Annotated in this window: 61 protein-coding genes, 1 pseudogene and 1 riboswitch (2 of these 63 only partly in view); of the genes and pseudogenes, 14 read left to right on the top strand and 48 right to left on the bottom strand. The window is 47.5% G+C overall.

What is annotated here, in order from left to right:
• Window positions 1-52: the beginning of a sirohydrochlorin chelatase gene (locus ACM1ND_RS04490; protein ID WP_076159981.1), read on the bottom strand. The gene continues 737 nt to the left of window position 1, outside the view; the window shows 52 of its 789 coding nt (coding positions 1-52); it begins with the start codon at window positions 50-52; its stop codon lies off the left edge, out of view.
• Window positions 52-342 carry a YerC/YecD family TrpR-related protein gene (locus ACM1ND_RS04485; RefSeq protein ID WP_007428885.1) on the bottom strand — a complete coding sequence of 97 codons (291 nt, stop codon included), beginning with the start codon at window positions 340-342 and terminating at the stop codon, window positions 52-54. Before ACM1ND_RS04485 ends, ACM1ND_RS04490 begins: the two co-directional genes overlap by 1 nt.
• Window positions 343-568: 226 nt before the next feature.
• Between ACM1ND_RS04485 and ACM1ND_RS04480 the strand changes: the two genes are divergently transcribed.
• Window positions 569-1084, top strand: coding sequence for a tyrosine protein kinase (locus ACM1ND_RS04480; RefSeq protein WP_075153753.1), 516 nt, complete (start codon window positions 569-571; stop codon window positions 1082-1084).
• Window positions 1085-1090: 6 nt separating this feature from the next.
• On the opposite strand, the gene corA is transcribed toward ACM1ND_RS04480, so the two are convergent.
• From corA to ACM1ND_RS04445, 7 genes are all read right to left on the bottom strand, one after another.
• Window positions 1091-2050 (bottom strand): magnesium/cobalt transporter CorA, encoded by a 960-nt coding sequence (gene corA / locus ACM1ND_RS04475; protein WP_160788977.1) that lies wholly within the window; start codon window positions 2048-2050, stop codon window positions 1091-1093.
• Window positions 2051-2253: 203 nt separating this feature from the next.
• Entirely contained in the window at window positions 2254-2400 is a 147-nt protein-coding gene (locus ACM1ND_RS04470; RefSeq protein WP_081047445.1) for a GNAT family N-acetyltransferase, read from the bottom strand.
• Window positions 2401-2629: 229 nt separating this feature from the next.
• A complete protein-coding gene (locus ACM1ND_RS04465) occupies window positions 2630-3358 on the bottom strand; it encodes an amino acid ABC transporter ATP-binding protein (protein WP_418027099.1) in 729 nt (242 codons plus the stop codon).
• A complete protein-coding gene (locus tag ACM1ND_RS04460) occupies window positions 3351-4799 on the bottom strand; it encodes an amino acid ABC transporter substrate-binding protein/permease (RefSeq protein WP_023987086.1) in 1449 nt (482 codons plus the stop codon). Before ACM1ND_RS04460 ends, ACM1ND_RS04465 begins: the two co-directional genes overlap by 8 nt.
• A gap of 240 nt (window positions 4800-5039) precedes the next feature.
• Entirely contained in the window at window positions 5040-6029 is a 990-nt protein-coding gene (locus tag ACM1ND_RS04455; RefSeq protein ID WP_023987085.1) for an inorganic phosphate transporter, read from the bottom strand.
• 14 nt (window positions 6030-6043) lie between these two features.
• The gene (locus ACM1ND_RS04450) at window positions 6044-6658 is read right to left on the bottom strand and encodes a DUF47 domain-containing protein (RefSeq protein WP_007428879.1); all 615 of its coding nucleotides are present in this window, start codon (window positions 6656-6658) and stop codon (window positions 6044-6046) included.
• A gap of 188 nt (window positions 6659-6846) precedes the next feature.
• A complete protein-coding gene (locus ACM1ND_RS04445; RefSeq protein ID WP_069080215.1) occupies window positions 6847-7941 on the bottom strand; it encodes a DUF3048 domain-containing protein in 1095 nt (364 codons plus the stop codon).
• Window positions 7942-8189: 248 nt separating this feature from the next.
• Between ACM1ND_RS04445 and ACM1ND_RS04440 the strand changes: the two genes are divergently transcribed.
• Together ACM1ND_RS04440 and ACM1ND_RS04435 are read left to right on the top strand one after the other, a co-directional pair.
• Window positions 8190-8708, top strand: coding sequence for a DoxX family membrane protein (locus ACM1ND_RS04440; RefSeq protein ID WP_053324664.1), 519 nt, complete (start codon window positions 8190-8192; stop codon window positions 8706-8708).
• Window positions 8709-8923: 215 nt separating this feature from the next.
• The gene (locus tag ACM1ND_RS04435; RefSeq protein ID WP_071559278.1) at window positions 8924-9847 is read left to right on the top strand and encodes a hypothetical protein; all 924 of its coding nucleotides are present in this window, start codon (window positions 8924-8926) and stop codon (window positions 9845-9847) included.
• Between the two features lie 73 nt (window positions 9848-9920).
• On the opposite strand, the gene ACM1ND_RS04430 is transcribed toward ACM1ND_RS04435, so the two are convergent.
• From ACM1ND_RS04430 to ACM1ND_RS04420, 3 genes are all read right to left on the bottom strand, one after another.
• Window positions 9921-10712, bottom strand: a complete 792-nt coding sequence (locus ACM1ND_RS04430; RefSeq protein WP_023987081.1) for a dioxygenase — start codon at window positions 10710-10712, stop codon at window positions 9921-9923.
• A gap of 92 nt (window positions 10713-10804) precedes the next feature.
• Entirely contained in the window at window positions 10805-11629 is an 825-nt protein-coding gene (locus tag ACM1ND_RS04425) for an alpha/beta hydrolase (RefSeq protein WP_023987080.1), read from the bottom strand.
• Window positions 11630-11900: 271 nt separating this feature from the next.
• Window positions 11901-12200 (bottom strand): hypothetical protein, encoded by a 300-nt coding sequence (locus ACM1ND_RS04420; protein WP_069080217.1) that lies wholly within the window; start codon window positions 12198-12200, stop codon window positions 11901-11903.
• 197 nt (window positions 12201-12397) lie between these two features.
• Between ACM1ND_RS04420 and ACM1ND_RS04415 the strand changes: the two genes are divergently transcribed.
• Window positions 12398-12829, top strand: coding sequence for a hypothetical protein (locus ACM1ND_RS04415; protein ID WP_013308831.1), 432 nt, complete (start codon window positions 12398-12400; stop codon window positions 12827-12829).
• A gap of 161 nt (window positions 12830-12990) precedes the next feature.
• Here ACM1ND_RS04415 and ACM1ND_RS04410 read toward each other — a convergent pair whose 3' ends face one another.
• The 10 genes from ACM1ND_RS04410 to ACM1ND_RS04365 form a co-directional block, all read right to left on the bottom strand.
• Window positions 12991-13938, bottom strand: a complete 948-nt coding sequence (locus ACM1ND_RS04410) for an ABC transporter substrate-binding protein (RefSeq protein ID WP_418027098.1) — start codon at window positions 13936-13938, stop codon at window positions 12991-12993.
• Between the two features lie 129 nt (window positions 13939-14067).
• Window positions 14068-15093, bottom strand: coding sequence for an iron ABC transporter permease (locus tag ACM1ND_RS04405; RefSeq protein WP_338533245.1), 1026 nt, complete (start codon window positions 15091-15093; stop codon window positions 14068-14070).
• Complete coding sequence (locus ACM1ND_RS04400) at window positions 15093-16112, bottom strand: FecCD family ABC transporter permease (RefSeq protein WP_418027996.1); 1020 nt, start codon at window positions 16110-16112, stop codon at window positions 15093-15095. Before ACM1ND_RS04400 ends, ACM1ND_RS04405 begins: the two co-directional genes overlap by 1 nt.
• A gap of 260 nt (window positions 16113-16372) precedes the next feature.
• Complete coding sequence (locus ACM1ND_RS04395) at window positions 16373-17347, bottom strand: glycoside hydrolase family 43 protein (RefSeq protein ID WP_013308827.1); 975 nt, start codon at window positions 17345-17347, stop codon at window positions 16373-16375.
• 220 nt (window positions 17348-17567) lie between these two features.
• Complete coding sequence (ilvA, locus tag ACM1ND_RS04390; protein WP_053326531.1) at window positions 17568-18854, bottom strand: threonine ammonia-lyase IlvA; 1287 nt, start codon at window positions 18852-18854, stop codon at window positions 17568-17570.
• A 334-nt stretch (window positions 18855-19188) separates the two neighbouring features.
• A complete protein-coding gene (locus ACM1ND_RS04385; RefSeq protein WP_029517136.1) occupies window positions 19189-20028 on the bottom strand; it encodes a carbohydrate ABC transporter permease in 840 nt (279 codons plus the stop codon).
• 3 nt (window positions 20029-20031) lie between these two features.
• Entirely contained in the window at window positions 20032-20994 is a 963-nt protein-coding gene (locus tag ACM1ND_RS04380) for a carbohydrate ABC transporter permease (protein WP_023987071.1), read from the bottom strand.
• A 27-nt stretch (window positions 20995-21021) separates the two neighbouring features.
• Complete coding sequence (locus tag ACM1ND_RS04375; RefSeq protein ID WP_418027097.1) at window positions 21022-22314, bottom strand: ABC transporter substrate-binding protein; 1293 nt, start codon at window positions 22312-22314, stop codon at window positions 21022-21024.
• A gap of 240 nt (window positions 22315-22554) precedes the next feature.
• Window positions 22555-22779, bottom strand: a complete 225-nt coding sequence (gene tlp / locus ACM1ND_RS04370) for a small acid-soluble spore protein Tlp (protein ID WP_013308822.1) — start codon at window positions 22777-22779, stop codon at window positions 22555-22557.
• A 73-nt stretch (window positions 22780-22852) separates the two neighbouring features.
• Window positions 22853-23464, bottom strand: coding sequence for an alpha/beta hydrolase (locus ACM1ND_RS04365; RefSeq protein ID WP_418027096.1), 612 nt, complete (start codon window positions 23462-23464; stop codon window positions 22853-22855).
• A 217-nt stretch (window positions 23465-23681) separates the two neighbouring features.
• Between ACM1ND_RS04365 and ACM1ND_RS04360 the strand changes: the two genes are divergently transcribed.
• Together ACM1ND_RS04360 and ACM1ND_RS04355 are read left to right on the top strand one after the other, a co-directional pair.
• Window positions 23682-23993: an autorepressor SdpR family transcription factor gene (locus ACM1ND_RS04360; RefSeq protein ID WP_013308820.1), complete on the top strand. Its 312-nt coding sequence runs from the start codon at window positions 23682-23684 to the stop codon at window positions 23991-23993.
• Window positions 23990-24642: pseudogene (locus tag ACM1ND_RS04355) on the top strand (SdpI family protein). Before ACM1ND_RS04360 ends, ACM1ND_RS04355 begins: the two are co-directional and overlap by 4 nt.
• 91 nt (window positions 24643-24733) lie before the next feature.
• Here ACM1ND_RS04355 and ACM1ND_RS04350 read toward each other — a convergent pair.
• Both ACM1ND_RS04350 and ACM1ND_RS04345 read right to left on the bottom strand, forming a co-directional pair.
• Complete coding sequence (locus tag ACM1ND_RS04350) at window positions 24734-25558, bottom strand: aldo/keto reductase (RefSeq protein ID WP_023987067.1); 825 nt, start codon at window positions 25556-25558, stop codon at window positions 24734-24736.
• 44 nt (window positions 25559-25602) lie between these two features.
• Window positions 25603-25896, bottom strand: a complete 294-nt coding sequence (locus tag ACM1ND_RS04345; RefSeq protein ID WP_013308817.1) for a putative quinol monooxygenase — start codon at window positions 25894-25896, stop codon at window positions 25603-25605.
• Window positions 25897-26057: 161 nt separating this feature from the next.
• On the opposite strand from ACM1ND_RS04345, the gene ACM1ND_RS04340 reads away from it, so the two are divergent.
• The 5 genes from ACM1ND_RS04340 (at window position 26058) to ACM1ND_RS04320 (ending at window position 31609) form a co-directional block, all read left to right on the top strand.
• Window positions 26058-27731 (top strand): ATP-binding protein, encoded by a 1674-nt coding sequence (locus tag ACM1ND_RS04340; protein WP_023987066.1) that lies wholly within the window; start codon window positions 26058-26060, stop codon window positions 27729-27731.
• Entirely contained in the window at window positions 27724-28452 is a 729-nt protein-coding gene (locus ACM1ND_RS04335) for a response regulator (RefSeq protein ID WP_023987065.1), read from the top strand. The genes ACM1ND_RS04340 and ACM1ND_RS04335 overlap by 8 nt, the downstream gene beginning before the upstream one ends.
• Before the next feature lie 201 nt (window positions 28453-28653).
• A complete protein-coding gene (locus ACM1ND_RS04330; protein WP_160789297.1) occupies window positions 28654-29634 on the top strand; it encodes an ABC transporter substrate-binding protein in 981 nt (326 codons plus the stop codon).
• Window positions 29631-30635, top strand: coding sequence for a FecCD family ABC transporter permease (locus tag ACM1ND_RS04325; RefSeq protein ID WP_254349053.1), 1005 nt, complete (start codon window positions 29631-29633; stop codon window positions 30633-30635). The genes ACM1ND_RS04330 and ACM1ND_RS04325 overlap by 4 nt, the downstream gene beginning before the upstream one ends.
• Complete coding sequence (locus ACM1ND_RS04320) at window positions 30632-31609, top strand: FecCD family ABC transporter permease (protein WP_254349052.1); 978 nt, start codon at window positions 30632-30634, stop codon at window positions 31607-31609. Before ACM1ND_RS04325 ends, ACM1ND_RS04320 begins: the two co-directional genes overlap by 4 nt.
• Before the next feature lie 40 nt (window positions 31610-31649).
• Here the strand turns inward: ACM1ND_RS04320 and ACM1ND_RS04315 are convergent, their stop codons facing one another.
• The 10 genes from ACM1ND_RS04315 to purM form a co-directional block, all read right to left on the bottom strand.
• A complete protein-coding gene (locus ACM1ND_RS04315; RefSeq protein ID WP_023987061.1) occupies window positions 31650-32903 on the bottom strand; it encodes a serine hydrolase in 1254 nt (417 codons plus the stop codon).
• Between the two features lie 183 nt (window positions 32904-33086).
• On the bottom strand, window positions 33087-33512 hold the full coding sequence (locus ACM1ND_RS04310; RefSeq protein ID WP_023987060.1) for an OsmC family protein: 426 nt from the start codon (window positions 33510-33512) through the stop codon (window positions 33087-33089).
• Between the two features lie 54 nt (window positions 33513-33566).
• A complete protein-coding gene (locus ACM1ND_RS04305) occupies window positions 33567-34316 on the bottom strand; it encodes an amino acid ABC transporter ATP-binding protein (RefSeq protein WP_418027095.1) in 750 nt (249 codons plus the stop codon).
• A gap of 14 nt (window positions 34317-34330) precedes the next feature.
• Window positions 34331-34978, bottom strand: a complete 648-nt coding sequence (locus ACM1ND_RS04300; protein WP_013308808.1) for an amino acid ABC transporter permease — start codon at window positions 34976-34978, stop codon at window positions 34331-34333.
• An 85-nt stretch (window positions 34979-35063) separates the two neighbouring features.
• Entirely contained in the window at window positions 35064-35921 is an 858-nt protein-coding gene (locus tag ACM1ND_RS04295) for a substrate-binding periplasmic protein (RefSeq protein WP_418027094.1), read from the bottom strand.
• 99 nt (window positions 35922-36020) lie between these two features.
• Entirely contained in the window at window positions 36021-36698 is a 678-nt protein-coding gene (locus ACM1ND_RS04290) for a TetR/AcrR family transcriptional regulator (protein ID WP_053324653.1), read from the bottom strand.
• Window positions 36699-36823: 125 nt separating this feature from the next.
• Window positions 36824-38089 (bottom strand): phosphoribosylamine--glycine ligase, encoded by a 1266-nt coding sequence (gene purD / locus ACM1ND_RS04285; RefSeq protein WP_023987055.1) that lies wholly within the window; start codon window positions 38087-38089, stop codon window positions 36824-36826.
• Between the two features lie 70 nt (window positions 38090-38159).
• On the bottom strand, window positions 38160-39707 hold the full coding sequence (purH, locus tag ACM1ND_RS04280) for a bifunctional phosphoribosylaminoimidazolecarboxamide formyltransferase/IMP cyclohydrolase (protein WP_076265187.1): 1548 nt from the start codon (window positions 39705-39707) through the stop codon (window positions 38160-38162).
• Between the two features lie 131 nt (window positions 39708-39838).
• Complete coding sequence (gene purN, locus ACM1ND_RS04275) at window positions 39839-40453, bottom strand: phosphoribosylglycinamide formyltransferase (RefSeq protein ID WP_076265186.1); 615 nt, start codon at window positions 40451-40453, stop codon at window positions 39839-39841.
• On the bottom strand, window positions 40453-41493 hold the full coding sequence (purM, locus tag ACM1ND_RS04270) for a phosphoribosylformylglycinamidine cyclo-ligase (RefSeq protein WP_053324651.1): 1041 nt from the start codon (window positions 41491-41493) through the stop codon (window positions 40453-40455). The genes purN and purM overlap by 1 nt, the downstream gene beginning before the upstream one ends.
• Before the next feature lie 138 nt (window positions 41494-41631).
• Here purM and ACM1ND_RS04265 point away from each other — a divergent pair, with 138 nt between their 5' ends.
• A complete protein-coding gene (locus tag ACM1ND_RS04265) occupies window positions 41632-41817 on the top strand; it encodes a hypothetical protein (protein WP_143757184.1) in 186 nt (61 codons plus the stop codon).
• Between the two features lie 143 nt (window positions 41818-41960).
• Here ACM1ND_RS04265 and ACM1ND_RS04260 read toward each other — a convergent pair whose 3' ends face one another.
• The 11 genes from ACM1ND_RS04260 to ACM1ND_RS04210 form a co-directional block, all read right to left on the bottom strand.
• The gene (locus ACM1ND_RS04260) at window positions 41961-42194 is read right to left on the bottom strand and encodes a hypothetical protein (protein WP_418027093.1); all 234 of its coding nucleotides are present in this window, start codon (window positions 42192-42194) and stop codon (window positions 41961-41963) included.
• Window positions 42195-42220: 26 nt separating this feature from the next.
• Window positions 42221-43702 carry an amidophosphoribosyltransferase gene (gene purF / locus ACM1ND_RS04255; protein ID WP_023987052.1) on the bottom strand — a complete coding sequence of 494 codons (1482 nt, stop codon included), beginning with the start codon at window positions 43700-43702 and terminating at the stop codon, window positions 42221-42223.
• Entirely contained in the window at window positions 43687-45930 is a 2244-nt protein-coding gene (gene purL / locus ACM1ND_RS04250) for a phosphoribosylformylglycinamidine synthase subunit PurL (RefSeq protein ID WP_023987051.1), read from the bottom strand. The genes purF and purL overlap by 16 nt, the downstream gene beginning before the upstream one ends.
• Window positions 45908-46597 (bottom strand): phosphoribosylformylglycinamidine synthase subunit PurQ, encoded by a 690-nt coding sequence (gene purQ / locus ACM1ND_RS04245; protein WP_341057950.1) that lies wholly within the window; start codon window positions 46595-46597, stop codon window positions 45908-45910. The genes purL and purQ overlap by 23 nt, the downstream gene beginning before the upstream one ends.
• Before the next feature lie 4 nt (window positions 46598-46601).
• A complete protein-coding gene (purS, locus tag ACM1ND_RS04240; RefSeq protein WP_013308797.1) occupies window positions 46602-46847 on the bottom strand; it encodes a phosphoribosylformylglycinamidine synthase subunit PurS in 246 nt (81 codons plus the stop codon).
• A gap of 58 nt (window positions 46848-46905) precedes the next feature.
• The gene (locus ACM1ND_RS04235) at window positions 46906-47787 is read right to left on the bottom strand and encodes a phosphoribosylaminoimidazolesuccinocarboxamide synthase (protein ID WP_025719826.1); all 882 of its coding nucleotides are present in this window, start codon (window positions 47785-47787) and stop codon (window positions 46906-46908) included.
• A gap of 798 nt (window positions 47788-48585) precedes the next feature.
• Window positions 48586-49884 carry an adenylosuccinate lyase gene (gene purB, locus ACM1ND_RS04230; RefSeq protein ID WP_013308794.1) on the bottom strand — a complete coding sequence of 433 codons (1299 nt, stop codon included), beginning with the start codon at window positions 49882-49884 and terminating at the stop codon, window positions 48586-48588.
• Between the two features lie 2 nt (window positions 49885-49886).
• Window positions 49887-51062 carry a 5-(carboxyamino)imidazole ribonucleotide synthase gene (gene purK, locus ACM1ND_RS04225; RefSeq protein ID WP_418027092.1) on the bottom strand — a complete coding sequence of 392 codons (1176 nt, stop codon included), beginning with the start codon at window positions 51060-51062 and terminating at the stop codon, window positions 49887-49889.
• On the bottom strand, window positions 51059-51544 hold the full coding sequence (gene purE, locus ACM1ND_RS04220; protein ID WP_023987047.1) for a 5-(carboxyamino)imidazole ribonucleotide mutase: 486 nt from the start codon (window positions 51542-51544) through the stop codon (window positions 51059-51061). The genes purK and purE overlap by 4 nt, the downstream gene beginning before the upstream one ends.
• 148 nt (window positions 51545-51692) lie before the next feature.
• Window positions 51693-51794: riboswitch (purine riboswitch) on the bottom strand.
• A gap of 350 nt (window positions 51795-52144) precedes the next feature.
• Window positions 52145-52579 (bottom strand): universal stress protein, encoded by a 435-nt coding sequence (locus tag ACM1ND_RS04215; protein WP_023987046.1) that lies wholly within the window; start codon window positions 52577-52579, stop codon window positions 52145-52147.
• 147 nt (window positions 52580-52726) lie between these two features.
• Complete coding sequence (locus tag ACM1ND_RS04210) at window positions 52727-52990, bottom strand: DUF1294 domain-containing protein (protein WP_023987045.1); 264 nt, start codon at window positions 52988-52990, stop codon at window positions 52727-52729.
• 191 nt (window positions 52991-53181) lie between these two features.
• On the opposite strand from ACM1ND_RS04210, the gene ACM1ND_RS04205 reads away from it, so the two are divergent.
• A complete protein-coding gene (locus ACM1ND_RS04205; RefSeq protein ID WP_023987044.1) occupies window positions 53182-53310 on the top strand; it encodes a DUF4023 family protein in 129 nt (42 codons plus the stop codon).
• A 347-nt stretch (window positions 53311-53657) separates the two neighbouring features.
• Entirely contained in the window at window positions 53658-54818 is a 1161-nt protein-coding gene (locus ACM1ND_RS04200) for a type II asparaginase (RefSeq protein WP_034094978.1), read from the top strand.
• A 184-nt stretch (window positions 54819-55002) separates the two neighbouring features.
• Here ACM1ND_RS04200 and ACM1ND_RS04195 read toward each other — a convergent pair whose 3' ends face one another.
• The 3 genes from ACM1ND_RS04195 to ACM1ND_RS04185 all read right to left on the bottom strand — a co-directional run.
• Complete coding sequence (locus tag ACM1ND_RS04195; RefSeq protein ID WP_023987042.1) at window positions 55003-55140, bottom strand: hypothetical protein; 138 nt, start codon at window positions 55138-55140, stop codon at window positions 55003-55005.
• A gap of 98 nt (window positions 55141-55238) precedes the next feature.
• Window positions 55239-57374 (bottom strand): DNA topoisomerase III, encoded by a 2136-nt coding sequence (locus ACM1ND_RS04190; protein ID WP_068938534.1) that lies wholly within the window; start codon window positions 57372-57374, stop codon window positions 55239-55241.
• 129 nt (window positions 57375-57503) lie between these two features.
• Window positions 57504-57671, bottom strand: partial view of a ketoacyl-ACP synthase III gene (locus ACM1ND_RS04185; RefSeq protein WP_418027091.1) — the end only. It continues 825 nt past the right edge of the window; 168 of the gene's 993 nt are visible here — the last part of the coding sequence; its start codon lies off the right edge, out of view — the gene reads right to left on this strand; it ends in the stop codon at window positions 57504-57506.

Genomic DNA, 57671 nt, shown 5'->3' with positions numbered 1-57671 from the left:
AATAAGGCTCCCTAGAGCCGTGGCTGATTACCAGTATCCCAGGGCTCCGCATTAGCGTCCCAGACGTTCCAAAGTCATTTTATACCCATCATTACCATAGTTCAGGCAACGTTTAACACGTGAAATGGTGGCTGTACTGGCCCCTGTCTCTGCTTCAATCTGATTATATGTGCTGCCTTTGCCTAGCATGCGGGCAACCTCCAGACGTTGGGAGAGGGATTGAATTTCATTAATCGTGCACAGATCATCAAAAAATACATAGCACTCTTCCAAATTTTTAAGAGTTAAAATAGCTTCGAACAATTGATCAATACTTTTATCATTAAGCTTCTTAAGCTGCATGGATTATCATCTCCCAAGGTTACGATCTCTCCTCATTGTACCCGAGGAATAGTCGCTTTTTCAAGCATTAACGGTTTCACGCATTACAGAACAACATTATGACCATAGAAACGTACCGTACGAATGCCCAAATCCGCTTTTATACCTGATTTCGGGACACGCGCCTAAACCCACTGTGCGTTTGTAACATACAGTAGAGTATCAACCTGCAAAGGAATGTGATCTCATGCCTGGACACTACTATCATCGGAGGCCGCTACAGCGCTCCCTTTCCGATCCGTATAGTTCATCTCCTTATCCCGGACTCGATCCATACAACGAGGTTCCGCAAGCCGGTTCTTCCGGGCTGGTTCCTTACGAGGCGCCAGCGAGTATTACGGATTCTGCCGTGGTCACACCAGACCCGGTTCCAGCCAAAGGAGGACTGCTTGGAGGTCTTGGCAACCTCAGTAATCTCAACGAAATCAAAGGCTTCATTGACCGTATGGGTGGTATTGATGGAATTGTTGCTACGGTCGGCAAGGTGCAAAAGGTCATGTCCAGTGTGCAGCAATTTGCTCCAATGGCGAAGCTGATTATGGGCTCTCTCCCAGCATTCGGCAAATCCGCGAGCAAAAATTCTGCAACAGATATCGCCGAGGAATTGGATGAATACACACCACCACGCCCACGTCGGAAAAAGACACAGCGCAAAAGCACCACCACCACGCGCAGACGTCCGCGCAAACGCAAAAGAAAGTAGACTATACTATTTGAACCAGCCTCGGCGCATAAACCAGATCACCATTGCAACACTCAACAAAAACATGAAGAACAGTACACCAAAATATCCATATTTCCAGCCCAACTCGGGCATATTCGAAAAATTCATACCATAGATTCCTGCAATCAGCGTCAAGGGCATAAAAACGGTCGTAATTACGGTCAGCGTCTTCATAATTGAATTCATGCGATTGGAATTGAGCGATATATAACTGTCCCTCAGGTCGGCTGTCATCTCGCGGTCGGCCTCCAGCATGTCTGTCAGCTTCAATAAATGATCATATATATCGGTAAAATAAGCCATATGATCTCCTTGGCCCTGCACATGCTGCGAATTCAAAACTCGGTACATTAGATCACGCATGGGTACGATGGTACGGCGCAGCTTGAGCAGCCTGCCACGCAGGTCAAATACCTGCTTCATTAATTCCTCTACGGATTCGCGACCGCCCAAGCCCTCCAGCTCGGCCAATTCATCCTCAATCATAAAAAGGCTCGGAAAATAGTTATCTACCAACTTGTCCATCACCGTGTAGGCTGCAGCCAGCGGTCCTCGCGACCATATTTTGCGTTCATTCGCATGCTGGACAATCCGCTCCCAGGCTTGATCCAGCTCCTCTAACTCATGATGGTGATATGTAACCAAAAAACGACTGCTAATAAACATATCCACTTCTTCCGCAGCTAACGTATCTACATCAAGCGCATGCACGACCAGAAACTGCACATCCTCGTAATAATCCAATTTGGGACGTTGCAGAACATGCATACAATCCTCCACAGCCAATGGGTGAAAATGAAAATAACTCGTCAGCAGCTCCGTCTCGCGATCTGTAGGCTCGCTAAAATCTACCCACATCCATATATAATCCTCCATGACGATCTGATCCAATGGTTTTCCCACTGTTACCTGATGATCATGACCTATAGCCAATGTACGTATCACCGTACGTCCCCCTCGCTTACACTTCCGTCTGATATGTTATTTATATTTTATATAAGCCAATTAACATTATACAAATCTCAAGTTCTAAATTCCTTTTAATAAAGAAAAGGATATCTCCGGGCCAACATGCCTCCCAAGATATCCTTATAAAATAATCAATTCATTATAATTAAATCTTTTTCACAAACCCCGTGCTTGTCGCTTCATATCCAAACCGTTCCTTTAGCCCAAGCTTCCGCTTCCTGATTTAACGCCTTGCCGATGCCTTTATTACGATGTTTTGAATCCATCACAAAAACGACGATACGCGCGTAATCTTCATCTCGCTCTCTTCCCCTATACCCACTCATTCAAGAGTGAGGCAGGCTCTTTGCACGAAAAGGAGCAATCAGCGAGTCGTAGCGTAGCGGTCCATTTGAATCTGTAGAAGCGACAGCGCTCGCCTTTGCCCCTGAATTTTCACCTTATAAGATCTTATATAATCCAAAAAAATCCAGGGGCAACAGCGATCGAAAGATCAAATGGAACGCGGAGCGGCACTCTCAGCTCTATCTACGCTCAACGTAAACCCTGTCCCACTTACAATACCTTCTCCAAGAAACTAATGGTCCGCTCATTTTTCGGATTACCAAATACCTCTTGTGGCGTTCCTTCTTCTACGATGTAACCACCGTCCATAAACACGACACGGTCGCTTACTTCGCGTGCAAAACCCATCTCATGCGTTACGATCATCATCGTCATGCCTTCACGCGCCAGATCTTTCATTACGCCGAGCACTTCGCCCACCATTTCAGGATCGAGCGCCGAGGTAGGCTCGTCAAACAGCATAATGTCTGGGTTCATTGCCAGCGCACGTGCAATCGCCACACGCTGCTTCTGACCGCCGGAAAGCTGTCCTGGCAATGCATCTGCCTTATCGACCAAACCTACACGATCCAGCAGCTTCATAGCAATTTCCCGGGCCTCTGTCTTGGACTGTTTGCCCAGTTCAGTCGGCGCGAACATAATGTTCTTGAGCACAGTCATATGCGGAAACAGATTGAAATGTTGAAATACCATACCTATATTTTCACGGACTTTGTTAATGTCCACGTTTTTGTCACTCAAGTTGTAGTCATCGACAATGACCTCACCTGCGGTAATTTCTTCAAGCATGTTCATACAACGCAAAAACGTACTTTTCCCCGAACCAGACGGGCCAATGACACACACAACTTCGCCTTCACGTACTTGCATGTCGATGCCCTTTAGCACTTGATTACTACCATAGCTTTTTTTCAGGTTTTTAACGATTATTTTACCCACGGCGAACTCTCCCTTCAAGACGGTTGGAAATTTTGGTCAGGACTGTAATGACGATAAGATACATCACCGCTACTACCAGCCAAATATCAAAGGATTGGAATGTCCGCGCAATAATGATCTTACCCGATTGGGTCAATTCGACCAAACCGATAACAGACAAAATGGACGTATCCTTCAACGTAATAACCAACTGATTGATAAACGACGGGATCATGATTTTCACAGCTTGTGGCAAAATGATTTTAAGCATAGCCGTCCGATAGGGTAGACCAAGCGAACGAGCTGCTTCCATTTGTCCCGGATCAATGGACTGAATACCACCACGGATAATCTCAGTTACATACGCACCCGCATTCAGGGATAACGTCAATACAGCCGCAACAAAAAGCGGCATTTTGAAATCCAGTGCCTGTGGAATACCAAAGTAAATAAAGAAAGCAAGCACGATCAGCGGAATACCGCGGAATATATCGACGAATACAGTTGCAATACCACGGAACACCTTGTTATGGCTTACTTTCATAAAGCCAAACACCAACCCTAGGATAAAGGCTACGAGTAAAGATACAAGTGTGTACAGCAACGTATTTCCCATGCCCTTAATCAGCGAAGGCAGCGAAGCGGAAATCAGGCCCCAGCGGCTGGTTTCTACAGGCGCCACACCTTTGCCCGATTCGCCAAGGTATTTAGCCAAAATTTTATCGTATTCCCCGCTATTGCGCAGATTAACAAGCCCTGCATTAAATTTCTCCAGCAACTCTTGGTTCTTGCCTTGGTTAACAGCAAACCCGTAAGAAGCACCTTTTTCCTTATCTGTTACCAGCTTAAGGCCGTTATTCTGGTTTACACCGTATGCCAGTACCGGATAGTCATCAAAGCAGGCAACCGAATTACCTGTTTTAACTTCATCATACATTTGAGAAGAATCGTCGAACGGTACTGTAGTAAAGCCGTATTTGGCCTTAATGGATTCTGCGAATGTGTAACCTTCCGTTCCTGTTTTGACAGCGACACGCTGTCCTTTCAAGTCCTCATAGCGTTTAACCGTATCATTATCCTTGCGGACCGCCATGACGACGCCTGAATCAAAATAAGGCTCGGAAAAATCAAATTTCCGCTTACGTTCATCGGTAATACTCATCCCGGCAATGACACCATCCACTTGATTCGTTTCAAGAGCCTGCACTGCCGCGTTAAAGCCAAGGGGCTTAATGGTATATTCAAAATTCTGATCCTTGGCAATAGCTGCCAGCAAATCCATGTCGATACCGACAAATTTACCATCTACATCTTCAAACTCAAAAGGCGCGAACGTTGTATCCGTGCCGATATCATACTTTGTTTTATTTTCTGCATGTGCCACTACACCGAAATTACCGGCCAGGGCAACCACAAAAAACAAACAAATCATGAGTGCTATTAGTTTTCTAGATTTTTGCATAATTTCCTCCAGTCAGTTGAACGGTTCAAAGTTTTCTGTTTATTCTACAGGAGTTATTAAAAATTGACTACTTTGATGTCAGGTATTTTTTGAAAAACGTTTCATGGAACTATCTGGATGTGTGAACTTTGAAGAAGCAGTTTTATCCCAGAATGCCAATAAGCCCCTGCCGCAAAAAGCGGACGGAAGCTTATTGTGTATTCTATAGTGTGTACCTTTTTTTCAAGAAATAATAATGAACTAAAAAAGAATTTTGAAAATCAATCCAGATAACAGTGCAGCAATCGGTATGGTTATCACCCAAGTAATAATAATTCGACCGGCCAGCGACCAGCGCACAGCGGAAAAGCGCTTCGCAGAACCCACACCCAAAATAGCCGAAGTAATGGCATGAGTAGTACTTACGGGCAAATGAAGCAATGTAGCTGTGAAAATAACAGAGGCTCCCGAAATGTCAGCTGCGAATCCGTTAATTGGCTCGATTTTAAAAATCTTGGTTCCCATCGTCTTGATGATTTTCCAGCCCCCGATAGACGTACCCAGCGCCATCGCTGTTGCGGCTGAAATTTTTACCCACATGGGTACTTCCAAATGGTCCTGATACCCCGCCGAAACGAGTGCGAATGTAATAATCCCCATCGCCTTTTGAGCATCATTCGTACCATGCGTGAACGACTGAAGCGCTGCTGTAATGACCTGCATTGTACGAAACCCTTTGTTCACCGTATGCGGACTACGATGAGCGAAGATATATTTTAAAATCATCATCACGATGTAACCGACAACAAAAGCAATCAACGGGGAGAAAATAAGTCCTTCGACAATCCCGATGAAGCCGCTCCAGTTTAATTTATCCGATCCTGCACCTACATACACCGCTCCAGCCAATGCACCAATCAATGCATGAGAAGAGGATGAAGGAATACCGAACCACCAGGTTAAGAGGTTCCAGATAATCGCAGCGATCAGCGTCGCAATGACGATATCAATTCCATTCGTAAGCTTGGTTGGATCAGCGACACTTCCACCAATGGTCTTCGCAACCCCTGTAAACAATATTGCCCCGAGAAAGTTCATGACCGCAGCCATAATAATCGCACGTCGCGGGGTCAATGCACGGGTCGATACCGAAGTTGCAATCGCGTTCGCCGTATCATGAAAACCATTAATAAAATCAAATGCCAGAGCAAGAAAAATAACAATACCTAATACCAATAAACTTGTATCCATGTAAAAGGACTCCCTTACGAGTTACGCATAATGATGGATTCCAGCATATTTGCAACATCCTCGCATGAATCCGTTGTCGTTTCAAGGCGTTCGTACAATTCTTTGCGTTTAATCAGTTCAATAGGGTCAGTTACAGTTGCAAACAGGTTTTTAATGCAAATACGCAACAATTCATCCCCCTGATTTTCCAAATCATTCAGGCGAATAGTGTATTCACGAATGGCCAGCAATTTTTTCTGTGAAAGCAAATGCACAGCTTTCTGAATTTCGTAAGCTGATTGACGCAAAATATCAGCGAACTGCACAATATACTCGTCCGGCTCCGTAATATTGTACATATAAAAACGAGAAGCCGTCGCTTCAAGACCGTCCAACACATCATCCATGGTTGTTGTCAGTTCCATGATGTCGTCGCGTTCCAACGGCGTAATGAAGGTCTTGTTCAGCTCAGTAATAATCGTGTGTGTGTAATCATCACACTTATTTTCATACTTCTTCATTTCATTTGTAAACAAAGTTACATCCTGAAGATTTGAAGTATGTTGGGCAAAATAATCAGCTGCTTGCACGATCGTATCTGCCATATTTTCCAACGTCTCGAAGAATATATCCTTTTTCTTCAATCTCATAACGATTACCCCTTTACGAAAATATCCGCAACCTGTTTCGACTGCAATAGACAACCTTTGCTATCTTATCACACTCATCAATGTTTTTGTAATGTTTGTAAAAGCAAATTTCATGATATACGTATACATTGCCCGACATGGAAGGTCATTATCCGACATTTTTTCCCTAAAAAGGTGTATTTCGTTTTCTAATTTGCTTCTATGGTTACATGTTCCTTTAGTGAAGTATCTGCAGGTACCACATGTATATAGGATGTACCTGGTGTTAACGGGATTTCAACCCCATTTTTCATAAAACGAATCGCATCGCCTGGTGTATGTTGCCACTCAGCCTGTATTAACCGTCCTTGTTGAAACACCATGGCCTCTCCGCTACCGTCCAACTCAACACTTAATCTGCCTACATCATCCAACGTTCGATGTCTAGCGCTCATCACAATGACATTGGCTGCTGAGAGCTGTTGGTTATTATTTTGATCCACATGTGACTTTTCGTTCACAAAACGCTTATATTGTTGATCCGCTGGATCATAGGTATAAGATACCCGATAGCTTTTAAGCAAAAACCGGATTTGTAAAGATGCTGCAGTCTCGTCCACCATAACTGGGGTTTCACCGGATTTGAGGTAAGAATATACTGGAACGTCCGTCTGCTTGGCATACCCTTTACTATCGCTTCCTTTGCGCAGTCTGTTCACGTCTGTGTATAAATTATGTGGAGGACGACGATCTTTGCTTCGCCAGAAGTAAGCCCCTCCATTTGAAATCTCATCCAGATGTTCCTTCCGCTGCTGCTGTAAAATTGCATAGGCATCTGTGCTTCCCCCTGCGTGTATCGGCAACGCACCATAGGTTTCGCCCAGCTCAATCAAATACGGCCGAATGCTACGGACCGGTCCGATCTTTACATCTCCGCCATGACTTTGGAAAAAAGCGACCAGACGGGTAATCCCACCTTCTGCAAGAACTTCATATACCATGTCTGCCTGGCTAAGTCCTGCCTGTGGACGTGCAGCCGGAGCATTGTTGATCATGACAGCGAGCGGTCGCTCCAAAACTGGCTGCTCCACCGGAAGACCGGTGAGCGGAGCTGTAAATGCCGGAATAGACTGCTCCTTCGGCGGTTCAAGTGCCTCCTTCTCTGTTTCTTGCTTGGTCAGTTGGGGAACGGATTCAGATTCACCCGTATTGGACATAGCAGAACAAGACATCAGCGTCATGCATAACAGAGCTGAGGCCATCACACGCAACCAATGATTTCGTTGGGAAATGGGCCCGGACAAGTTCATCCCTCCACTTAGTTATTTTTCTCATTATAAGCTTTATTTCCTGTTTTTGTCTTGATTGAAGCATGACCAATCTATAGAATACTTATCTGAAGACATTAAAATTTAAAAAATATTTAGACTTTGTGATTTTTATCACAAATAACTGTAACTGAACCTACTACAATAAAGGTGTAGCAAAGATGATCATCCCAACAAAATGAAATACAACCAACATTATAGATTAAGAAAGAGGAGTGGTTTGAATGTTTAACAGCTGGTTACGTGAGAACAAAGTCGCAATGTGGTTGCTGACTGTAGTACGGGTTTATCTAGGGTATGAATGGATGACCCACGGACTTGAAAAGCTGACAGGTGGATTTGATGCAGGCGGGTTTATCTCGGGGGCCATTGCTAAAACAGGTGGAGACCATCCCGCTGTACAAGGCTGGTGGGGATCGTTCCTGGAAGCCTTTGCCCTGCCGAATGTAGGTTTGTTCAACGTCCTGATCCCATTGGGTGAGTTCTTGGTAGGAGTTGGCCTGCTTCTCGGTACATTGACTACACTGGCTGCTTTGATGGCTATGGTTATGAACTTCTCGTTCCTGTTCTCGGGTACAGTAAGCACCAATGCAATCTACCTGCTGTTTGAAATCTTCCTTGTAGTTGCTGGTGCAAATGCCGGAAGAATTGGCTTTGACCATTGGGTACTGCCCTTCCTGCGTGGACTGTTTCGTAAAAATAAAGATACCTTTCCAGCGGACCCTAGTCGAAAAATAGCTTAAACATCCCAAAATAACCGTTATCCTCCGGGGTAATGGTTATTTTTTTTGTGCTGTTATGCTCACAAGAGGTCTTTCAGCTCCTTCTAACTCGGACTCTTTTATCGGATTCATCATCCCCTCCAAACGTTTACAAGTTGGATACAACATGGAATGCTCACGATACATTTACCCTATACACTACAGTTACATCAAAGAACGTAATGGAGGGTTATATCATGAAAAAAATTACCAAAGCCTATCTCATGCTCGCAGCCGTAACTTTCACAGTGCAAACTATGGGATTGGGATATACGACATCAGCCAAAGCAGCGACGTCTACTATGACATCTCAGGCAGAAAGTGTACAACATATCTCCAAGACCTTCGAGCAGCTACTACGCCAACCCGGCAAGCTACCTCAGGCATTCACTTATTTGCAAAAGCATATTCAAACCATTCCAGCCTCTCAAGCTACCATCATGGTGCTTCATCTGGAAAATGCACAGAACCAGCAATTGGATTCCTATGCAAAGACCTTATACCCGGCCTCTGTTCAAACCAAAATAAATCAAATCTATAAACCCGGTGATTCGTTCACAAATGTAATCAGCCGTTCAAGCGATGTGAACCTGAAAAAGTTGCTAACTCAAACAAGAGATGCCGGCTACAAACTTGAAACTGCAGAAGGCATGTACTACCCAGTCATCAACTATGAAAAATATAAAGTCTTCGGGAAGCACACCACGACAGATATCCGCAGCTATATTGACATCATGGCGATGGAATCCGGACAGGCGGCTACCAAGGATGCCGCGCTCCGTATCGGCTATCAACAGTTAGCCGGACGAGTGCTGGCACAGGAGGCATTTTTAAACCAATATCCTCATTCCAACCGTACACAAGCTATAAAAAAATTGCACGATCTGTACTTCTTCTATACTTTCTATGGCACGAACAATACGCCATTATTCGATTATGATACCGGAAAGATTCATCCGAATGCCAAAAAAGGGTATCAATTCGTCGTTCAACGTAATATGGATTCGAAGAGTACCTACATTCAAAAGCTGAAAGCATTTATGACACTATTGGATCAAAATGGAGATCAGCGTACTACGCAGGTATCCACTTGGCTAAAAAAGAACGTGCCTTCTAATTAATCAAAGACGCAAAATACACAAAAGAACTTCCATTCCCACACACCATGTGGATTCGGAAGTTCTTTTTTTACATTTACGTATCACTTTCTTGACCAAAAGCCCAACAATTGAGACTCAACGAGCCAAGGACATACGACTGAAAAAGCTTATGCGCAGAGCGCTCATGATCCGCAGCCCCCATCGCATAAAACAAAGGTGAAAAATGCTCTATTCCATAAGAAGGTACCGCCTGTTTGGCATATGGAGCCTTCTTGTCATATTGGAATAGGTGACGCAAATTCCAGTCTTGGAGCTGCTGTGCAATCCAGTCATCATATTGAACGGCCCAATCGGCTGGCTCACTCGTCTGCTTGAGTGTCCGCAAGTTGTGGACCAATCCGCCGCTACCGATAATCAAAATCCCTTGTTCTCGCAAAGGCGCCAGCATCCGTCCAATCTCGTATTGCTCCTGGGGAGCGCGCCGAGAATCAATGGACAAGGGTACGACCGGTATGTCCGCATCAGGATATATATGCCGCAAAACCACCCATGCTCCATGATCCAGTCCTCGGTTCCGAACCGGCTGGTGGAACAGGTTATGCTGACTGAACAGATGCTCTATCTCCTCATACAGCTTCGGATCGCCTGGTGCAGGGTAATCGATTGAGTACATTTCTTCGGGAAAGCCATAGAAATCGTGCAACGCTGCATGCTGATCATCCGCGCCAATACATTGATCGGGGCTATCCCAATGCGCGGAAAAAATGACAATTCCTTTGGGTCGGGGCAGGCTCGCGCCCAGCTTTGCAAGAAAGCTGGTATATGCGTTATTTTCTACAGCCAGTGTCGGTGAACCATGCGCAACAAAAATTGAGGGTAATGTCATCGCTGCCAACCTCCACACGCCAGTATAGTGTTACTCTTCCATTTTACTCCGGCGGAGGCGCAATTTCCAATACAATCCGTTACACACTGAAATCAGATCATCCAGTGCTGCCAATCCCGTTGAATATTTTCCTGTTCATCCAGCCATTCAAGTGTCCGATCAATGAGCCGTTGCCGCTCTTTACCTGACGAGAAAGTGTGATCCCCCTGGAAAATAATCTCTTTATCACAGCGTCCCTCTGGACGCATCCAGAATATCTTTTGAAACAGAAATGCATAATCCACAGGAATAATATCATCCGAGGTGCCATGAACAACGAGCACATCTCCGTTAAATTTAACGGCCTCCTGGAACGGCTGAAATTGAGCTAACGACTCAAAATAAGCAGGCGTAAATTTATAGCCCAAATAGTCGGCATGACCGGTTTTAACAGACTCATCGTACACGCTTCGCTCCGTAATTTTGACGATGTCGTTGAATGGATAGCCCACTGCTGACCAAAGAACCAGATTTTGTACTCTCTTATCCCGTACGGCTGTGAGAAGGGCAACCGCGCCCCCCAGACTGTGACCGATCAGCGTCACCTTGGTCGGGTCAATGTCCGCGCAATTGACGGCGTAATCCAACACGGTACGTGTCTGATTAATCATGGATTCGAGCCCCTGCTTGCCGTATTCACCTGTGCTTTCCCCACAACCGGCAAAATCAAAGCGCAGGACAAAGTATCCCCCTTCGGCCAGTTCACGCGCAGTCTTGACGAATAATCGATCTACTCCGATACGATTGCCCACAAAACCGTGACATATAACAACGAGGGGAACTCGTCTCTGACGCTCTCCCTCATTTGTACGGTTTGGATAATGAATTGTTGCGGCCAGCTCTTCATGTTCAAAGCGAATTCCAATTTGCCGTTCCATCCTGATTCCCCCTGTTTCAAGCTTCACTACACATTTATGAATTCAAGCTCATATAGTAACGTGGAATATCCATCCAGGATATTCATTCACTTTAATTCCGATAAGTTTAATAAGTTTTATAGTAAAATCAGTCTATCATCGCCCTGCTTCCTTGTCAACCTGTCAGTTCACATCGTTAAAAAAGTAAACAAATAGCGCTCCCCGATGCGATTCCGGAGAACGCTATACTACACTTATTAGAGTGCATCCACTACATTAAAGTAGACATTCGTTATTCGTAGCTGTTCCTAAACATTTGGTGGGTCTCCGTTCGTCCCTCCCACTCCAGCTTACAAGAGGCGCCGTTATGTTCATCCTCATGCCACAGGCTGCGGTAGTTCTGTGCACCTAGTTCACCCGCAAATTCTGTATCCTCAGCCACTTCAATATCGTCCAGTATACGGTAGGTTGGAGAAGTTCCTTGAACACTCCGGTGACTCACATTTGTAGACGAGGCCACCCCGCTATTCCCGTTCGAAGCGTTTGCCAATCGTTTTTGGACTGAATAATCTGCCTGGTTCTCCAGTTTCATGATGCCACACCCTCTTAACGTTTATATTCAGGTTGCTCTATGTGCTCACCCTGTATCCAGTTTGAGGAGAATGCAGCGGTAATATACATTTTATAGATAAAGTCTTTTGCCATCCGACGCTTCCTCACGTATACTGTCTTTGTTACGAAATGGCGGTTCCATCAGCTCGGGATACGCTCATAAAGCAGGAGGAAGAAATGAATAAAGCAAAAAATTATACGCTTATTGCATGGATTGCCTTGTCTATGTTTTTTTTGACACAGGCAATTATCGGATGGTTTGTCACCTTTACAGGTGGGGATATCAAACCCTTTGAAAAAATCAGCCTATCCACCCTTATCATCATCGCCGCAGGAGCCATTCTACTCGTTGAAGCCCTGATGAATTTTATGGACCGTCCCGAAGAAGGCGAGGAGACACAACAGCCAGACCATGCCCCTGTAAAGCCCCAGATGAATCTCAAATCCATCTTGATGTATGTTGTGTTAGTTGTCGTGATTCTTGTCGCCGGACTGGCGCTGCGCAGTGTACTGCCGGTATTCAGGATCTCACCTTGGGTAAATTTAATTCTCGCCGCCATCGGCTTTATTGGACTCAAACCGATTTTTCTGCGTAAAAAGCGTTCATAGCCCGCAATTCTCATTATATGGAGCTGCCTCATTTTGGATCATAGCAGCTCCTTTTCATTTCGATCAGGCAACCGACTTACAGCTTGAGCGTGCGCCAAAAAGCCGTATTCCTGGCCTGCAAGAAGCTGCATGGGGGAATACGGCTTGATATACTTTAAAACTTATTTGGAAAATAGTTGTTCTGCATTATCCAGAGCAATTTTATGTCCCATCGCGGAATAGTCCAGCCAAGGCTGTCCGTCCAACATGTAGACATGCCCTTGCTTCACCGCTTTGAGACCTTGCCATACTGTATTTCCTTCCAGCTGTTTGTATACCTTTTGGGCATCAACGCCTTTACTGATGATAACAAGGATCGCATCGGCATCATAATCCGGTAAAACCTCTTGGGAAACAACTTGATAAGCCTTGTTGATCTTTTCTACACCCTTGGCTGGCTTCAAGCCCAAGTCCTGATACAACAGCGGTCCTACGGGACGCTTCATCCCCATAACACGAACCTCTTTCGCAGTCACACGTACAGCCATAACCGTTCCGTCCCCAATTTTTGAATGAATCAGCTTTTTGACTCGTTCCTTCTGTGTATCATAATCTTTTAGAAATGCGTCTGCCTGTGCTTCATGTTTGACCATAGCAGCTATTTTTTTCAATTGATCCTTCCATGTGCCTTCATCCAGATCAAAAACTTCGGTCGGCGCAATTTTTTCAAACTTGGCCACATCGGTTCCCGAATATTTTTTGTCCAAAAAAATATGATCAGGTTGAAGTTCCAATACCGCTTCCATATCCGGGTCTGTGACAACACCTAGCTTACGGGTACTTTGAAGACGATCTTTTACATGGGGCAGAAAATCCTTCACATCTCCACCAATGACCGAACCAGCCGGAGTAATGCCCAATGCCAGCAGGTTGTTCGTCAAATGAATAGACATCGAAGCAATACGTGAATCCGCACTAATGGTTGTCTGCGCACTGCCAGCCGCTTTCGTATCTGTAGCCTGTTTGTCGGCTGCTTGTCCGCAAGCGGACAGCATGATCATGCATACAACAAGAGTTGTGACTACCCATGAACGTTTAAAATCTGAACCCTCAAATTTGTGCTTTCTCATGATTACTCTCTCCTATACTACAGAAACTCTACATTATAATGATCAATATAGAAGGCTTCTGCTTAGTTATTAATTTCAGCGGGTTGCATCATTTGCATCATATGATTTCATATGTACCTATTCCTTCTGTCATTTTGTTCGGGACAACAGGAATAAAAAGTACGGAGCTCCTACCACAGCAACCACCACACCTGCGGGAATCGCATTCGGCTGAAACACCGAACGCCCAATCGTGTCTGCGGTGACCAGAATAACGACCCCGACCAAACAGGCTACTGGCAGCAAATGCTGGTACATCGGCCCAACCAGACGGCGAGCCAGATGAGGCGCAATCAGCCCAATAAAACCGATGCCTCCGGCCATGGATACGCTGGCACTGGATAGAGCCACGGCTGCGCCCAGCAGTATCAGGCGCTGACGCTTCACACTTGTACCGATTCCAGCTGCAGTCTCGTCACCCAGCGACAGATTGTTCAGACTGCGCGTCTGCGACAGAACGTAGGGTAATACAATGACTATCCAAGGCAGCAAAGCCGCTGCGTGTATCCAGTCCCGGCCCCAAACGCTGCCAGCCAACCAACGTGCAGTAAATGCGTATGTATCCTCATCCAGCCGCAACGACCAATACAGCGTTATGGCGCTAAGGCCCGAGGCTACACCGATGCCGGACAAAATCAGACGCACGGGCACGATTCCTCTGTTGCGGTTATAGGACAACAAAACAATCAGCACCGCCGCAATGACACCTCCTGCAAAGGTAAACAAGGGGATCAGAACGGCGGCCGATCCGTCCAGGTCGCGAAAAAAGCTAACGAACATCACCAGTCCCAACGCAGCCCCCGCATGAAGACCGAGCACTCCCGGATCAGCAAGTGCGTTCCGTGACAAGCCTTGCATGACCGCCCCGGCTGCGCCTAGTCCCGCTCCAGCTAGCACCGTTACAGCAATACGTGGCAGACGATATTCGAACAGAACGATATGATCACGTCCGTTGCCACCGCCAAACAACGTATCCAGCACACGTAGCGGTGGAATACGAATCGTTCCGGTATTCAAACCCAAAACAAGGACAGCAAAGCTGATCCCCGCCAATACCAAACAAACGAGCCAAGCCTTTTTCGTTCTTGTGTCCCCAATCCCTAAAGAGCGACTCACTATAAATCCCTCCTTTCCTTACGGGCGAGAAAGAGGAAAAAGGGTACTCCGATAAAAGACACCATAATCCCAATAGCTAGCTCCTCTGGCGGATTTGCCATTCTCGCTCCCAAATCTGCCAGCACCAGTAATACGGCTCCCAATAACGCAGACAGCGGCACGATCTGGCGATAATCCACACCGATTAGCTTGCGAGCGATATGTGGGATAACCAAACCTACAAAGCCGATGGCTCCGGCAGCCGATACAGATAGGCCGGCCAGTACCACTACAGTCAGCAGACCCAAAAGCCGGATACGCCTGAGATTCAACCCAAGGTTTAACGCCACCTCATCGCCCATCGAAATCAGCGAAATGGAACGTGCCAGCCCCATAGACCAGACGATCACAATAAGCAAAATTGGTGCAAGAATCTCAAGCTGCGACCATTTAATCCCGGCTACACCACCCGCATACCAGAAGGCTAAATCCTGACTTAGATCAAAATAAATCGCAATCCCCGAAGTCATGGAACCTAACAAGGCAGCCGTCACAGCTCCAGACACCGTCAATCTCATAGGTGTCAATCCTCCCGGTGCAGATGCTCCCAGACCAAATACTAGTAAGGTACTCATCAGCGCACCAAGGAACGACAATACAATTAACGTCCCATAAGGTAGATTGGGGAAAAAGGCAAAACTCACTGCAACTACAAACATCGCTCCTGCGTTAATGCCCAGCACACCTGTATCTCCCAGCGGGTTGCGTGTAATACCCTGAATCAGAGAGCCTGCCACCGCCAGCGCAGCTCCAATAACTGCTGCACCAAGTACACGCGGTAATCTCAGCTCGTGAATGATCTGATGGGTCATTAGCGAACGATCATAGTGGAATACTGCCGACCACACGGTGCTTACGGTCAAGTCCTTGGCTCCTAGAGAAATGGCGGCGAATATGGTCAAAGCCAACAATACAGCCGAAGCTGTGAACAACAACGCCTGCCGAACCCTACCCGCTCGAAGCACTGGACGTGCTGTTATGTCTACTTCAGGAACTGCCCTCTCTGTCAGAGCTGTATGTTTGTCCATGCTGTCTTTGGACTGCATTTGGTGAGGTCACTCCCTCCATACCTGAAAATCATCACGTCTCTTATAACGATAATGATAATTATTATCAACTTGATACATAATAGCATGTTTCTATGACATTGCAAGCCAAAAACTGTTCCCCCTTAGGAGGAACAGTTTTTGAATATATCTATATGATTTTACTGCACAAATGACTCCAAACGGTCCTCTCTTTAGTACGTAGGCCAGCCTGCCGAATCCCATTTCAAATCACTAATCAGAAGCTTTGGATTTCCACCATCAGTGGCATCATAGGCATGACGTGCAATCACACTGTTGTTATAGACAGATTGTCCACCCGGTCCCTTCCAACGGTCATTCCCTGCATCCAGTATCGTTCCACCGCCATCCATCAGGCTTTTGCCGCTCTTGTCCACATACGGTCCGGTAATACTAGTAGAGCGACCGTAAATAATCTTATAATTACTGTCTACGCCTTTGCAGCAGTTATCAATGGAAGCAAACAGATAATAATAGCCGTCGCGGTATGTAACATGTGGCGCTTCCAAACCACCAGCCGTACGCTTGGCGATAGAATAGATCTGGCCCGTAGGCTTCATCGTATTTTTATCCAGTCGAGTCACTTTCAAGCCTGAATTCCATGAACCAAAGGAAAGCCACGGGTTACCGGAAGCGTCAATGACGAGATTCGGGTCAATAGCATTATAATCGTTAGCATCCGTCGTACGCAGCACTAGTCCATCATCTCTCCAGCTCCCCGCGCCAATGCTCGTTGCGGAAGCTAGTCCGATAGCCGAGGTCCGGGCACCAAAAGTAGAAATGGAATAGTACAGCCATACCCGTCCATTGTACTTTTGAGCATCCGGTGCCCATACATCGTTAGTCTTTTGCTTAGGTACATACGTTTTCCACCATGATGGCGGCGACAGAAATATTTGCGGCAATCTGTAAAAATTGCGTCCGTCGTCCGATCTTTGAACCTGTATCCCCTGCCCTGTAGAGAAAATATACCATGCGTTGCCTTCCTTCGTAATGGACGGATCATGCACTGCCACATCGCCAGTTAACGCCCAATGCTCTGCGGATGCAGATGGCATCACTGACAGCATTAAAGCAGCCGAGGTTACGGCAGCAAACGCCGTTCGGGTCAATTTACTCTGTACTGATTTTTTCCATGCTTTCAACATTCTTTCGCACCTCCGAATGAGTATCTTATAATGAAATTCAGGTGACACACCTATTACATTAGTGTTTATACTTATGAAGTTACCCATATATTAACCTATCAACTTCAGTTTTGTAAACGCTTTATTTCAAATAAAAAGAAATTCATAAACTACGCATAACACTATACATACGAGGATTTTGCAAAATCCTGATACAAAAAAGGAGCCCGTAGGCTCCTTTTCAAATTAACATATTAAATAGATTTTCGTTTTTGTTCAGTTCCGTATATTTAAGCCCCTTGCGGTTCATTCGTTCAATTAAAGGAAGATAGTCATCCTTGTGGAACAGCTCAATGCCGACCAGAGCTGGTCCATTTTCCTTATCATTCTTTTTCGTATATTCAAACCTAGTAATATCGTCGTCTGGTCCAAGCACATCCTGTAGAAACTCACGCAGTGCCCCAGCTCTTTGCGGGAAATTCACCATAAAATAATGCTTCAGTCCTTCGTAAATGAGGGACCGTTCCTTAATCTCCTGCATACGATCTATATCGTTGTTACCACCGCTGACGATACAGACAACCGTTTTGCCTTGAATCTGCTCGCGATACAGATCAAGTGCTGCAACAGGCAGTGAACCCGCAGGCTCCACAACAATCGCATTTTCATTATACAGCTCCAGAATCGCGGTACATGCTTTACCTTCCGGTACCTTCACAATATCGTCCAAGGTATGCTTACAAATATCGTATGTCAGCTGACCCACACGCTTCACTGCAGCTCCGTCAACAAACTTGTCTATTTGATCCAGTGTAACCACCTTGTGCACACGCATCGCTTCCGTCATCGACGCCGCGCCGAGGGGTTCCACGCCAATTACCTTGGTGGACGGACTCACGGTTTTAACATACGTACCTACGCCTGCCGCCAAACCGCCGCCGCCAATCGTTACGAACACATAGTCCATAGGTGTATCTAGGCTCTCCATCACTTCCATCGCAATCGTACCATTACCCGCAATAATTTTCGGCTGATCGAACGGATGGATGAAGGTCATTGCCTGCTCGCTGCACACCTTCATGGCCTCGTCATAGGCATCATCAAACGTGTCTCCGGTCAGAATGACCTCTACACTGTTACCGCCAAAGCGACGAACCTGCTTCACCTTCTGATTGGGCGTTGTACTCGGCATAAATATTTTACCGTGGATACCAAGAGCATTACATGAAAAAGCCACACCTTGCGCATGATTCCCTGCACTCGCACACACGATTCCTTTTTCCATTTGCTCAGGGGTCAAGCTACGGATCATGTTGTAAGCTCCACGGATTTTAAAGGACCGCACGACTTGGAGATCCTCTCTTTTCAGATACACATTACAGTTATATTTGGCCGATAGGACGGCATCCCTCTGTAAAGGTGTACGTACAATCACCTCACGCAGCATATGATGCGCTCGTACAATATCCTCCATGCCAACGGTTGACGCCATGGTCGGGTCAGTTTTCTGGGTTTCTGTTGGTTCCATAGGTTCTCCACGCTCCGCCTGAATATTTCTGTATTTGAGCATTTTGCATAAATCCCAAGAGCGATTTCAAATCAGCAATATACAGATCGAAACGGTTTAGTTCGTCTATATATTGTACTTTTGAGCGTTAGGAATCGAATTATGCAAAGTACTGTATTTGAAATCTTTCAAATATCATACCACGTTTACCCATAGCTTGTGCAGATGATAGTCATGAAAATGAGAATGAAAATCAATCGAATCTAAAAAAAGGCAGACCGGGACAATGCCCGATCAGCCTTTTCTGACGTTGCACATTTCTTGTATTCCATTGCTCTATTTAATACCTTTCCGATTATCCTTTTACTCCGCCTGCCGTCATCCCTTCAATAAAGTAACGCTGGAAGAACAGGAACACGACGAGAATCGGTAAAATAGCCAAAACGGATCCCGCGATCAGCACATCATAATTGTTGCCATACGGCGTCAGCAGACTGGACAGTCCAATTGGCAGTGTCAGCATGTCGTTGGTACGTAATACAATCATCGGCCACAGGAAGTTATTCCAACTGTTCATCGCCTGCAAAATAGCCATTGCCGCAAATGCAGGCGCCATCAGAGGCATCATAATCCGCACGAAAATGCCATATTCTGAACAGCCGTCAACCCGCGCAGCATCCATGAAGTCCTTGGGAACACCACTCAAATATTGACGGAAGAAAAAGATCGGGATCGGCGCGACGACGAAGGGTAGAATTACGCCCCATACTGTATTAATCAGCTTCATGCCAATCATTAGCTTGTAGAGCGGCAGCATGATAATTTCTACCGGGATCATCATCACGACCAGCACCAGTGTGAAAATCACATTTTTCAATCTAAAACGGTACATCTCCAGACCGTAGCCTACCATCGCGGACAATATCAGACATAACACCGTAAACAAGACGGTAATAACAATACTGTTCCAGTACCATTGAAAATAATCCGTCGTCCCCTGAAAGATGAACGCATAGTTTTTCAGGGACATGATGTCCCACTCCAGCTTAAGATTCAATCCGTAGCGCAACAGCTCCGTCGATGGCTTGAACGAGGCAAGCGTCACGGCAAATAGCGGAAACAGGGCAAACCCGGCAAACAGAATGAACAGGACAACGAGCAATGCGGATAACGAGCCTTTTTGTTTCTGGGCCATCGCTTAATCCTCCTTCCGGAACATGCCGAAAAATTTGAGCTGGATCAGGTTCAGCACGAGTGTAAATACAAGCAATACAATGCCTACCGCAGCTCCAAAGCCCATACTGTTCTGCTCCAGACCTTGGCGATAGAGATAGCCAACAATCGTTAAACCAATATCGTTCGGGGAGTTATTTCCGTTCCACAGCATGTAGCTCTCCGTGAACATGGATAACCCCGCATAAATGCTAATCGTAAATACGTAGATCGTCACTGGTTTCAGCATAGGAATCGTAATCCGCCAAAATGAATCGAAACGACTGGCTCCATCAATCTGCGCAGCTTCATACAACTCGGGAGGAATGTTCTGGAGTCCCGACATGTAATACAGCATGTTCACGCCTAACCATCTCCACAAGGCCAGCACGATCAACGCTAAAAAGCCGGTGTTCGCGTTCATTAGCCATTTGTAAGGCTCCAGACCGAATACCCCCAACAGGGAGTTCATCAGCGAACCATCCAATTCCCCGAACATGAGGCGGAAGATCGTTCCTGCTACCACCACTGAGGTTAGTGCAGGGATAAACATCACGGAGCGAAACAACCCTCTGCCCGGCATTTTAGGCGAATTCAGCAATACCGCCAATACCAGCGGCAGAGGAATCAGCACGACCAGGGTAAGCAACGTATACAGGACGCTATTCAATATCGCCTTTCCAAACGTAGGATTGATTAAGTCCTTATAATTCTCCAGTCCAACATAAGTTGTTATCCCTGGCAGAACTTCCTGAAAGCTCATAATGACTGTCGAGATGACCGGATAGGCAAAAAATAGCGCAAAGGACAGTAAAAATGGAAGGACAAACACATACGGTGCCGTACGGCTGGAATGAATAAAGCGACTCCATCGGCTTCTGGTCGGACGCTGAGGCTGTGGCGGCTGACCTGTCGGTACATTAGCGTTCGTATGAACGGGCGTTGCCATGAATCTCACTCCCTTTCCTGTTGGGGTCTATCTCAGTTCATCTGCCAGCTCATGTAGCACCGTGGCTGGATCTTCGCCATTCTGTAGTGTCCGATAAAGTATTTTATTGCGCACAGCACTGGCGATATCAGGCGTTTTCGGTCCAATATGCACCGCATTGATTTCATCTTTGACTTCGATGAGCGTGTCAAAAATATTCGTTCCGAAATAATCCGTAAATTTATTCTTGGCTTTGGCTTCCGGCAACGTCCACACTTCACTACGGATGGGATCAAAACCTAGCTGCTTCCAGATCTCCACATTCCCTTGCTTGGATAGCTTGGCAAAGGCCAGAAAGCGCATCGCCAGATCCTGGTGCTGCGATTGGTTCGTGACTACCGTTCCGGTTCCACCCATACCCGCTGAGCGATAACCGCCTTTTTCCCACGCCGGCATAGGTCTGATGATGATTTTACCTTTCAGGTCAGGCATGTAATCCGTAAAACGCCCCATGTACCACATCGGCATCCATACCGAAGCGGCCCCACCTTTGTTCATAAATCCGTAGTATTCCTCCATGTGATGCCCGCCGCCCGGTGCGGGAATAGCGATTTTGTCTTTTATCATCTGTTGAAGAAACTCGAGTGTTTTAATATTGGTTTCGTTATCCAACGTCAACTCGCCCTTGTCATCCAGAAAATCTGAATTTTGCTGGGAGATCATCGGCCAATAGCTCCACAGGTCATTCGTTTCTAAGGTCGCCATCGGCTTGCCTGTTTTCGCCAGTACTTGCTTGCCTGCAGCAGCATAGTCTGCCCAGGTGACGATGGAATCCGGGTTTACCCCCGCCTGATCCATAATCTCTTTATTGTAGTACATCACTTCGGCCCCAACGTGGAAGTCAATGCCGTAATATTTACCGTCTTTGCCGTAAATCTGTACTCTGGAAGGCACAATGTTATTGATCTCGGGGTCAATCACCGGATTGAGCGGGACCAGCTGCGGTATGCCTTTGAGGAAATTACCGATCTTGTTCACCTCGATATCCGCGATATCCGGCGCTCCCACCCCCGATTGCAGTGCAATCGACAGCTTACTGTGATGGTTATCATAAGGAAATGTATTCGCTTTCAAATTAATCAATTCATCAGGGTGCTGTTGGTTCCATTGGTCAGCCATTTGCAGAAAAAACTTCTCATGCAGTTCATTGAACGTCCATAATACAAGTTCTGTTCCCGGCCCATCCTTTTCATCGGTCTTGAAAGAACAGCCTTGCAGCAGTCCAGCCATCAAAACCACCGCCATAAGCATCAAAGCCATGCGTTTTCTTCGCAGCAGCATATCCTTCCCCCTTCGCATGATGAAATCCTAATTCGTAAATGATTGCGCTTTCTTTTATTATTTAACATCAACACAAATTAGTTTACAACAACATTATTTATAAAATATTTATTTTCAACGCAGATTAGCGTCTCCTTTGCATTATAGGGGGAAAATGAATTGAATGAGGCTATGATGATTTTTGCATAAAAAAGAGGCCCCACTCGAATTGAAACTCGAAGTTGGGCCTCGCTTTTTTAACTACTCTTGGGAATGGGCTGCTTCGTCCTTTACTTCTTCCCGAAATGATCTAATACTTTCTTTACGACGATTATTTTTTTCTTCGATCTGCTTACGCTCCTCGTTGCTGATTTCAGAGGAAAATTCGTTTAGATATCCTTCAGCTTCATGCAGGTTCTGCTGTGTGTTCTGAATACTTTGTTGCAAATGTTCAACATTATCGGCTCGATTATCTGGTTTTGCCATTCGTTTGTCGCCTCCTAATTATGGGGTCGCTCAGTAGAGCGCTAATCCGTAGCTTGATCGCTATCGGAGCATTTTATGCATTAAAATGCTCCCCAAACCACTTTCCTGCGGCTACGGCTTCAGTCCGAGTCAATTGATGACCATTTCGTTCCCAATATGCTTCCACCTGCGCTCCGGCCCCTTCCAATAATGCTTGCAGCTCCTGAGATTCCGAAATTGGAACAATGGGGTCATTCTCACCGGAAGACAAAAATACAGGGATACCATTCAAAGCGGGCAAATCCAGCCCACGCAACGGCACCATTGCATGGTGTAAAATAGCTCCACGTAACGCTTTTGCATCGTGAAAGAGCATGCTGGCGGCTATGTTTGCACCATTGGAGTAGCCAAGAGCCACCACGTTATTACGATCAAAATCGTATTGCTCTGCAGCTGTGTCCACAAATTCGCTCAGTTCTTTGGTGCGAAATACGAGATCCTCAATGTCGAACACTCCTTCTGCCAAACGGCGAAAGAAACGCGACATCCCATTTTCCAGCACATTTCCTCTCACGCCTAATACAGAAGCTCCCGGTGCTACCATCTCAGCCAAAGGTATCAGGTCTTGTTCGTTCCCGCCTGTACCATGCAACAGCAAAATAACCGGGGCTTGCGGATGATTTCCTTTACGAAATACGTGTTTCATTTATATTTCCTCCTCATTTTTTCTTTAAATTAAGATTCTTATTTTTAGTATAAATTAATTATAGCCAACTTCGCTGCCTTTTACAAACCTAATTAGTCTGATCTACATCTTTTTTCTAAAATGATGCCTTGTTCCATTGACATGTAGTATAGCTCTATTTTACTATGGTGTTAGATATTTAGAATATTATCTAAATATCTAAAGGAGGAAATGTATTTTGAACGATGCCTTCAAAGCTTTGGCTGATCCGACCCGGCGTACAATCTTACAGCTTTTAAAGGAGAAAAGTATGAGCGCAGGTGAAGTGGCTGAACATTTTCAAATTAGTAAGCCCAGCATCTCCCACCATCTCAATATCCTGAAGCAGGCTGGGCTGGTGCTGGATGAACGACAGGGGCAAAACATTATCTACACCCTGCATACAACGGTTGTGGCGGATGTCATCGGTTGGATGTTCAGCATCGCCCACTCCGATACCCCTGCCCAGAAAAATGTGAATCATATCAAGGATACGGAGGGATCTGAATGAAATTGCGAACACCTTGGGGCTTTACGGATGTTTTGACGACTTTGATTGCCTTATCACCTGCGATAGGAGCTATATTGCTGTACGACCGACTTCCCAATGTTCTAGCCTCGCATTTTGGCTTTGACAATACAGCAGACGGGTATATGAGCAAAAGTGGTTCTATTATCATGCTCGTGCTGTTGGGTCTAGTACCGCTGGTCATTCGATTGGCACGCTACATGGACCCCAACAGAGCTAATTATGAGAAATTTTCAAAAGCCTATGAAGTTACGCGTGCAGGTATTTCTTTGGTTCTGGCTGTAGCTGGATGGGGGATGCTGCTGTATAACCTGAACATACGACTGCAAATGAATACTATAATTTTGGGGTAATAGGCCTGCTGCTGCTGGTGATGGGTAATTATATGACTCAGGTGCAGCCGAACTATACCTTCGGTATCCGCACTCCGTGGACTCTGTCTAACCCCGAGGTATGGCGTAAAACGCACCGTTTCGGTGGACCTATGATGATGCTCGGTGGTGCTTCGGGTTTGGTGGCGGCATGGGTCGATGGAGTGGCGGGAACGGTCATTTTTCTATCCATGCTGATCATATCCGTCATCTCTCCCATACTCTATTCTCTCTTGTTGTATCGTAAGCTAAACCAGTAAGCAGACAAAGCCAAACCTGAACCTAAAAAAGGAACCTCCCAATCCACGTAAACGTAGAATTAGGAGGTTCTTTGTACATTTAATCTTAATATTAGAACAGCAGCTTATCGGGATGCGTGCCTACACGCTCATCAAGATGAAGACCATTGATTCGTTCAATATCCTCAGCCGTCAATTCAAAGTCGAATAAATCAGCATTTTCGCGAATACGATGCGCGGTTACAGATTTGGGAATCGTCACAATCCCCCGATCCAGATGCCAACGCAAAATAACCTGCGAAGAGGTTTTACCGTATTTGGCAGCAATCTCAACGATGTCCGCTTGCTCGGTTAATTTCCCCTTCATCAGCGGACTCCACGATTCAAGCTGAATCTGGTGCTCCCGGCAGTATTGATGCAGCTCTTGTTGAGTCAGACGAGGGTGAAGCTCCACTTGGTTGATGACAGGAACCATGTTGCTGTCTTTGAGGAGGTCTTCGAGATGGTGAACTTGGAAGTTACTAACTCCGATAGCGCGTACGCTTCCTTCTTCATACAGTCGTTCGAATGCCTTCCAGGTTTCCTTGTACTTATCCTTGCCAGGCCAATGAATGAGATACAGATCAATGATATCCAGACCCAGCCGCTTACGGCTTTCCTCAAAGGCACGCAGTGTTGAATCGTAGCCTTGATCCTGATTCCATAGCTTGGTAGTTACAAACAGGTTTTCTCTAGCCGCTCCACTATCACGAATGGCTTGTCCAACCAGTTCCTCGTTGCCGTAGATCGCCGCTGTATCAATGTGACGGTAACCGACCTCAATAGCTGTTTTGACCGCTTCGTAGACCTCATTGCCTTCCGCCTTGTAAGTACCGAAACCGAGCCAAGGCATCTGAACTCCGTTATTCAGTACAGTTGTATCCGCAATGTTCCCCATGTCTATTCCTCCTGTTCCTGATTATGAATTATTCAACGGGATGATTACAGTTTAGTTGCATCCTGAAAAGCATTCACTTGAAGTGGAGCAGCCAACAATTCTTTAGCCGCGGCAACAAATGCCTGGAAATGGGCAGAATTATTATGGAAATCTACAGCAGCAGCATCTTTCCACTCTTCAACCATCGTAAATGCGTTGGGATCATTCAGATCCTGCATTAACGTGTAACGTACATTGCCTTCTTCAGCTTGGGATGCGCTGATCAGCCCTTGGGTTTGTTGCAGAAAAGTCTCTCTTTTTTCAGGTAAAACTTTCATATCGGCATGAATAATAATCATATTATGTTCCTCCTCGTATTATGTAACTATTTCTATTATAGACCATTCTTTCGACAGAATAAAAGTGCGGGCGTTTCTGTAATACAGTAAAATAGATCGTATGGGGGAGAAGATCAGCTGATCCGTTCCTCCTATATTTTGTTTAACGGCGGTGAAGGCATGTGCGTTTTCAGACAAAACTAATGGTATTTATATCTCTTTTAGTATTGGTAGTTACCGGGCTGTTGGGATTATCCTTTCGATATATGATCACCTCCGCTCTATATGATGAAATCGGAGAAAGGGCGCTCACCGTCGCCAATACCCTCGCCGTAGATGCGCAGGTCAGAGACGCTCTGGAGCAGACTGAGACGACGCAATTGCGTTCGCGTATCAACGAGGTCATAAAGCCTGTCCAAGCCAGCAGCGGCGCTGATTTTATTACTATTGCTGATCGTCATCTCATTCGACAGTGGCATGTAAACCCGGAGCGCATCGGCACGCCTATGATAGACCCCATGAATGATAAGGTACTGCAAGGGCAGTCCTTTATCACTGAATCGACGGGTTCTCTCGGACCGTCAATACGCGCCAAAACAGCCGTTTATGATACGCAAGGTAAGGCCATCGGGCTCGTCTCTGTAGGTTTTTTAATGACAGATGTGCAGCAAAATATTCGTACATACACATATGCATGGCTCTGGTTTATGGTGGGCGCGCTGATGATCGGCATATTGGGAAGCCTGGTTATAGCGCAACGGGTTCGACGCGCACTGCATGGACTGGAGCCAGTGGAGATCGGACGGTTGTACCAGGAAAAGCAAGCCATTATTGAGTCCATCGGCGAAGGAATTATCGCGGTTAATAGTAACGGACAAATCACACTTGCCAATCCACAGGCAGCTCGCTTGATCGGACTCCCCGCGGAAACCTCTATCTACGGATGCGACCTTCGTCACTTGACAGGTGTTCCAGATGTACTGGTTGATATGCTTGTTGCCGATTACACAGTAGAGCATTCAACGATGGGGCCAGATCAGGGACAGGACATATGGAATAAGGAAATTGAGGTCCAGCAGCGAATTGTAGTCGTCAGCCGTGTGCCGATCCAGGATCGTTCCGGTCGCATCATGGGCACAGTTGCCAGTCTGCGTGACAAGACCGAACTGCTCCACATGACACAACAGTTGACAGAGGTCAAAGATTACGCGGAAGTACTTCGATCACAAACACACGAATACGCCAATCGGCTGTATCTCATATCCGGCCTGATTCAGTTGGAGTGTTATGACGAAGCGGTGGACTTTATCACCCAGGAATCAGAGGAATATCGTGTACACAGGCCGATTGGCACAGCTCTCCTAACCGATTCAATCATCGCCAGCCTACTGATCGGTAAGAAGAAACAGGCGCTGGAAAAAGGGGTTTTACTCCATTTTGATATTAAAGGAGCATTCTCAACCCAGTCTCCTACGTTGGAGTGGTCCTTTCTCGCTTCCATAGCCGGAAACCTGCTGGACAATGCCATGGAAGCTGTTGCGATGTCCTCCATCTCTGACGGACAGGTCTGGTTCCGGCTTGAAGAAACGACTGAAGCCATCATCGTCGAAGTTGCGGATAACGGATCGGGAATTTCGGACGATATCCAAGAAAAGCTGTTTGTCAGGGGAGCTTCGACCAAAGCAGATGCAGGACATGGATATGGCCTTGCTCTCGTGCTGGAGTACACTGAACGAATGGGCGGCTCTATTGAAGTGCATGAACGGCCTGGTGGTGGAAGTATTTTTGAGGTATACATTCCTTTACATAGGACAGATATGAGTAATGATGCAAAAGGAGGTTATGCCCATGAATGAGCGGGTTTTATCGGACATTGAGGTTCTTATTATTGAAGACGATCCGCGAATTGCGGAGATTAACCGCCGATTTATTGAAAAGGTAGACGGGTTCACCGTATGTGCAATCGCCACGAACGAATTTGAGGCAAAACTTCAACTGGACGTGCTCCGTCCTCCTCTAGTCGTGCTGGATGTTTATTTTCCCGACACAGATGGTCTAACCCTGCTATCGTTCATCAAGCAACACTATCCGGGTACAGATGTTATTATGCTGACTGCCGCCAAAGAAGCTGAAACAGTGGTACAAGCCGTTCGAGCAGGCGTGTTTGATTTTATCGTAAAGCCGCTTATATTCGAGAGATTGCGTGCGACCTTGGAGGAATATGCCCGGTTTCGGCGACAAATCACAACATGGCAAGAGGAACAATCCACAGTCGAACAATCTGAAATTGACAGTTTGCTTCAAAGCGCGGGCACCGGTCGGATGGCGGGGAACGGAGTCGGAGAATTATGGGCCAAAGGCATCGATAAAGTAACTTGCGACAAAGTGCTAGATCTCCTGAATCGACGGGGTGAGGTGACTACAGGTACAGTGGGAATTGAGCTGGGTATGAGCCGTTCTACAGCCAGAAGGTATCTGGAGTATTTAGTGGAAAGTGGCGACGCGCACCACGATCAGGTGTACGGAACCGTCGGCAGACCGGAGCGTATCTATCGGCGACAGCGGAGGGATGCATAAACCGCCCAACTCTGATGTCCTGTTACTTCCCCCTCTTCCTATTCATAATTTTATTGAATTTAATTCACTTAATCGATCAAAACGGTTTAAATGACCACATTATTTACGTCCTCCTTCCCGATTGCTAGAATGATCAACAGTTAGTTGATTGATAATGATTATCAGTTTCTCTGATAATCATACTGGAACGGGGGATAACGTATGGCAACACCGAAACAACCATTGCGCACAGGCATGCTGCTTGCAGCGATCCTGGCACTACTGACGGTCATTATGGCGGGATGTGGACGCCAGTCACAAGATAACAGCGCAGTAGCACCTCAAGCAACAGGCGACACTCGAATGATTAAACATGAGATGGGAGAAACCAAGGTTACAGGTACACCCAAAAGAATCGTAACCCTGGAATTCTCTTTTGTCGATGCCACAACCCAACTGGGCGTTACTCCTGTCGGCATAGCTCAGGAAAATGACGATGATATTGATGGGCTGCTCGGTAAGAAAATCAACTTCACACCAGTAGGCACGCGCAAACAGCCAAACCTGGAAACGATCAGCTCCCTGAAGCCGGATTTGATTATTGCCGATCTGAATCGTCATAAAAGCATATACAAAGAACTAAGCGAGATTGCTCCGACCATTGTTCTAAAGAGCCGCAATTCCTCCTATGAACAAAACCTGGCATCCTTCGGTGTCATCGCCGATGCGTTGGGCGAGAAGGAAAAAGGCGAGCAAATTCTCACTGCGCATAAAGCTACCATGGAAAAGTTAAAAGAAGGCATCAAAGCTGGCGAGTCACGTAGCGTATTGCTAGGGGTATTCCGCTCTGATTCACTATCGGCTCACGGTGCTTCATCCTTTGATGGACAACTGCTGGAGCAAGCGGGTATTCACAATGCCCTTCAAAATACAAGCGAGCCTACCGTCAAGCTGACGCTGGAACAGATTGCACAAGCGGATCCTGATGTGATCTTTTTGGTGGAAGCCGATGAGAAGCTGATTGCGGAATGGAAGCAAAACCCGCTTTGGCAAAACATTACGGCCGTCAAAAAAGGGGAAGTTTACGAAGTGAACCGGGCACTATGGACCCGGTACCGTGGACTCGGCTCAGCCGAGAAAATACTGGAGCAAGCCATTTCGCTTCTGTATCCCGCGCAAAGTAAAGGAGACGGCTCCCGTTGATCGGACAAGTCTCACGCGACCGGCTGAATAAGCCGGTCTTCTTTGCACTTATCGCTGCGTTGCTGGCTGGATTGCTGCTCAGCGTGGCGATTGGCCCAGTCAGGATGGACATCCCCACCATGCTGACTGCGCTGTTCACCGAGCATCCGTCCAAGGATCAGCTCATTGTCTTGACGGTACGCCTACCGCGTGCCGTTATTGGCCTAATCGTCGGGGCGGGGCTCGCCGTGGCTGGAGCCCTGATGCAGGCCATCACACGCAACCCGCTGGCCTCGCCGCAGGTATTCGGGGTCAGCTCAGGCGCTTCGCTGGCTGTCGTGCTGTCCGTCGTGCTGCTGCCGAATATCGGATCGTCCGGCAGCATTTATTTTGCTTTTGCCGGGGCCATCGCAGGCGGCTCCTTCGTATATGCGCTGGCCGGAACGGCGGGCATGACGCCGGTTAAGCTGGCCCTTGCCGGGATGGCCGTGCATCTGTTGCTGGCCTCCATCACCCAGGGACTGCTCGTGTTCAACGAGCAAATATCCGATGTGCTGTATTGGCTCGCCGGAGCCATCGATGGTTCCACTTGGGCCGACACGCGTCTGGTGCTGCCATGGTTCGCCGTGGGTATGATCCTTGCGCTGGCGCTGGCCCCCGCGCTATCTGTGCTGAGCCTCGGGACGGAAGTCGCACAAGGATTGGGACAAAACGTACGTCTTGTCCGTCTACTGGCCTCGGCCTCAGTGATTATGCTGGCAGGCTCTGCCATAGCGGTAGCCGGGTCCATCGGCTTTGTGGGCCTGATGGTGCCGAATATCATCAAGATGTTTACAGGTGACAATTACAAGCGGGTCATTCCCCTGTCTGCAATCTGCGGAGCTCTGCTGCTGACATATGCAGACGTGCTTGGACGATTCATTGCATTTCCTTATGAGTCGCCCGTTGGTATTGTAACGGCGCTGGTGGGTGCGCCCTTCTTTTTATATCTGGCGCATAAGAACGGGAGGACTTCACGATGAAAAAACTGTGGATTTTACTCGCACTAATGCTGGGTGTTGCTTTTATAGCTATAGGCGTGGGCAGCACCTACATTACGCCCTCTGAGCTGATCACAGCTCTGACTGACCAGAATGCCTCTTCCTGGTTCATCGTTCACCACTATCGGCTGCCACGTGGTCTGCTGGCCATCATGGCCGGAGCTGGGCTGGCAGTAGCCGGTGTTCTGCTACAAGGCATGATCCGCAACCCGCTAGCCTCGCCAGATGTGGTAGGTGTATCCAAGGGGGCCGGCTTTGCGGCGGTTCTCGTCATCGTACTGCTACCCTCATCCCCAGTGGCGCTGTTGCCTGTAGCGGCCTTTGTCGGTGCCGGACTAGCTGCACTGTTGCTCGTACAGCTTTCGATGAAGGGAGGCATGCGTCCCAATATGCTAGCCTTGACCGGACTGGCGGTGGGCGCTATTTTTCAGGCTGCGACCGATTATATACTGGTCAAGTATCCACTCGAAGCCAGCGACACGCTCACTTGGCTAGCTGGAAGTCTGTGGGGAAAAGGCTGGGACGAAGTGTATGGGCTAATGCCGTGGTTAATCGTGTTGCTGCCTCTCGCCTATACCCTACAGCGTAAGCTCGACATTATGAGCCTAGATGAAGAAAGCTCTGCTGGGCTGGGACTTAGCGTGAAACGCGTGCGTACAGGACTGCTAGCCGTGTCAGTCGCCTTGGCTGCCTCCTGTGTTGCTGCCATCGGCTCCATCGGCTTTATCGGACTGCTGGCACCGCATCTGGCACGGCGGTTATTTGGGAATCGCCACCGCTATCTATTGCCCGGCTCGGCGATGATCGGCGCCCTGATTCTCGTCCTCGCCGATGCGTTGGGACGGGGGCTGAGGCCGCCGCTAGAAATTCCCGCTGGCATCGTGACAGCCGTCATTGGCGCGCCATATTTTCTGTATCTATTGCTGCGGGAACGCAAACAAAAAGGCAGCGGATAGGATTAGGATAAGAAGTTGCGCAGCGCTGCTAAACGCAGTACTATACTCTAGCGTTTAGCAGCGCTACCTGTACACCGATACGCCGATTAACTTCTTCTCTAAACGATTCATCATGCAGTAACCTCTTTTTAAAAACATTTATCATTTCAGGAAAGCTGGCATTTGTGCTAGGGTCCAAATCGTTAAAAAAGACAGCTAGCTCTGTCGAATGCCCTTCCTTATCTGTCGCATACATTGCCAGTGTCAAAACGTAAGCCGTGGAGCCTCCTTTTTGCCCAGTATGTTTCAGGAATTGCTGGTTTTCAGGAAGAACCATAAATGGTTCCTCCATGACCTCGGACAATAACTTTTGCTCAGCTTTTGTGAACCCTTGACGGCGGTTCAGCTTACTCATTAAAGAGGCATAATCGGCTGTCGTTGAAGCTATAAAACGATCCGTATTAATACGGTCATAATCCTGATCATACCAGGTCTCAATATCTGCGTTTTTCTTGTAAGAACCACTCACATCACGGCGCAGCTTGTTATGAATCACTCGGGCATATCGGCGAAACTCCGTGTCCGACATCGCCTGAATGGCTTCTTTGGCAGAAATTTTATTCTTTGTATTATTCCAATTCTCACCTTGTCTCTCCTTCATCCATTCGTAGGGAATCAAAATGGAGGATACAAACGGATAAATGGGATCATGATTTTGCAGCCCCATTTTGGCTCTCGTCCGATTGATCGCATCCACCCCCAGTTTGTCCATTAAATACTCCGCATTGGCGTTGGAACTAAATTGAATCATCCCCTTGGCGACGTCTCGTACAGATACAGTTTCATTCTGTATCCGCCCTTTAGCCTCCATATTCTGTAGCCACGCCGTATGAGCACCACCATCCAAACCCGGCAAATAAAACCTTTCCAGCGAAATCAGCTTCACTCTGTCATCCGGGTTGATCTGATCCACCGCCGCTTGCTTGGCATATTCGATCGCAATGATTGTTTTGACGGTGCTCGCCAAAGGCATCATCCGGTTTTCCTCTTGGCCTGCCAGCTTTTTTCCATCTCTCAGAATCGTAATCGAAACTTTTTCTGCATTCTCCTCCACAAAATGAAGTAAACGCGTGGCAGCATCCTGTTCCTTTGTTTCACCCTCAACCTCGGCTGCAATCGCAGTTGTGGGCCGGACGGTATTCGGGGGATTAGCCACTTGATTCTGCATGAAAGTTAGTAATCCTGTTGCCACTCCCATAACGATGAGCACTGTAGCCAAAATAGTTGCTACTATGATAAGGCGCTTTCGTTTCACTATAACCTCCCACTGTATACACTTCATACACAGGTTTATTTTCCCATTTTTATATTTCAATTTCTATTTTAAACGAAAACACAGTACAAAAAGTTTCATTACGTGTCATATTTTCAAATAACATAAAAAAGAGAGCCTCCTGTACATAACACAGGCTGACTCTCTTTCATTACCCTTCGACACTTATGCTGGATAGGGTACTTCGGTTCCATTCAATATGAGGTGCATCCGAATTTCCGCTTTTAAGGAGTCGGATACTGCACAATATTTTTCCTTACCCATCTGAATCGCTTTCCATACGCGGTAATCTGGAATATCTCCATCTACATGGAATGTCAGATCAATCGCTGTAAAGCCTGTCGGCATTTCTTCCTTGCGCGTACCTTCTGCGTCAATATCAATACGAGTAATGTCCGACAAGAAACGATCCAAAATCATTGTGATATCGATCCCCATACATCCTGCCAGACCTGCCAACAGCAGTTCCATGGGAGTCATCCCTTTACCATCACCGCCATAAGCCGCCGTAGCATCCATCCCTACAGAATAACCGGATGGTCCCTCCGAAGTAAACGCGCGTTTGCCGTGCCAAGTTGTAGATACTTTCATGTTCAAAGGCCTTCTTTCCATCTTAATAATCTATGATTTATCCTCGATCTTACTTTAAAATTCGCTGATTTGTCGTAAAAATTTCTGTGTTCTCTCATGCTGGGGAGTGTCAAAAAACACCTGTGGCGCTGCCTCCTCCAAAATGATACCATCTGCCATAAATATAACCTTGTCTGCCACCTCGCGAGCAAATTTCATCTCATGAGTAACGACGACCATCGTCATTCCGTCTTGAGCCAACTCTCGCATAACACCCAGCACCTCCCCTACCAGCTCGGGATCAAGCGCCGATGTCGGCTCGTCGAACAGCATAATCGCCGGGTCCATCGCCAGCGCACGTGCAATGGCTACCCGCTGCTGCTGTCCACCGGACAGACGTGAAGGATGTACATCCTGCTTATCCGATAACCCCACCCGCTCCAACAACCGTTGTCCGATGGACATAGCCTTGTCGCGCGGCATTTTTTTTACTGTCAGCAGTCCTTCAATGACATTGCCGATTGCGGTTTTGTGCGGATACAGATTGAATTGCTGAAACACCATCCCCGTCTGTTTGCGAATATCACGAATGGCTGCTTGGCGGACACGAACGGGAGCCGTAGCATCTACCTCAATCCCATTCACCTCAAACTTGCCGGAAGACAGCTCTTCCAGACCGTTCAGGCAGCGCAGCAAGGTACTTTTACCTGAGCCGCTCGGGCCGAGTAATACGACGATTTCACGAGCGGCAACCTGAAAATCAATGCTTTTCAGAACCTCTACCTGTCCGAATCGTTTACCTAATCCGTTTGTTGTTATCATCATCTATCATCTCCACCTTAATAAGCTCGAGCCAGACGCTTTTCCACCCGCTCCAGTATAGCGGAGAATCCAATGCTCATAATCCAGTACATCAGGCCAATTTCGAGCAGAAACGGCATGTAGAGCAAATACTGTGCCTGTAAAAGCTGTGCCTGTCGCATCAATTCACTGACCCCGATAACCGACACCAGCGACGTTTCTTTAAGCATACCTACAAATGTATTCCCCATCGGTGCAATTGCAATGCGTACCGCCTGAGGAAGAATAATGCGCCACATCGTTTGACCGGGCGACATTCCCGTCGCATAAGCTGCCTCGGTCTGTCCCTGGGGTACGGCTAAAATAGCTCCACGGAACGTCTCCGATAAGTACGCTCCTGTGTTAATACTGAGTGCCAGACAAGCAGCCGTCAGCGATCCGAATGATATGCCATAATCATCCAGTCCATAATAAATGACCGCAATCTGCACCAAAACCGGCGTCCCCCGAATGATCGATACATACATGCGCGCCAGCCATCGAACGGGTCGATTCCCCTTCAACCGGGCCACAGCAACAACCAAACCAATGATTAGGCCAAAAAACATAGAGACAATCGTAATATAAAGCGTATAATAAGCACCCTTTAATAAAAAAGGGACGTTCTCCCACATTAATTCAAGCATCGGTTATATTCCCTTCTTTCAGACGAGTGGCCCCATGTCAGCATAAAAGCCAAGACTGGAGCCAGACGCCTCTAACAGGCTTACGTTATTCTTTTGGCTCCTCGCCAAACCATTTTTTGAAAATTGTTTTGTAAGTGCCGTCTTCCTTCATTTCCTTCAAAGCCTTGTTCAAGGCTTCTTTGAGCTCAGGAGTTTTCTGGTTAATGGCTACACCCGCTTGGTCCGATTTAATCGGCTCGCCTACGGCTTTAATTTGGAACCCGTTTTTATCGATAATCGGCTTGAGAGCATACAGATTGTTGATTGTTGCGTCAATACGACCAGAGTTTAGATCCTTTAAGGAAGTAATGACATCATCATACGTTTTAATCTCAAAATCGCCTACCTTCGGTAGTACTTCATTCCGCAGATAAGATTCATCATTCGTTCCCAAGCCGACACCAATGGTTTTGCCTTTAAAGTCCTCCAGCTTGGTAATAACATTTGTTTTGCTGTTTACGATAATGTTTACATTGTTTGTGATATAAGGCTCTGTGAAGTCAATGGCCTTCTTACGATCCTCTGTGATCGTAACCTGGCTAATCACTGCATCGAATTTTTTCTTTTGCAAACTTGGAACCAGTCCCGAGAATTCTTGTGCCGTAAACTCCGGTTTCACTCCAATCCGCTTCGCCAATTCTTTGGCGATATCCACATCAAATCCGTCCAATTCCTTGTTGTCGTTCAAAAAATTGTACGGCGGATAGGTGCCCATCATGCCTACCTTAATTACACCAGCCTTCTTGATTGCTTCGAGCTGGTTACTCGCTGCCACATTACTGCTACCCGCTCCATTGCTAGTATTAGAAGCTTCTGGCTTAGTACCGCAAGCGCTCAGCACAAGGCTGAACAATGCCAGAGCCATGAGTGTAGTTACCAAGAACCCTTTTTTACGTGTTTTCATGTATCGTTCTCTCCTGTCTGGATGTAAATGATTGAGTTCTTCTATGTGATTTGGCTATATTATTTGTTGCCAACGCCCCATTCATGCGATGTTGCACATCTAGCTTTGACCTAATAGTCCATAAAACTCAAAATTAGCCGCCTCTGCTGCCAATCTTTTAGCAGTTATCTGCGTGATGTGGTCATGTGTTCCCTCTGAACCGAATAGCCAGCGTGTAATGACACCTTCGATCATACTCATGAGTAGTGCCGCCCTTAATTCCACATCCAATTCAGCAGGCAACATGTTCAGCTCGATCGCTCTTTCCATATTGCGCCGGAATGCCTGCTCCATCGCGGCCCTTGTCTCTCGGATACTCTGGCGCACCGGTTCATCGACACCGCTGCCGATCAGCAGCAAACCCATCAGATAGCGGTTCTCCAATGCAAAATCAAATAACCGAACAAACAGCGCCTCTGATGCCTTAACCATATCAGCCAGCGTTCCCGCGTCACGGCGATATCCCTGTCCGATCGCTGACAGTAGTTGTTCACGACCAGTAGCGATAATCTCCAGCGCCAGTGCCTCTTTACTTTTAAAATGCCAATAAAACGTGCCTTGGGCTACTCCCGCCTCTACCACGATATCTGAAATCTTCGTTTGATGGTAACCCTGCTCGGCGAACCGCTTCAATGCAATGTGAAGAAGCTGTGTTCTGCGGTCTGTTTCTTCTCCCGCGTGCTCAGCAGGTTGGTCATTTGAGACGGTCTTGGACTGCTTCGCCTTCCGTGGCTGCATGGGTTTCCTCCTCCCGATTGATCAGTCAGTCAGTTTTGTATTTTTAATCCTATAGGATAAGTATACTTTTGTCAAACGAAAAAAGAGAACCTCCACAGAGGTCCTCTTTATCCTATATATTACTGCTACAGCAATGCTTTTGCCGCAATATCCGTACGGTTTTGTTTACCTTCAAAGGTAATACGATCCGCCTGTTCGTAAGCTTTGTTCCGTGCCCCGGCAATATCACGTCCCAAGCCGACCACACCTAATACACGTCCGCCGTTCGTTACCCACTCGCCCTGTTCGTTGATGCCCGTTCCAGCATGGAACACGATAGCTTCGTCTACCTGTTCCAATCCGTGGATAGGTACGCCTTTGGCGTAAGCTGCAGGATAACCTCCGGATGCCAGCACCACGCACACCGCCGCTTCATCCTTCCACTCAATCTCCACCTGATCCAGCGTGCCATTTACAGCAGCAAGAAATATATCGAGCAGATCGGATTTTAAACGAGGCAGAACCACTTGAGTTTCCGGATCACCGAAACGTGCATTAAACTCAATGGTCTTTGGCTTGCCGTCCGGCGAAATCATCAATCCGGCAAATAATACACCTCGGAACGGACGCCCTTCAGCAACCATGGCCTTGGCCGTCGGCTTAATAATCGTCTCAATAGCTTCCTCAATAATGGAATTGGCTATGTGAGGCAACGGAGAATACGTACCCATGCCACCTGTATTCGGCCCTTTGTCACCATCAAAAATTGGCTTGTGGTCTTGCGCCGCAGCCATCGGACGAACCGTTTCACCGTCGACAAAGGAGAGAATCGACATTTCCTGACCAGCCAGAAACTCCTCGATCACGACTTGTGCCCCGGCTTCACCAAACACCTTGGCCACCATAATGTCAGAGAGAGCCTTTTCCGCTTCCTCCATCGAGTACGCGACCGTTACCCCTTTGCCTGCCGCCAGTCCGTCTGCCTTGATGACGACTGGGATCGGTTGCTCCTTCAAGTATGCATGTGCTTCCTCGTAAGTATAAAACTTGCGATAGGTTGCTGTCGGAATATGATATTTATGGAGCAAATCCTTCATGAAGATTTTGCTGCCTTCAATTTCCGCTGCATTTTTACGCGGTCCGAAGACTGGAATGCCTTTCGCTTCAAATGCATCCACAATGCCATCTGCCAGCGGATCATCGGGGCCAACCACGACAAGTCCTACCTTTTTGGATTCCGCCAGCTCTGTCAGCGCGTCAAAGTCACTCACCGGAATCGGCACACACTCCGCTAACTGTCCGATACCAGCATTGCCTGGTGCACAATAGATTTGTCCGGCCTTGGGGCTTTTCTTCAGCGCCCACACAATTGCATGTTCGCGGCCGCCCCCTCCGATAACCAAAATATCCATTCAGGTGTTTCCTCCCGCTCCCATTAGATTGTTCAGGTGAAAATGCTGCTGCATCCTCAACTCATACAAGTTAGTGCTTGAAATGACGTACGCCTGTAAAGACCATGGCAATGCCGTATTCGTTAGCAACCTTGATGGACTCTTCGTCTTTGATGGAGCCGCCCGGCTGAATAACTGCTGTAATGCCTGCTTTAGCTGCCAACTCCAACGTATCGCCCATCGGGAAAAATGCATCGGATGCCAGTACGGCACCTTTTGCTTTGTCACCGGCCTGCTCGATAGCAATCTTGGCCGCACCGACACGGTTCATTTGTCCTGCGCCTACGCCAATGGTCATATTATCTGCCGCCAGTACGATGGCGTTGGATTTCACATGCTTAACAACTTTCCAGCTAAACAAAAGCTGTTTCAGTTCTTCCTCGGATGGTGCCCGCTCCGTTACAACTGTAAGTGCATCCGAGTCTACAGCGTGAATGTCATTTTGCTGAACTACCATGCCGCCTTCAATGGAAGTCACGACGAAACGGCTCTCTGCTTGTTCAGACCGGGAAAGCTCACCCAGATCAAGCAAACGAATATTTTTCTTTTTCGTTAAAATCTCCAATGCTTCTTTCGTAAATCCCGGTGCCAGTACAATTTCCAAAAAGATCTCACTCAGCTTATTCGCTGTATCACCATCAATAATCCGGTTAGCCGCTACGATGCCACCAAAAATCGAGGTTGGATCAGCTGCATACGCCTTGCTGTACGCTTCATAAATACTGCTGCCGATTCCCACACCGCAAGGATTCATATGCTTAACTGCTACTACTGTAGGTTCGCTGAATTCTTTAACGATTTGCAAAGCAGCATTAGCATCATTGATGTTATTGTAAGACAGCTCTTTGCCGTGAAGTTGTTTCGCTGTTGTCAGTGTACCCTTTGCCGCCAATGGCTCACGGTAAAATGCCGCCTGCTGATGCGGATTTTCGCCATAACGCAAATCCTGAATTTTTTCATAGGTTACGGTGTATCGCTCAGGCAACGGCTCGCCTGTCACATTCGACAAATAATCGGATATCAAAGCGTCGTATGACGCCGTATGACGGAAAACTTTTGCGGCCAAACGCTTACGGGTATTCAGTTCCGTATCGCCATCCTTACGGATTTCCTCCAACACTGTGCTATAGTCATCAGCATCGACTACCACACTGACAAAAGCATGATTTTTTGCCGCAGAACGCAGCATCGTTGGACCGCCGATGTCGATATTTTCAATCGCGTCCTCATAAGTTACACCGGGTTTGGCAATCGTTTCCGCAAAAGGATACAGATTCACAACGACCAGATCTATATAACCCAATCCAAGTTCTTTCATCTGACGCTGATGCTCTTCATTATCCCGAACAGCCAGCAAGCCGCTGTGTACCGCAGGGTGGAGTGTTTTAACACGTCCATCCATAATTTCAGGAAAACCCGTTACCTCTGAAATGCCGATGACGGGAATGCCCTCCTTCGACAACAAGCTGCTCGTTCCCCCTGTCGAAACGATCTCCACACCCAATTTGGACAACTCGCGGCAAAATTCCACGATCCCCCGCTTATCCGATACGCTGACGAGCGCTCTTTTAATACTCACCCTGTCTCCTCCTTTAGCTCTTTCAGAAATTTTGCAAAATTCTCTTTTATCATTTTATTTCCCGAGAAATATCGGAAAATGCCTGTACAGCATCCTTGATATGACAATGATATGACAAATTACAATCATTCTTAGAGAAGTGAAATCACTTTGCGACCATTTAATTGGATTTTACCTTGGGCCAATTTGCCAACTACCTCTGGATATAGCTGACGTTCCACGGATTGAATGGCTGCGGATAAGGATTCCGCTGTATCATGGTCGTCAACTTCCACGACACGCTGGGCAATAATGGCCCCCGTATCCATGCCCCCGTCCACAAAATGAACGGTGACGCCACTTACCTTGACCCCATAGGTCAATGCCTGTCCAACAGCATCTTTCCCTGGAAATGCCGGAAGTAGTGACGGATGAATATTAATGATTTTTCCTGCGTAGGCATCAACCATGACGCTGGATAGCAAACGCATATAGCCAGCTAACACGATGAGATCAATTGATTTCTGATCCAGTAAAGTCACCAGTTCACGCTCATAGTCTTCTCGAGAAGGATATTCCTTGGGTCGAAAAGTATGGCACGCAATTCCAGCTTTCTGTGCTCTAGCTACGGCAGGAGCCGCAGGCTTGTCACAGATGAGCAATTCTACCGAGGCGCCGCCCAGTTCTTCTCGTGCAGCCGCATCCACCAATGACTGAAAATTCGTCCCCTCGCCTGATGCAAAAACAGCAATCCGGTACTCGTTCATTACACCTCGGCTCCCGTAAAGGTCACGATAGAACTGCCTTCCGTTACTTTTCCGATTACATATGCAGCTTCGCCCTGTTCCTTCAGAACTTCCAGTGCAGTCTGTGCATGCTCTTCGCCTACAACGATTACCATTCCAATTCCCATATTAAAGGTTGTGAACATGTCTTTGTTGGAGATTGCGCCTTTTTCCTGCATGAGCTGGAAGATTGGCAAAATCGGCCAAGTGCCGTATTCTATATCCACATTGACGTGATCCGGTAACACTCTAGGGATATTTTCAATAAAACCGCCACCTGTGATATGCGCCATGCCTTTTACTTTTACCTTGTCCAGCAATGCCAAAACGGATTTCACGTAAATTTTCGTCGGCTCCAGCAGTACATCGCCCAGTTTGCCGTTCAAGCCTTCGATTTCATCATGCAAATCATAGCCCTGCTGTTCCAATAACAGCTTGCGAACCAGTGAGAAGCCATTACTGTGTACTCCGCTGGAGGCCAGTCCGATCACTGTATCTCCGGAAGCAATGGAGCTACCGTTGATGATTTTGCTTTTATCTACAATCCCTACCGTGAATCCGGCAATATCATATTCACCCTCGCTGTACATCCCTGGCATTTCTGCGGTTTCACCGCCGACCAGCGCACAGCCCGATTGATGGCAACCCTCTGCGATTCCAGCGACTATAGCTTCAATTTTCTCGGGTACAACCTTGTCACAAGCGAGGTAATCCAGAAAAAAGAGTGGCTCCGCGCCCCCGACGATAATGTCGTTTACACACATCGCAACCGCGTCAATACCAATGGTGTCATGACGATCCATTGCGAAAGCAAGCTTCAGCTTCGTGCCGACACCATCGGTACCGGAAACGAGTACAGGCTCATCGTACTTATCCTTATTCAGGCCGAACAACGCACCGAATCCGCCCAAGTCCGTCAGCACTTCGGGACGGAAGGTACGTTTAACGTGCTTTTTCATCCGTTCTACTGCTTCATTACCGGCAGCGATATCTACCCCTGCGTTTTTGTATGCTTCGGACATTCATGAACACTCCTTCAAATGATTGACCCTCCTAAGTCCTCCCTAGCAGGGAGGATTCCATGGGGCTGCTCCCCCTGGACCCCTCAAGAGTCGGTCAGATGTGTAAGGTTGGGTGCTGCTTGGTGGTTGGTTCGTGCTGTGAGTCGCGTGTTGTCCTTTGTATTCGTGGGCTATACCCGCGAATACAAAGGACACGCTTTAGTGCAAGGCCGCCTATGCAGTGGCGGCGGGGCACGTCCCGGCCTGTTTGCTTCGCAAAGGCGGGGACGTGCCGGTCAAATAAGTGAGCAGCGCCAACGGGCGGCTTACTTATTTGACCATTGAGGCAGGCAGCTTCGCCTTGCCTGCTGTTGAGCTTCGCTTCGCTGGCTCAACCTTATAAGAGCAGGGTGACTTTTTGTGAGTCACCGCTCCGTTAAAAACTCATGGCATGAAATAGTTATGCCATGAGTTTTTAACTGCCTTACCTATCCTCTTCCCCGTGGGAACATAAGAGGTACAGTCACTGCTGCAAAATGCTGCACACCTGAGGAACGGAGCGGGTGGAAGGATTCTGGAGAAGCGAAGCGTTCGCCTTTGCCGCTGGATTCTAACCCTCTAAGGGTTATTCCAATCCAGGTCCAGCGGCAACAGCGATTGGAAGAACCTTCCACACGCGGAGTGGCCCCCTCAAAACCGACATCCCCATTCCTGCCATGCACCACTGTGCCTCTTTTGTTCCCTTTTCTCAACAACTACATCCGAACTTTTCTTCACCTTTGAAATCTACCTGAGTCGGGTAATCATTATCGAAACAGGCTAGGCACAAGCCGCCTTTGTAATCCTGTTCGTTATATCCACCTACAGCGGCAATCAAACCCTCAGCGCTCATAAAGTAGAGCGAATCGGCGTTAATTTCCTCACGAATTTCCTCGACGGTTTTAGACGAAGCGATCAGTTCCCGGCGATCCGGCGTGTCGATGCCATAGAAGCACGGGTTTTTGAAAGGCGGTGAGGTAATACGTACATGTACCTCCAGTGCCCCTGCATCCCGCAGCATATTCACGATTCGACGGGATGTAGTGCCCCGGACGATAGAATCGTCGATCATAATGACTCGTTTACCTTCAACAACACGGCGTACAGCGCTCAGCTTCATTTTCACACCCTGCTCGCGTAGCTCCTGACTCGGCTGAATGAAGGTACGTCCAGTGTATTTATTTTTAATCATACCCAGCTCATAAGGAATACCTGTCTGCTCTGCATAACCAATCGCAGCCGAAATACTGGAATCCGGCACTCCTGTCACCAGATCCGCATCGACAAAAGCTTCCAGCGCCATCTGGCTTCCCATTCTTTTGCGTGCAGCATGAAGATTAGAACCATTCAAATCACTGTCAGGACGGGCAAAATAAATATATTCCATCGCGCACAGTGCTTTACGATGCTTGCCTTCACTGTAACGGTCTTCGTGCAGACCATTTTTGTCCAACACCAACAGTTCACCCGGCTCGATATCGCGCAACAGCTCTGCTCCAATCGTTTCCAAAGCACAGGTTTCGGAGGCAAACAAATATGCATCACCTAATCTGCCCATCGTCAACGGACGCAAGCCATTGGGATCAGAAGCGACCAGCAGTTTATCGTTGGTCATAATAAGAAAAGCAAATCCGCCGACAATACGCTTCAATGCATCTTTGGCAGCCTCCACCAAATCCTTGGACGATCGTGCGATCAAATGCGCCACTACTTCTGTATCGCTGGTCGTTTGAAAAATAGACCCGCCCTGCTCCAGCTCATGCCGGATTTGCAAAGCATTCACGATATTCCCGTTCGTAGCTACCGCTAGATCGCCGTCACGATACTTAAACACCAAAGGCTGTGCATTCGTTAGCTTACTGTCTCCACTTGTCGAGTAGCGCACATGTCCTATGGCAATATCGCCTGTCAGCGAAGCCATCAAATCTTTATTGAATACTTCTTTTACAAGCCCCATTCCACGATGATAATGGAACTCGTCGCCACTGCTCACACAGATACCCGCACTTTCCTCCCCGCGATGCTGGAGTGCATGCAATCCGTAATATGCTAGGGAAGCGGCATCGGAGTGTCTATATACTCCAAACACGCCGCATTCCTCTTTTAATTTATCAAACAGCCCCTCTTTACCAGAGCCTTCATTATAATAATCTCCAGTCCACAACGTCCGTGCTGTTATTTCATCAGACATGGAATGACATCCTCCCAGATTTGCTTCAAACTGGCGACTGCCTCGTTCAAAGCGGGTTGTCCGTTCACCTCAACTGTCAATTGTGATCCTTCAACTTTTCCTAATACGGTAACTGGCACTTCCAAACCACGCAGATGTGCTTCCAGAGCAGACGCTTTATCCGGCGATGCAGATAACAAAATACGGGATTGAGTTTCGCTAAACAACGCATGGTCAGGACGCAAGCTCGTTTCTACGTTGACCTGTGCTCCCAATCCGCCACTAATCCCGGATTCTGCAAGCGCTACAGCCAATCCGCCCTCTGCCAAATCATGCGCAGATTGTACCAATCCGGTCTGAATCGCTCCCAGTACCGCAGTCAGCAGTTTTTTCTCTACGTTCAAATCCAGCTCAGGTGGGCGTCCCTCGGATACACCGTGTACGACAGCTTGGAACTCACTGCCTCCCAGCTCGGCCTTCGTTTCCCCCACTAGGAAAATTACATCACCTTCGGCTTTGAAGCCTTGTGTCGTAATATGATCTGTATCATGAACCAGTCCTACCATACCGACAACAGGCGTCGGATAGATGGAGCCTTTGGCATTTTCATTGTACAAGCTGACATTGCCCCCGATAACAGGTGTATCCAGTACACGGCAAGCCTCTGCCATACCGTCCACGGCTTTTTCCATTTGCCAGAAAATATCCGGCTTTTCAGGGTTACCGAAGTTCAGGTTATCCGTAATCGCCAACGGCTCGCCGCCGGAGCATACAATGTTACGCGCTGCTTCGCTAACTGCAATCCGTCCGCCCACCTCTGGATCAAGGTATACATAACGTCCGTTACAATCTGTCGTCATGGCGAGCCCCTTACGAGTTCCGCGCACAGTCACAACAGCTGCATCCGATCCCGGACGAACGGCTGTACTCGTGCGAACCATGTAGTCATACTGCTCGTATACCCATTTCTTACTGGCTACACTTGGTGAAGACAGCACCTTTTTCAACGCACCGTTCAAATCCGTCACTTCAGCGTAACGCAGTGTGTCAATAGCAGCATTTTGCTCATAATAAGCAGGGACTTCGGAAGGCTTGTCATAAATCGGACACTCGTCAACCAGCGCCGTCACTGGCATATCTCCGACCACTTCATTGTGATGGAACAAACGCAAACGACCGTCATCCGTCACTTTACCGACCTTGGCACAAATAACACCCCAACGCTCGAAAATTTCCAGTGCCTGTGCTTCATCCTTAGGCTCTACTACGAACAGCATCCGTTCCTGTGATTCGGACAGCATCATTTCATAAGGTGTCATGCCCTCTTCACGCTGCGGCACCTGATCCAGATACAGCTCCAGGCCGTTGCCAGCCTTACTCGCCATCTCCGCGCTGGAGCAGGTAAGTCCTGCGGCACCCATATCCTGAATACCCAGCACAATACCGCTGTCGATCAGTTCCAGACATGATTCCATAACCAGCTTCTCCATAAAAGGATCGCCTACTTGAACCGCAGTCCGGTTCGCTTCAGATTCCTCTGTCAGCTCAACCGATGCGAATGTCGCTCCATGAATCCCATCACGACCTGTCGGCGGGCCCACATAGAACACCGGGTTACCGACCCCTTTAGCAACACCACGCTGGATTTTATCATGGTCAATCAGTCCGACACACATTGCATTAACGAGCGGATTGCCTTCGTAGCTTTCATCAAATACAACCTCGCCACCTACAGTCGGAATACCGATACAGTTCCCATATCCCGCAATACCAGATACCACATGCTCGAACAAATATTTCACACGGTCGCTCTCCAGCTTCCCAAAACGCAGAGAGTTCAACACCGCGACAGGTCTTGCACCCATGGAGAAAATATCACGGATGATACCGCCTACCCCAGTCGCCGCCCCTTGAAAAGGCTCCACAGCCGACGGATGGTTATGACTTTCGATTTTAAATACAACCGCTTGGTTGTCACCGATATCTACAATGCCTGCGCCCTCGCCGGGTCCCATCAGAACTCGCGGACCGCTTGTTGGAAAACGACGCAGCAACGGCTTAGAGTTTTTGTAAGCACAATGCTCTGACCACATGACACTGAATACGCCAATCTCCGTATAATTCGGCTGACGTCCCATGAATTCACAGATCAACGCATATTCACTGTCCGATACACCCATCTGCTGATACAGTTTATGTTCGGCAACCTGCTCTGCCGTCGGTTCCTTAGCGGACACTTGCTGCGCCATGTCGATCCCTCCAAGCATTCAAAATAGATGTAAACATACGTTTGCCGTCATCCGTTCCGAGCAATGCGTCCACCGCGCGTTCCGGATGAGGCATCATGCCCAGCACGTTTCCTTGTTCATTACAAATCCCTGCGATATCCGTCACGGAACCGTTTGGATTATCTTTATACGTAAATACGATCTGGTTATTCGCCTGCAAGCGAGCCAGCGTCTCATCATCACAGTAATAGTTGCCTTCGCCGTGGGCGATCGGAATGACGATCTCTTCACCAGCAGCGTAATCTTTTGTAAAAGGTGTTTGGTTATTCGCAACCTTCAACACCGTATCATGGCAACGGAACTTCATCGACAGATTACGGCGCAAAGCGCCTGGCAGCAGCCCAGCTTCAGTCAGAATTTGAAAACCGTTACAAATCCCCAATATATATTTGCCCTCGGCAGCCGCTTTGGCTACTTCCTTCATCACCGGAGCAAACCGGGAAATCGCGCCGCAACGCAGGTAATCCCCGTAGGAGAAGCCTCCTGGAACAAGAATACAATCATAAGGCGACAGATCCGTCGCAGTATGCCAAACATAATCGACAGGTTCACCGACCGTGTCCTCTACCGCCTTATAGCAGTCAATATCACAGTTGGAGCCCGGAAAAACCAGAACTGCAAATTTCATGGAATCAGCCCTCCAGTTCGTAGCGGTAGTCTTCAATGACCGTGTTGGCCAACAGCTTTTCGCACATCTCAATGATGCGCTTTTCAGCACTCTCGCGGTCTGTTGTATCCAGATTCAATTCCATATACTTACCAATTCTGACGCTGTCCACTTCTCCGAAACCCATAGAATGCAGTGCGCCTTGCACCGCAACCCCCTGCGGGTCCAAAACGCTTTGCTTAATCGTGACATAGACTGTTGCTTTCATCATGTTCCTTCAGTTCCTCCTCCGAATGAGTGAATCCTTTTGGTTGAATTATGATTACTATTTACTGTGCCGTCAGACGCCGCCAAATATCCGTATATCTTGCAGTTGTTTCTTCTACGACCTCAGCAGGCAACGGATCGGGCTTGCTATTCTTGTCCCAACCGGATGATGCCAAATAGCTTCGTACCGGCTCCTTGTCCATGCTGTCAATCTCAACATCCAGCTCATACTTTTCCTGCGCCCAAAAACGGGATGAATCTGGAGTGAAAATTTCGTCAATCAAAATCACCTTACCGTTAACAAGACCAAACTCAAACTTGCAATCGGCTAAAATAATCCCCCGCTTCTCACAGAAAGCACGTGCAAATTCGTACAACGCCAGGCTTTTTTCTTCAAGCTCGCCTGTCAATTCAACCCCGACCAGCTCTTTCATCTGATGGAGAGAAATGTCCTCGTCGTGTCCAACATCATTTTTTGCAGCCGGTGTAAATAAAGGCTTGGGAAAGCGCTCATTTTTACGCAGTCCCTCTGGCAATGGAATGCCGTTCACCTCACCGTTCTGCTCATACTGACGCCAGCCGCCTCCGGTAATATATCCGCGCACCACACACTCAATGTCGATGCGTTCAGCCTTCAGCGTGACCATGATACGGTCCTTCAGCAACTCTTTATTCTGTTCGTCGATCACATGCCCGAGCTTGTTCACATCGGTGTGCACGACATGGTTTTCCAACAAGTCTTTCGTCTGCTCAAACCAGAAAGCGCTGAGCTTATTCAGCACGTTCCCCTTTTCGGGCACGGGCGGCTCTAACACATAATCAAAAGCCGAAATTCGGTCCGTCACGACAATCAGAAAATGCTCTCCGAGATCATACAGTTCACGCACCTTGCCTTTGTACAAGAGCGGCGCATGGATCAGACCTTCGGCAGTAGACAATGACATTTCATTACACCTCTTTCAAAAGAGTATTACCCCTCCTAAATCAACCTTGCCCCTCCTAAATCCTCCCCTCAGGGAGGACCCCCAGGGCTGCTGCCCTCGGGACTCCCGCAAGGGTTGGCTAGTGAGCAGGGGATGACGGGTTACTGGAGCTACGGTGGAGTGAGCGCGTTCCGCTGGATGAAGGCTTGTTGGCACAAGCCCTCATCCAGCAACGCTTTTACGTTAGTACAGATCGACGTTTTTACGTATTAACAATGTATTAACGCTTCCGACTCTAAGCGACAAGTTTTATGCCGCTTACAGCTCGATCGTGGTTCAGCGTCTACATACCGCCAAACCATTCTGCCCGTGGCCGTAGCTCGGCATGCCGTGCAGCGAGCATTGGGCTTCGCCTGTTGTGCGCATATGCTACGCATGCGCACGGATACGGTGGCTCAAGGCTTCGCTTCTTGAGCCTGCGCGTGCTCGTGAGGACCGCGGGCTGTTTGCTACGCAAATTCGGCAGCCCTCACGAGAACGTTGCCTGCGATAGAAAAGCAGTGGAACACGCTTTTCTATCGTTCTTCGGGGTGGTGCGGCATCTTATGTGCCGCACCACCCCTAGTTCTGCTCCCTCATGAAGGTTGGTGCTGGAAGCAGCGGAGCGGACGGAATCGTTCTGGAGAAGCGTAGCGCTTGCCTTTGCCTCTGGATTCCAACCAATATCTGGTCTTATACAATCACAGGAATCCAGGGGCAACAGCAATCGGAAGAATGATCCGTTCGCGCAGCGGCCTCACCACGCACCAACATTCCCTCCTATTCCCCTAATCCCAGCTTTTTGAAGATCGTATCCACGTTCTTCAGATGCCAGGCTGGGTTGAACGCGTCCTCGATTTCGTCTGCGCTGAGCACGGCAGTAATTTCCGGGGTCGCCTCGACGATTTCGCGGAATTGGCGTTGCTCTTCCCACGCCTGCATAGCACGCGGCTGCACAGTATCGTAAGCTTTTTCACGACTAAAGCCTTTGTCGATCAGCTTGGTCATAATACGACCGGAGAACGGTACGCCGTACGTACGGGCCATATTGCGCTTCATATTTTCAGGGAAGACCGTCAGATTTTTTACGATATTACCAAAACGGTTCAGCATGTAGTTCAACAGCATCGTTGCATCCGGCAGAATGATGCGTTCTACGGAAGAATGCGAAATGTCGCGTTCATGCCACAGGGTTACGTTCTCATACGCCGATACCATATGCCCACGAATCACGCGTGCCAGACCGGAGATGTTTTCACTTCCGATCGGATTGCGTTTATGCGGCATCGCGGAAGATCCTTTTTGACCCTTGGCAAAGGCTTCTTCCACCTCACGGAACTCACTCTTTTGCAGAGCACGGACTTCTGTAGCAAATTTGTCCAACGATGTGGCGATCAACGCCAATGTTGCCATGTATTCGGCATGACGGTCGCGCTGTAGCGTCTGTGTAGAAATCGGTGCAGGCTTGGTACCCAGCTTGCGGCATACAAATTCTTCTACAGCCGGGTCAATGTTGGCATATGTTCCCACTGCACCGGACATTTTACCGTATTGTACTTGGTCAGCCGCAAAACGAAAGCGTTCCAGATTGCGCTTCATTTCCTCGTACCACAATCCCATCTTCAGTCCAAACGTTGTTGGCTCAGCATGTACTCCGTGTGTACGTCCCATCATCGGTGTATGCTTGTAAGCCAATGCCTTTTCCTTCAAAATTTCAATAAAATTCAAGATATCACGTTCCAGGATTTCATTCGCCTGCTTTAACAGGTAGCCCAGTGCCGTATCAACTACGTCTGTGGAAGTCAAACCATAATGTACCCATTTGCGCTCGTCTCCAAGACTTTCGGACACCGTGCGGGTAAAAGCAATGACATCATGTCTTGTCTCCTGCTCAATTTCATAGATCCGTTCAATATCAAAACTTGCATTCTTACGCAGAGCCACAGTATCCTCTTTGGGAATAACTCCTAATTCCGCCCAAGCTTCACAGGCACACAACTCTACTTCCAGCCACGCTTTAAATTTATTTTCTTCCGTCCAAATCGCTCTCATTTCCGGTCTGCTATAGCGTTCGATCATGACTATTTATTCCCCCAAATATTGGTTTGTTCAATCCATTCCAGCGCTTGTTCCGCATCCTGGCACAATAGATTAATATGTCCCATCTTTCGGCCTGGCTTGGCTTCACTTTTTCCATACAAATGCAGCTTGGGTACAACATCCAATTTTTCAGCTTCAACATCCGATTGCGCAAACCGCCGAACCACGTCCTCCAAATGCTCACCTAACACATTGACCATCACGACGGAAGTCAGCAGCTTCGTGCTGCCCAAGGGTAAACCGCAAATCGCACGTATGTGCTGCTCGAATTGCGACGTCGCGCATCCCTCCATCGTGTAATGGCCGGAGTTATGCGGTCGTGGTGCCAACTCATTAACGTACAATTGTCCATCTTCGGTGACAAACATCTCCACAGCGAGCAGTCCCACCGCACCCAGCGAATCTGCCACAGCCAGCGCTAACTTTCGCGCTTCCTCCTGGACAGGTTCTGGCACACGCGCAGGCACAATTGACGTGTGCAAAATATTGTTCACGTGAATGTTTTCGGCAGGTGGAAAGGCTTTGGCTTCACCGTTCGTGCTGCGAGCTACAATCACCGAGATTTCGCAGCGAAAACGGATGAACTGTTCCAATACCAGTTCCGCACCGCCTCCTGCCAGTTGTTCGTAGGCAGCCGTGGCTTCCTCCGGTTGGCGAATGACCACTTGTCCCTTGCCATCATAACCACCGACTGCTGTCTTGAGCACACACGGTACACCCAGTTCAGCTACCGCTTGAACCATATCCGCAGGACTGCTGATTTCACGATACGGAGCGACAGGGACACCAGCAGCTTCAATAGAACGCTTTTCTCTCAGACGATGCTGGGTTGTGTACAAAAGACTGCTGCCTTGCGGAACGCTGGATTCCTGTTCCAAAAGTGCAGCCACACCCGCGTCCACATTTTCAAACTCATACGTGATCACATCGCACCGCTCAGCCAGCTCTCTGGCTGCATGCTCATCATCATAGGCAGCGCGGATTTGTTCTGACACCTGTCCACATGGGCTATCCGGTGTAGGGTCCAGTGTCACAAAGCGATATCCTAGATTGGTTCCCGCCAGTACAAGCATCCTTCCTAATTGCCCGCCTCCCAAAAGTCCAATCGTTGTACCAGGAGGTCGGATACGGCCTGTGGGTTCACATGCCCCATTCATAGCGAGTCACTGCCTTCCAGCACCTCATCACGGATACGGTCGCGTCTCGCCAAAACCCGCTGGCTTATCTTTTCGTCAAAAGCGCCTAATATTTGTGCTGCCAGCAGCCCTGCATTCGTAGCACCTGCCTTACCGATTGCCACAGTGGCAACCGGAATACCACCCGGCATCTGCACAATGGAGAGCAGGGAGTCCAGACCGTTCAGAGCCTTCGACTGAACAGGCACACCAATGACCGGCAAGGATGTCTTCGCAGCCACCATCCCTGGCAGATGCGCAGCCCCACCCGCTCCAGCAATAATGACCTTTAGTCCACGCCCGGCGGCCTCTTCTGCAAAACGAAACATTAAATCCGGTGTACGATGGGCTGAAACTACTTTTTTCTCATATCCGATTTCAAGCTCGTCCAGCACAGCACATGCATGCTGCATGGTGTCCCAGTCTGATGTGCTGCCCATAATGACAGCGACCTGCACTGACATGTCCTTCACTCCCTGTTTATCAATAAGCGCCAAAAATCCGGCACTCGAAAATAACGTTATTTTCAAGACACCGGACTACGAAAAAACAAACGACAGAGCCTCTTAAAGGCATGCCAAAAGCAAGCCTCTTCCACCGCATCCAATGCGGCTTCAGCCGTATGTCTCCCGTAGTCCGGAAATTTAAGGTTTCCAGGTAGAAACTTCCGGGCCATATCCCCGGCATTATACGAGTTAGCATTGTGCCTATTCCATACCCAACGATATTCTTTACAAGTATGATCGTGGTCAGTTTCGGCTCAAACATGTGTACCTTATTAAATTGTACCTAAAGTTCATTTTTTATCGACAATACACTTCCTAGTTTAACAATTCCCTACACCTTATGTCAACTTGAAAACGAACATTATAATAACCATACAATAGAATGTTCGTGTTTAACAAAATCAACACCCTTATATACCCATAGGTCAGGACTATTGTATTACATTTAGCTATCTCTCACCTATCCTGATAACAGCGAGTGCACCGCATTTCACTGACAAAAATAAAAGTCGGCACTCCCTATACAGGCAGTAAACCGACTTTTACTTTTTTATTCAGTTATTTTACGACCAGCACAGGAATACGCGCATGCTGTACCACATTGTGGCTTACGCTACCCAATACGAATTCACGGATACCACCCAAACCGCGGCTACCGATCACAATCACATCGAAGTCATTCTCATTGGCATAATCCAAAATGACTTCGGCTGGCGAACCTTGAATGAGCTCCACCTTGGCATCTACGCCTTGCTCAGCAAGCCGCTTTTTAACTTCATCCGTAGTTTGTTCGGCCAAATCGTAATATTCTTTATTCACCGAAGCTGGAATTGGAGCCAAACCTTCGCCCATAAAAATCCGTGGAAAATCAAATGCTGTTACCACCTCAAGCTGCGAGGACGGTGATGCCTTGACCAATTCAGTCGCCTTCAACAAAGCCTTGTTGGATGCATCCGAACCGTCATAAGCAAGCAATATTTTTGAAAATAGCATAATACGCACCTCTTCCTCATTCAGTTTGTTGATTCAAAGCATAAATATGTATTCCTGTTGTTGTTCATGCCATGTCATCACTGGATGGCTGGAGTAGTCTTCTCACTCATCATTAAACTTCCCTATGAGAACCTAAACTCCTCCCCTTTACCGCAAAAAATACCCATACAGCAATGCGTTTATGAATAGCAACGCAGGAATACCTAATCTGAAGCTCATATGCCGTGTTTTATGGCGTTTACGGTACATGGCAATTAGAACGCCTAATGCTCCCCCGATCAGGGCCAGGAAAAACAACGTCCGTTCAGGTACACGATCGCGATGTTTACGTGCTCTCTTTTTATCTTCCGACATTACCAGATAGCCTACTGCATTGATAAACAGCAGCCATACCAACAAGCCTGTCTGCAATGTCTCTCCTCCTTTTGCACACCTACCAAGTTCAGGATTAGGCCTTATATAGCGCTCCCCCCTCATTATAACCCCACCCCTTTTACAGAAACAACGCCTCCCCTGACTTGGATAGTGCTTTTGCGGAAATAGTAAGGTGGCATAAGGGCGATCCCCGAGTGCATCTATTTCGTCTTAAAGGAGGGACTACGATGGAAAGCACCCATGAATACGTTGAAAAGCTGCGAGAAAATGCAAAAAAGGCAGAACGCAACCGCAAACGAGGAAAAGGAACTCCCAGCGCCAGCTTGCCGACAAAACAGCATACCAACAATCCTTGATCAAGGAATCTGTATTAAGCTGTATAGCCACGTTATTAACGTATAGTATCAACTTAACCTTGCAGCTTTTCCTGAGAATTGAGTACAAGGTAAACTCCGTTGTTTAGCTTCCACAATAACAGCAAGCAGACTCCTTATGAGATATCTGCTTGTTGTTTTTGCAAATATTTTTTTTGAAATCGATTACATTTATAATAAACAAGTTCTAAAGTCATATTTCCTAACATAAGTGTTGACTAAAAACAATTTTACACCCTATAATTCGTGATATTAACGTAATTCGACAAAATTTTTGTCAGTTAATCTATCATTAATATTTGAGGTTTAAGATTGGAGAGGAGCTTTATATGACTAACATGAAAAAAATGACGATGATTCCCCTGTTGGCTAGCTTTATTCTCGGTAGTACCTTGTGGAGTAGTGGATTTACCGCCAACGCTGCGGCAGCAGCTACAACCAGCACAACTGCACCTACTTCTGCCACTACAACGTCGGACAAATCCGAAAATCCTCAAACCAATCATTTACCCAATATTAAAATACTTGCCACGGGAGGAACCATTGCAGGATCATCTTCCGTCAATACTGATACGACCGGCTACAAAGCAGGAGCGTTAGGTGTGGAAACTCTGATCAATGCCGTTCCTGAGATGAAAAGTATTGCAAATGTCAGTGGTGAGCAAGTTGTTAATGTAGGTAGCCCCGACGTTAATAATGAAATCCTCTTAAAACTTGCCAAACGTACCAATGAACTGCTTGCCAGAGACGATGTAGACGGCATTGTCATTACACATGGCACAGATACATTAGAAGAAACCGCTTATTTCCTCAATCTTGTTATCAAAAGCGATAAGCCAGTAGTTGTCGTTGGCTCTATGCGTCCAGCTACTGCCATCAGTGCCGATGGTCCCTTCAACCTGTATAATGCAGTGAAAGTCGCCGGGGCTTCGGCCTCTAAAGGTCAGGGTGTACTCGTCCTGCTGAACGACCGTATCGGCGCAGCAAGATATATTACTAAAACAAATACAACAGCAGTCGATACGTTCAAGTCTGTAGAGCAGGGATACCTTGGAGCTGTTGTGGGTGATCAAGTGTACTACTACAACAAATCCACGCACAAGCATACGACTTCTTCTGTATTCGACATCTCTAACCTGACTCAACTACCGCAAGTAGATATTTTATACGAGTATCAAAACAATGGTCGTTATCTGTATGATGCAGCCGTAGCAGCTGGTGCCAAGGGTATTGTCGTAGCTGGTTCCGGTAATGGTTCCTTGTCCAAGACCTCCTCAGAGGGCGCAGAGGCCGCAGGTAAAAAAGGAGTGATCATTGCCCGCTCCAGCCGCGTGGGAAGTGGAGTTGTGTCCCCGTCAACAAAAGACGCGGCATCGAACTTTGTGTCAACCGATTCGCTTAATCCGCAAAAAGCACGGATTTTGCTCATGCTTGCTTTGACCCAAACTCACGATGTTAACCAAATTCAATCCTTTTTTAATGAATACTAAAAGCAGTCATCCCAAATCAAATAAATAGATCATCTTTATTATGAAAAAGAAGCAGCGATTACGGTTGACCACCGTAACTGCTGCTTCTTTTTTTTGCGAGACAATTCTAGCATTAGTAACTATTTCATCTGATATCCAATCGTCTTGGTCTTAAACAGTAATTCGTTGTTCCTCCCATGTAGCATCAAGACTGCTGTTTGGGAATCCCATTCAAGCTTGGAGGATATTTCGCTTGCTTCTCTGGATGAGGAGCGATTTCTTCCTCCAGAATACTTGATTTATTTTGCTGATTATTGATTTTAAGCGACTTATGCTTGGGCATAAATACTCACCTCCTCGGATTACCATGCCAAGGAGTGATCGTTTTTATACCGACGTATACCTGCTGATTATGTTGACTACAGCACTTTTGGTCATCCGTTATTTGCCCTGCTTTTGTTCCATCGCTGCTTTTAGCAAATCACCCAAACTGGAGCCAAAAGATTCCTGCTTTTCAAATTGTCTTACTAGCTTTTGCTGTTCCCGTTTGTTTACCCGCTGCTTGTCATTATCCAACGTCTCAGTAATGCCGCAGGGCAGGCATCTTACATATAGCCCTGCCTTGCCCTCTTTCATTTCCATTTTCTTATGACACTGCGGACAACGTCGATTGGACAAACGTTTTTCCCCTGAACGACGGTAACCGCAATCCGCACTTGGACATACAAGGAACTTTCCTTTCTTCCCCTTCTTCTCCAACAGCTTTGTACCACAATCAGGACAATGACTATTCGTCACGTTGTGGGGCTTGTACTCCGCACTGCTATTTTTTACAGTGGAAACCAACTCTTTCGCCATAGCACGAATAGAATTCAAAAACGGTTCCGGTTGTCCTTGACCACGAGCAATCCGTTCCAGCTCCGCTTCCCAACGTGCCGTCAGTTCGGGCGTTCTAAGCTGTGGAGCCGCCAGTTCAATCAGTTGCTTACCTTTCCCTGTGGGATGCATCACGTTCCCCTGACGCTCAATCGTATCCGAGCTGACAAGCTTCTCAATCAGATCGGCACGGGTAGCAGGAGTACCCAGTCCATGCTTTTCCATCTGAGCGAGCAGGGCTGCTTCTGTATACCGCTTCGGCGGCATCGTTCGCCCAGCTCGTACAAGACAACGTTGTAACCGGACTGAATCTCCTTTTTGCAGCTCAGGTAAAATAACGCCTTGTCCATTGTTTTCCCGATCCTCTGCTTCTTCATCATCCATATCATAATGGTTCGCGTCATATACAGCACGCCATCCGCTATCTTTTACCGTTGTGCCTTTTACCTGAAACGTCTCCTGCTCCACCGTTACTGATACGGCTACAGCATCATAACGTGCAGGTGGATAGAATAGACTGATAAAACGTCGTGCAATCAGATCATACAGTTTACGTTCCTCTGGGCTCAACTGATTAAGCAATAATGTCTGCTCAGTAGGAATAATCGCATGATGATCCGTGACTTTACTGTCATCCACAATTCGCTTTGTGATTGGTAGGTTGTTACGCAATAGCGGACGTGCCAAGGAAGCATATGGACCTACTGCTACACTACTGAGCCTTTCCTTAAGTGTGTCCACCATATCGGATGTCAGATAACGGCTGTCCGTACGTGGATAGGTCACCAGCTTATGCTGTTCATACAGACGCTGAAGCAGATTAGACGTTTGTTTAGCCGAAAAGCCATAGCGCTGATTAGCATCTCTTTGCAGCTCCGTTAAATCATACGCTAGCGGGTGAGGCTCGTTCTTTTCGCTCTTTTTAACACTCGCAACTGTGCCTTTGGCCCCCTCAAGCCTGCGGCGCAAAGCCTCTGCTTGAGTGCGGTCAAACATGCGTGAATCCCCGCTCTCTGCCCGCCAAGTTGCCTGAAAATCGCCGAAATCCGCCGTCAAAGTATCATATTCCTGAGAACGGAATTCGGTAATTTCTTTCTCACGCTCCATAATCATCCCCAGCGTTGGCGTCTGCACTCTTCCAGCCGAAAGTTGGGCGTTATAACGACAAGTCAACGCGCGAGTTACATTGAGACCAATCATCCAGTCTGCTTCAGCTCTACAGCGAGCCGATTCATATAAACGATCAAACTGCTGACCAGGCAATAGCTTTGCAAAACCTGCCTTAATCGCCTTGTCCGTCTGCGAGGAGATCCATAAGCGCCGGAAGGGCTTTTTCCAGTTTGCCATTTGGATGATCCAGCGTGCCAACAATTCTCCTTCACGAGCAGCATCTGTTGCCACGATAAGCTCTCCAATGTCCTGCCGCTTCATGAGCTGCTGCACAGCTTTGAACTGATGGTTACTTTCGCGCAGCACCTTTAACTTTGAACTCTTCGGAAGAATAGGCAGGTCCTCCAAATTCCAGGTCGCATACTTAGAATCGTAATCCTCCGGCTCTGCTAAGCCGACCAAATGTCCCAGTGCCCACGTCACCACGTACTGGGGTCCTTCTATATAGCTTTTATGCTTCTCGCGGCTACCCATCACACGTGCAATCTCTCTGGCCACGGACGGTTTTTCTGCCAATACCAATACCTTCATGTTACGCTCCTTTCTCTCATAGTGTTAATTATACCATCCTGCCATCTTACGATAAATTCTAATGCCAACGGCTCTTATTAACATGATCGTACATACTATTGCTATTGCTTCTACATCGGTTAGGATAACTTACAAATCAGGCACACTCCATTTTAATAGCAGACCCGCATAGGTGAGGCCTCCCCCAAATCCATATAACAACACATGTTGTCCATACCGTAAACGTCCATCATCCAAACCACACTGCAAAGCCAACGGGATGGATGCCGCCGATGTATTACCATACAACTCTACGCT

This window comes from Paenibacillus sp. JJ1722 (assembly GCF_048282685.1).
In the GTDB taxonomy this organism is placed as follows: domain Bacteria; phylum Bacillota; class Bacilli; order Paenibacillales; family Paenibacillaceae; genus Paenibacillus; species Paenibacillus polymyxa_B.
The sequence above is the reverse complement of the archived record's forward strand: the minus strand, read 5'-3'. Positions and strand labels throughout refer to the sequence as shown.

What these genes read in the sequence shown, in the direction of transcription:
- ACM1ND_RS04485 (WP_007428885.1), bottom strand. Translation starts at nt 342, where the DNA reads ATGCAGCTTAAGAAGCTTAATGATAAAAGTATTGATCAATTGTTCGAA.
- ACM1ND_RS04480 (WP_075153753.1), top strand. Translation starts at nt 569, where the DNA reads ATGCCTGGACACTACTATCATCGGAGGCCGCTACAGCGCTCCCTTTCC.
- ACM1ND_RS04470 (WP_081047445.1), bottom strand. Translation starts at nt 2,400, where the DNA reads ATGAGTGGGTATAGGGGAAGAGAGCGAGATGAAGATTACGCGCGTATC.
- ACM1ND_RS04460 (WP_023987086.1), bottom strand. Translation starts at nt 4,799, where the DNA reads ATGCAAAAATCTAGAAAACTAATAGCACTCATGATTTGTTTGTTTTTT.
- ACM1ND_RS04455 (WP_023987085.1), bottom strand. Translation starts at nt 6,029, where the DNA reads ATGGATACAAGTTTATTGGTATTAGGTATTGTTATTTTTCTTGCTCTG.
- ACM1ND_RS04450 (WP_007428879.1), bottom strand. Translation starts at nt 6,658, where the DNA reads ATGAGATTGAAGAAAAAGGATATATTCTTCGAGACGTTGGAAAATATG.
- ACM1ND_RS04440 (WP_053324664.1), top strand. Translation starts at nt 8,190, where the DNA reads ATGTTTAACAGCTGGTTACGTGAGAACAAAGTCGCAATGTGGTTGCTG.
- ACM1ND_RS04435 (WP_071559278.1), top strand. Translation starts at nt 8,924, where the DNA reads ATGAAAAAAATTACCAAAGCCTATCTCATGCTCGCAGCCGTAACTTTC.
- ACM1ND_RS04430 (WP_023987081.1), bottom strand. Translation starts at nt 10,712, where the DNA reads ATGACATTACCCTCAATTTTTGTTGCGCATGGTTCACCGACACTGGCT.
- ACM1ND_RS04425 (WP_023987080.1), bottom strand. Translation starts at nt 11,629, where the DNA reads ATGGAACGGCAAATTGGAATTCGCTTTGAACATGAAGAGCTGGCCGCA.
- ACM1ND_RS04420 (WP_069080217.1), bottom strand. Translation starts at nt 12,200, where the DNA reads ATGAAACTGGAGAACCAGGCAGATTATTCAGTCCAAAAACGATTGGCA.
- ACM1ND_RS04415 (WP_013308831.1), top strand. Translation starts at nt 12,398, where the DNA reads ATGAATAAAGCAAAAAATTATACGCTTATTGCATGGATTGCCTTGTCT.
- ACM1ND_RS04410 (WP_418027098.1), bottom strand. Translation starts at nt 13,938, where the DNA reads ATGAGAAAGCACAAATTTGAGGGTTCAGATTTTAAACGTTCATGGGTA.
- ACM1ND_RS04395 (WP_013308827.1), bottom strand. Translation starts at nt 17,347, where the DNA reads ATGTTGAAAGCATGGAAAAAATCAGTACAGAGTAAATTGACCCGAACG.
- ilvA (WP_053326531.1), bottom strand. Translation starts at nt 18,854, where the DNA reads ATGGAACCAACAGAAACCCAGAAAACTGACCCGACCATGGCGTCAACC.
- ACM1ND_RS04385 (WP_029517136.1), bottom strand. Translation starts at nt 20,028, where the DNA reads ATGGCCCAGAAACAAAAAGGCTCGTTATCCGCATTGCTCGTTGTCCTG.
- ACM1ND_RS04380 (WP_023987071.1), bottom strand. Translation starts at nt 20,994, where the DNA reads ATGGCAACGCCCGTTCATACGAACGCTAATGTACCGACAGGTCAGCCG.
- ACM1ND_RS04375 (WP_418027097.1), bottom strand. Translation starts at nt 22,314, where the DNA reads ATGCTGCTGCGAAGAAAACGCATGGCTTTGATGCTTATGGCGGTGGTT.
- tlp (WP_013308822.1), bottom strand. Translation starts at nt 22,779, where the DNA reads ATGGCAAAACCAGATAATCGAGCCGATAATGTTGAACATTTGCAACAA.
- ACM1ND_RS04365 (WP_418027096.1), bottom strand. Translation starts at nt 23,464, where the DNA reads ATGAAACACGTATTTCGTAAAGGAAATCATCCGCAAGCCCCGGTTATT.
- ACM1ND_RS04350 (WP_023987067.1), bottom strand. Translation starts at nt 25,558, where the DNA reads ATGGGGAACATTGCGGATACAACTGTACTGAATAACGGAGTTCAGATG.
- ACM1ND_RS04345 (WP_013308817.1), bottom strand. Translation starts at nt 25,896, where the DNA reads ATGATTATTATTCATGCCGATATGAAAGTTTTACCTGAAAAAAGAGAG.
- ACM1ND_RS04335 (WP_023987065.1), top strand. Translation starts at nt 27,724, where the DNA reads ATGAATGAGCGGGTTTTATCGGACATTGAGGTTCTTATTATTGAAGAC.
- ACM1ND_RS04330 (WP_160789297.1), top strand. Translation starts at nt 28,654, where the DNA reads ATGGCAACACCGAAACAACCATTGCGCACAGGCATGCTGCTTGCAGCG.
- ACM1ND_RS04320 (WP_254349052.1), top strand. Translation starts at nt 30,632, where the DNA reads ATGAAAAAACTGTGGATTTTACTCGCACTAATGCTGGGTGTTGCTTTT.
- ACM1ND_RS04310 (WP_023987060.1), bottom strand. Translation starts at nt 33,512, where the DNA reads ATGAAAGTATCTACAACTTGGCACGGCAAACGCGCGTTTACTTCGGAG.
- ACM1ND_RS04305 (WP_418027095.1), bottom strand. Translation starts at nt 34,316, where the DNA reads ATGATGATAACAACAAACGGATTAGGTAAACGATTCGGACAGGTAGAG.
- ACM1ND_RS04300 (WP_013308808.1), bottom strand. Translation starts at nt 34,978, where the DNA reads ATGCTTGAATTAATGTGGGAGAACGTCCCTTTTTTATTAAAGGGTGCT.
- ACM1ND_RS04295 (WP_418027094.1), bottom strand. Translation starts at nt 35,921, where the DNA reads ATGAAAACACGTAAAAAAGGGTTCTTGGTAACTACACTCATGGCTCTG.
- ACM1ND_RS04290 (WP_053324653.1), bottom strand. Translation starts at nt 36,698, where the DNA reads ATGCAGCCACGGAAGGCGAAGCAGTCCAAGACCGTCTCAAATGACCAA.
- purD (WP_023987055.1), bottom strand. Translation starts at nt 38,089, where the DNA reads ATGGATATTTTGGTTATCGGAGGGGGCGGCCGCGAACATGCAATTGTG.
- purN (WP_076265186.1), bottom strand. Translation starts at nt 40,453, where the DNA reads ATGAACGAGTACCGGATTGCTGTTTTTGCATCAGGCGAGGGGACGAAT.
- purM (WP_053324651.1), bottom strand. Translation starts at nt 41,493, where the DNA reads ATGTCCGAAGCATACAAAAACGCAGGGGTAGATATCGCTGCCGGTAAT.
- purF (WP_023987052.1), bottom strand. Translation starts at nt 43,702, where the DNA reads ATGTCTGATGAAATAACAGCACGGACGTTGTGGACTGGAGATTATTAT.
- purL (WP_023987051.1), bottom strand. Translation starts at nt 45,930, where the DNA reads ATGGCGCAGCAAGTGTCCGCTAAGGAACCGACGGCAGAGCAGGTTGCC.
- purQ (WP_341057950.1), bottom strand. Translation starts at nt 46,597, where the DNA reads ATGAAATTTGCAGTTCTGGTTTTTCCGGGCTCCAACTGTGATATTGAC.
- purS (WP_013308797.1), bottom strand. Translation starts at nt 46,847, where the DNA reads ATGATGAAAGCAACAGTCTATGTCACGATTAAGCAAAGCGTTTTGGAC.
- ACM1ND_RS04235 (WP_025719826.1), bottom strand. Translation starts at nt 47,787, where the DNA reads ATGTCATTGTCTACTGCCGAAGGTCTGATCCATGCGCCGCTCTTGTAC.
- purB (WP_013308794.1), bottom strand. Translation starts at nt 49,884, where the DNA reads ATGATCGAACGCTATAGCAGACCGGAAATGAGAGCGATTTGGACGGAA.
- purK (WP_418027092.1), bottom strand. Translation starts at nt 51,062, where the DNA reads ATGAATGGGGCATGTGAACCCACAGGCCGTATCCGACCTCCTGGTACA.
- purE (WP_023987047.1), bottom strand. Translation starts at nt 51,544, where the DNA reads ATGTCAGTGCAGGTCGCTGTCATTATGGGCAGCACATCAGACTGGGAC.
- ACM1ND_RS04215 (WP_023987046.1), bottom strand. Translation starts at nt 52,579, where the DNA reads ATGCTATTTTCAAAAATATTGCTTGCTTATGACGGTTCGGATGCATCC.
- ACM1ND_RS04205 (WP_023987044.1), top strand. Translation starts at nt 53,182, where the DNA reads ATGGAAAGCACCCATGAATACGTTGAAAAGCTGCGAGAAAATGCAAAA.
- ACM1ND_RS04200 (WP_034094978.1), top strand. Translation starts at nt 53,658, where the DNA reads ATGACTAACATGAAAAAAATGACGATGATTCCCCTGTTGGCTAGCTTT.
- ACM1ND_RS04195 (WP_023987042.1), bottom strand. Translation starts at nt 55,140, where the DNA reads ATGCCCAAGCATAAGTCGCTTAAAATCAATAATCAGCAAAATAAATCA.
- ACM1ND_RS04190 (WP_068938534.1), bottom strand. Translation starts at nt 57,374, where the DNA reads ATGAAGGTATTGGTATTGGCAGAAAAACCGTCCGTGGCCAGAGAGATT.